We start from the raw sequence: 57671 nt of genomic DNA, 5'->3' as shown, positions 1-57671 counted from the left end.
CACTGACTCCAAAAAGAATCAGTGCTTGTCATCTATATCATTTTTTTCCCATGCAGTTCTTTATACAGTTTCATGTATGACCGATACATGGCCACACGCCATGGCACAATCATGCTAAAGGCAAGCAGGAAGAACATGCCGCTTAGCTGCCCGATATCAATCGTACTGCTTAAGATTGTTTTTAATACCAAACGAACAACTAACAATCCGACTAAAATAAAAATAAATGCCTTTGATCGTTTTAAGTATATATCATTGTCACGAATTTCGAATTTAGAGGTTTTGATCAGTAAGATGGAAAATAACATGCCCACGATTACGGCCTCTAAAATTTCCATTGGGGTAAGTCTAAATTCCGGAACAAGATACATCAATGCTCCACTGGACATAAAAATCGGCGGCATGATAATCTTTTTCACATTGGTAGGTTTCTTTGCAGCCTTCATGCGGACAAACAAAACAAAAAAGCCCATAAACACTGCTCCGATTGAAGAAATAACAACGTAATTCATTGGACTCATTCTTCCCTTATCTAATTATTTACTTAACCCATTATATCTCAAATGATGAATTTTGCTATATAATTTTTCACTGTATTTACGTTCCCAATATTGAAATGCAGAGGCAATCCATACAAAAACTGGATTTCTCTTAAAATACGTTTATTCAGGCTTTTATAATGAGAAGTACACTAGAATCCAGTAAAGCCGCCAAACAGTCCGGAAAAGATGGTAATGATTTTTGTCATCCAATCAAAGAAAAGTACAATCCCCATGACAATCATGAGGTAACCGCCAACCTTCATAATCTTTCCGCTGTGCTTTTTAATTGATTTCATACGACCGACAAAGAACGATAAAATCAAAAATGGAATCGCAAATCCCAGAGAATAAGCAATCATGTATAAGACACCAGAACCCGGATTCGATGCAGCAAGCAGAATGACAGCCGAAAGGATTGGTCCTGTGCAAGGTGTCCAGCCGGCGGCAAAGGCCATTCCGATTAAAACGGAGCCAATATAACCTGAAGGACGATTTTTAAATTCGAAACGACGATCTTTCATCATAAATTGTGGATTTAAGATCCCGACGATGATTAATCCAAAGAATACGATAAAGATCCCGCCAAGCTGACGAATTAAATCCTTATATTCAACAAAAAAGCGGCCGATAAAAAAGGATGTTCCAAATCCAATTACAATAAAAATAATGGAAAACCCTAAAAGAAAACATAATGTATGTAGCAGACTCCGCTTTTGAAGCATAGCATTATCACTTTGAATCTCTCCAACAGACATACCTGTGATGTACGAAAGAAATGCCGGATAAAGCGGCAAACAACAAGGTGAAATAAAGCTTAAAAATCCTGCTCCTAATGCTAAAAAGATATTTACATCAGACATATTAACACTCCCACTATAGTCGATACCTCTACATTCTAACAAAACTATTGCTTAAAAGATAATGGTTAACATGAATATTTTGTGTCTCATGTGATCAGACTTCAAAAAAAATTCATTTTTTCCAATTCCAAGCCTATATTTTTGGATATTCTTTTACAAATGTCTTTGAAATTATTTACATCATAGGTTATACTAGTAAAACAATGCCATTTTAATAGTTTTTTAGTGTAATTTTCCCAAATTTAGGAGTTACTCCGGAAAGGATTACGGCCGTGATCAAACAAGAATTAGTTGCCTTAATTGAAAAAAAGCGAGCTGAATTAATTCAAGTCGCCATAACCAACGGCTTAACATCCTCCGTTGCAATTCGCTATAGTCAGGAACTAGATAACCTTTTAAATGAATATAATAGAATCTATATAAAAAAAGTATCATCATCAGCCTGTTAACATCCCTTAGCTGATGATCAAAAACAAGGTAAAAGCCCGGCAATGTTGCCAGGCTTTTTTCATTTTTTGACTTCTAAGCGTTCGATTGTACCGTTTTGCAAGAGGAACATTTTATGATACAAACCTTCGTGTGCCAGCAGCTCTTGATGCGTTCCTCTCTCCACAATCTCCCCCTGATGAAGGACAAGAATAAGGTCAGCATCCTGAATAGTTGATAGTCGGTGTGCAATCGCTATGGTGGTCCTACCCTTACGCATCTTCGCCAGAGCCATTTGAATGGCTTCCTCTGTTTCTGTATCAATATTAGCCGTTGCTTCATCCAGAACCAATATTTTTGGATTTGCCGCTATCGTACGGGCAAAAGCGATTAACTGCCGCTGACCGCTTGAGAAAGTGGCTCCCCTCTCCACTACTTTATGGTCAAAGCCATCCTCAAGTTTTTCGATAAACGTATGGGCTTGAACAAACCTTGCTGCTTCTTCAACCTGTTCATCCGTCATTTCCTCGGTATGAAGACGAATATTATCTTTTACCGTTCCGAAAAACAAGAACGGGTCCTGAAGCACAAGTCCCATTTTTTCTCTTAGCTCAGGCTTAGTAAAACTGCGAATCGACTCTCCATCGATTAAAATCTCACCACGTTCAAATTCGTAGAAACGCATCATGAGATTAATGATGGAACTCTTACCGCTTCCGGTATGGCCGACAAGGGCGACCGTTTCCCCAGGATTTGCGGTAAAGGAAATATTTTTAAGCACATCCCGTTTCCCATCATAGGAAAAACTTAAATCCTTAAACTCAATCCTTCCTTCATCGATAGCAATCGTTTTCTCTTCCTTTTGGGCCGGTGCCAATTCTTCTTCATCCAGCAATTTAAACACCCTGGAGCCGGAAACGATGGCCTGCTGGTATAGAGAAAGCCGCATCATCATTTGGTTGATCGGTTCAAAGAAGCGATCCAAATAATTAATAAACGCATAGATGACTCCAATTTCAACGCTGTTTTGAAAGGAAGTAATCCCGAAATAGCTTAGGACAATGATCAAGGCAAAAATATAAATCAAATCAATCGCCGGTCTTAGTAGCAGTCCATCGATTTTGATATTTTTCATACCCGAATTGTAGTGCTGCTCATTAATGGCGCCAAACTCATTGCGAAGGCGTTTTTCCTGACGAAATACTTGAATAATCGACATACCGGACAGAGACTCGCTTAACTTCGCATTCAGCTGGCTTAATCTTTCACGCATATCAAGATAGAAACGCGAGCTTAATTTTCGGTAGAGATTCATGACAAATAATAAGATTGGGATAATGATCACGCAGAACAATGCAAGCTTCACATTCAAAATAAACATGGCAATAAAAATACCCGTCAGTAAAAATCCACTTTGGATAAAGGTCGCAATAACGGTTACAAACATTTCCTTTATCGCTTCTGTATCATTCGTTACCCGTGACACGATACTACCCGCAGGTGTTTTATCAAAATACTTCAATCCAAGAGCTTGAACCTTTGAAAAAACATCAATTCGAAGCTGTTGAATAATGTATAAGGCAATTTCCTGAAATTTTACAAATTGGAAAAACATGAGGATTGCTTTTACTACCTGTATTCCCATATAAACCGAACCAAGAATCAATAACGGCTGAAACTCAAGCTTCCCTGGTGTCAAATAATCATCAATAAAGATTTTCACTAAAATCGGCAGGAAGATATCCCCGATAGTCGTTAAGATTAGTAAGACAAAGGCGAAACTGATGATTTTTTTATGCGGTTTTGTATAGGATAGGAGGCGGAATAAGACCTTTCTTTGTTCACGTTCCGACAGTTGTACTTTTTCTTCCATATTAATGTCCCCCATGCTCAACCAGCTCTTCCAACTGCTGGCGTAAATACATTTCCTTATACCACCCGTTTAACTCCATAAGCTCTTCATGTGTGCCTCTTTCCTTGACCTTCCCATCTTCTAGAACGAGAATTAAATTGGCATGTTGGATGGCACTTAATCGGTGTGAAGTAATGATGGTTGTTTTTCCTTCACGATTCTGCCTTAATGTTGAGAGAATCGCTTCCTCTGTTTTGGCATCTACCGCTGACAAGGAATCGTCGAGGACTAATACTTCCGGATTCATTAATAATGCCCGAGCAATTGAAATTCGTTGTTTTTGCCCCCCGGATAATGAGACGCCACGCTCGCCAACAACCGTTTGATAACCCTCGGTAAATTGAAGAATATCATCGTGGATATTGGCCAGTTTCGCAGCTCTCTCGACTTCCTCGAAGGGTGCAGTTGGGTCTGTAAAGGCAATATTTTCAGCAACTGTTGCCGAAAACAAGAAATGATCCTGCGGTACATAACCAATGGCTTCACGTAATTTTTCCAGCTTATAGTCTTTTAGTGTCCTACCGCCAAAATGTATCTTCCCTTCATAGCCCTCAAACTCGCGGATCAGCAGCTTCAACAATGTTGTTTTCCCTGCACCCGTTTTCCCAACAATCCCAAGCGTCTCACCTTCATGGAGGGAAAAAGTAACATCCTTTAAAAGAGGACTTGATTCTCCCGGATAGGAAAATTCGGAGATACTATATTGAATATCCCCACATGGCACGATATCCAAGGCTTTCTCGTCATCGATTATTTCTACTTTTTCCCTAAGGAGAGCAGCAACACGGTCATAAGAAGCACGACCGCGTTCGACTATGTTAAATAACCAGCCAAAGGCTAACATTGGCCAAATTAATAAACCTAAATACGTCGTGAACGAGATTAGTTCTCCTATTGATAATTCGCCATTTAGCACATACTTCGCACCAAATGCAATCGATAGGAAAAAAGAAATGCCTACGATAATGGAAATGGTAGGGTCATAGAGGGAGTCTATTTTCGCGACAACAATGTTTTTTTGAACAACATCCGCCGATTGTTTACGGAAATCTTCAATGTCTTCCTGTTCCTGTCCAAACGTTTTGATAACTTTAATTCCTGTAATGCTTTCTTGCGTTTTATCATTTAGGGATGAGAAGGCCTCCTGTGCCTTGTAAAAGCTTTTATGTAACATCGAACCAAACCAGCTAGTCAGCATCGCCATAAAAGGCATCGGAATCAAACAAATTAAGGTTAACTTCCAACTGATGGTAAACGCCATTGCAATGATGACAAAACCGCCGGTCGACAGGGAGTCTACGAGGGTTAAGACCCCCGCTCCTGCTGTTTGCTGGATGGCGGATAGGTCATTCGTTGCATGTGCCATTAAGTCACCGATACGGCTTTTTTGATAAAACGATGGCGACATCTTGGTAAAATGCTGGTACAAACGGTTTCTTAAAATCTTGCTAAGCTTAACAGATGAACCAAAAATCATAATTCTCCAATAATATCTTAGGCCATACATCGCGAGTCCGACCGCAATCAAGACAATAACCCATTCGATGAGCATTCCTTTTGTGACCGTACCCTCGTTAATATGATCGGCAATAATGCCGATTACTTTTGGCGGAACTAACTGCAGCATTGCGACGACTAATAAAATGAGAACCCCTGATATGTACGCTTTTTTCTCCTGTTTAAAAAACCAGCCTAACTCTAAAAACACTTTCATGAAACCGCCCCCAAAACACAAGAAAATCCAACTGCTTGGAGTTGACTTCTTGTATCATTTCATTATGAAAAATAATTCTTATTGCGCTGAGGTTCTATTTTATCAAATATTTCTAAAATAATAAAGATTTAGAAACTAATTCTTTGAAAGCATGAAAAAAGCACCCATATAAATGAGTGCTTGTCCGGTTTATTTAGATTGCTGCTTGTTCATTGCTTGCATCATTTGGTTGATCTTTTTTTGCGAAGGCTTCATACCCATTTGCATCATCATCATTTTTAACATTTGTTCATTAATTGGCGGATTTTTCTTTAAGTAGCTCATCATATATTTACGAGCAATGAAAAATCCTAGCGCTACACCAGCTGCTAATGCTAGTATACCAACTAGAATGTAATAACCCATTCAACTTCCTCCTTCATGTTGTCTACCATACAGTGTACTAAATAAAACGGGATAAGACAATATCTCGAGGCAATTAGATAAATTTTCTTTCTTTAATCGGTTTTAACCAGCCGTATCGCTCATGATCAAGATCAATTGCTAAAAAGGAAGATTCGCATTTTCGAAGCACTTCAAAAAAAGCCGTTTCCGCTTCATAGGTTCCCTCCGCATCAACTGTAATTAAGTCCTGGAAAACTTCTACCCTTGCCGTACTTAGTTTTCCGCTTAAGAAAATCGTATATGCACCATGGTCTGCTCTAAATCCTTTTATTTTACCAAGCTGTTTTTGAATTAACTGATGGATCTTTAAAACCTCTACCCTTTTCGTTATATAAGAAATTTGCTTTTGCGTAATAAATTTAAGCTCACCGTCAGCTGTTTGATGTTCCTGAAAAAGCTGAAAAAATAATCGCTCTCTTCCGAAGTAATGGGCGGCAAATTCATCTTCTATTAAATATAGCTGATATTTTCTCACCACTGTTCTCTCCTTCGTTGAAACCCCTTTTTACTATTATAAAAAAACATAAACAAAACATTTGTCTTTCGGCGGCAAAAACTTTCACTATTTTTGTCGATTAACAGGTTTCTTACCAAATCTACAATGAATTCGGTAAAATTATTGAGCATCCCTGTAAAAAGACATAATTGTTCACATTATTGTTAAAAATGAAACTTAATTTCTCCCGTAATCACCTCGAAATAGTAAAATTTGCTTCTATTATAACTGTTGCCTGACATATTCGAAATGGTTTTCTAATAATTCTTACTACTCTTTACATAAAAAAAAGAGAACAGCCATAGCAAAATGAGCTGTTCTCTTCTTAATCAATATTTATTTTTGTAAAAGTGCTTTCACACGTGCGACTACATTATTCACTGTAAAGCCGTACTCTTCCATGATTTTTTCACCAGGGGCAGAAGCTCCGAATTTATCGATAGCTAATACATCGCCTTCATCGCCAGTGTATTTGTGCCAGCCGAAGGATGCACCCACTTCAATTCCAAGACGTTTTTTCACATTCTTTGGCAGCACAGAATCTTTGTATTCTTTAGATTGCTGCTCAAAGCGATCCCATGAAGGCATGCTGACAACAGAAACGTGAACACCTTCGCCAGCTAGGGCTTTTTGCGCCTCAACGGCAAGACTTACTTCTGAACCAGTTGCCAACAGCAATGCATCAGGAGTATCTCTTTCCGATGGAGAAACAACATAGGCGCCTTTGGAAACACCTTCGTAAGCATTTGTATCGGTTCCTTTTAAAGTCGGTAAATCTTGACGAGTCAATACTAGTGCCGTTGGTTTGTTTGTTGACTCAACCGCAAGCTTCCAAGCTGCTGCTGTTTCATTACCATCTGCTGGACGAATAATAGACAAACCTGGCATTGCGCGTAATGCAGCTATCTGTTCAATTGGTTCGTGTGTTGGGCCATCTTCTCCAACAGCAATACTGTCATGTGTGAAGACATATGTTACCGGTAATCCCATTAAGGCTGCTAAGCGAATTGCTGGACGTAAGTAATCAGAGAATACAAAGAATGTTCCTCCAAATACCTTAACACCGCCATGAAGGGCAATACCGTTCATCGCAGCACCCATTGCAAATTCACGGACACCGAACCAGAAATTGCGGCCTTCGTAAGAACCAGGCATATAGTCTTTCGTACCTTTAATCATCGTTTTATTTGAACCTGCAAGGTCTGCAGAACCACCGATGAAAATAGGAAGGTTTTTCGCAATAGCATTTAATACTTCACCGGATGAGGCACGGCTTGCAAGGCTTTTTCCTTCTGGATATACTGGTACATCCTTGTCCCATCCTTCTGGAAGTTCATTATTTAATGCCTGCTCAAGCTGTACTGCTAGTTCAGGGTATTCTTTTTTATACTGTGCGAAAAGATCATTCCATTCTTTTTCCTTCTTTTCACCATTTTCGACGATGAGCTTTTGGAAATTGTCATATACTTCCTGTGGCACATGGAAATCTTCTTCGAATGTCCATTTATAAGCTTCTTTTGTCAGTTTTAACTCATCGGCACCAAGTGGTGCACCGTGAACACCTGATGTTCCGGCACGATTAGGTGAACCATAGCCAATAACTGTTCTTACTTCAATCATCGTAGGACGGTCTAAGTCATTTTTAGCTTCTTCAAGTGCTTTTTCGACTTCTTCAAGATTATTACCATCTTCTACGCGAAGATATTGCCAGCCATATGCTTGGAAACGGTCTTTCACACTTTCAGAGAAAGATTTATTTAAGTCTCCATCAAGGGAAATATCATTGGAATCGTAAAGAACAACCAAACGTCCCAATTTCAAATGTCCTGCAAGTGAAGCTGCTTCTGCAGAAACACCTTCCATTAAGTCCCCATCACCACAAATACTGTACGTAAAATGGTTCACAAGTTCAAAATTATCTTTATTATAAACGCTTGCGACATGGCGTTCTGCCATTGCCATTCCAACTGCCATCGCAATTCCTTGACCAAGCGGGCCAGTTGTTGCTTCTACACCTTCAGTGTGGCGATACTCAGGGTGTCCAGGTGTTTTACTTCCCCATTGACGGAATTGTTTCAAGTCATCCATGGTTAAATTGTAACCGGATAAATGAAGCATGCTGTATAACAAAGCAGAACCATGGCCTGCAGATAAGACAAAGCGATCTCGGTTAAACCAATGAGGATTCTTTGGATTATGGTTCATAATGCGTGTCCATAATGCATAAGTCATTGGTGCCGCACCCATTGGCATTCCTGGATGTCCGGAGTTTGCCTTCTCAATTGCATCGATAGCAAGCGTCCGTATTGAAGTAACAGATAAATCATCAATAGTATTAAACATGAATTACATCCTTTCTTGTTTACAATTACTAAACACATCATTAATATTATATTGCATTTAGAATTAATTCAACTACTAAACAAATTACAAATCATAAAAGTCAGATATATTTTGACACTTTATAGAAAGATATATGTAAAAAAGGAATACCAATAAAATGTATTCCAAATTCTTAATGGAGTGTGTTTTTCTTTCTTGCTTTCAGTTTATCAGGTGTTACATCGTTGCCATCTGGATCAATAAATTTTGTATTTGTTAAAGTATCAAGCATATTGGAGCGAAAAACTGCCAAATACTCACTTCTTAATTTCGATTGTTCCTTTGCTTCTAGTTCTGTCAAACCAGATGATTTGGCCTTTCTTGCCAGCTCATTAATTCGATCCATTTTTTCTTTGGTTAGCATTTCGGAACCTCCCTTTCAAAAATCTAAGCCACCTGATTTTACTAAATAAAAAACCTTCTGACAAGGCAAAAGCTCTACTCATTTTGTGATTCCATATATTCTTGGTATCTTCTATGTACGGTTGCCTTTGAAACTTTATACCCAAAGCCTCTAAGTGTTGCGGCTATTTCTGCAAAGGTTAAGTCATTGTTTCTCAACCTGATAATTTGTTCAATTGGGACTTCGATTTTTTCTCTGCCAGAGTCTTTGCCCAGATTTTTTAAATTATTTTGCGGTTCATACCCTTGTTCAACCGCTCGTTTCATGCCGCGTTTTATTTTCACATTATGAAGCTTTCGTTGATATTCTTCCACCATACTGACGATTTTCAACACCATCGAATCCGATTCTGACAGTTCCAATTCACCATTATGGGAAATACTATAAAGTTTAATTCCTTCTTTTAAGATACAATGCAGCAGGGCAATTTTGGCGTTTCCTCTTCCAAGCCGTGTTTCGTCCTGGATCAATAATGCCTGTACTTGTGGATCCTTTATTCGTTCTAATACCTGTAGTATGCCATCTCTTTCAAAATCATAACCACTCGCTTTTTCTTTTATTATGGCATCGATTTCAAATTGGCACTGTTTCGCGAGATGAATCAGTTCCTCTTCCTGACGATTTAATGATGTTTCCTGGGTTTCTTTATTCGTGCTGACACGGCAGTATATGATTGCTTTCATAAAATTTCCTTTCTATTCTTCAGGGGCACTAGCTAGTTCTGTTGTTTGCAAAGATATCTTTTTGCTAACCGGAATGACGATCTCTTCGCCCGGAAAAATTTGATCACTGATGTTTTCATTATGCTTCTTTACCCAACTTACGAACTCATCATTTGATAATGAATGCTTCCCGGCATATTGGTTAGAAAGTTGCCAAAGCGTATCACCTTCTGAAATTGTTACCTTAACATATTGATCCTGGTCATTTGCATGATGTTGAAATGATAATATGAAGGCAAAGGTACAGCTTACAATGATAAGAATAATAGCATAGGAGTATTGCTTACATAATTTTTTCATGTTTTTACACCTCTTATAGGAATATACGTTCTCTTCAAGTTAATTTTATTATAATCCGAACGTTTGTTTGTTGTCAACTATTTTTTCGAACTTATGTTTGTATAAACTACCAGAACATGCTATAATAAAGACAACATTAACCAGGCGAGGTGCATTTTATCATGGTAAAAATATCAAAACGGCAGCAGGATATCCTCGATTTCATTAAAGCAGAGGTTAAAAGTAAAGGATACCCACCTTCCGTGAGAGAAATTGGCGAAGCTGTTGGACTTGCATCCAGCTCTACTGTTCACGGCCATTTAGCTAGATTGGAAAGCAAAGGACTTATCAGACGAGACCCTACCAAACCAAGAGCTATTGAAATTTTAGAAGTGGACGAGGCAGCACATATACCAAGAAACAAAGTTGTAAATGTTCCAGTAGTTGGGAAAGTTACCGCAGGTCTTCCCATTACGGCAATCGAAAATGTGGAAGAGTATTTTCCACTTCCGGAAAGCATGGCTCCCGCTGATGAGCATGTCTTTATGCTGGAAATCATGGGTGAAAGTATGATAGAAGCCGGGATTCTTGACGGGGATTACGTGATTGTGAAGCAGCAGCAAACCGCTAATAACGGTGAGATTGTCGTTGCGATGACCGAGGAAGACGAAGCAACATGTAAAAGATTTTTTAAGGAAAAGGACTACATTCGCCTGCAGCCGGAAAACTCTACCATGGATCCGATTATTTTAAGAAATGTTTCGATTCTAGGAAAAGTCATTGGTGTTTATCGACATATTCATTAAAATCAAAAAAGCTGGGCATATGTCCGGCTCTTTTTTATGCTATTTTATTGGGAAAAATTTATAAAAGTACAACATCCTGGATAAATATATGGAAAATTCAGTATTTTTACTCATGCTCATATTGGAAATATTAAATATAATAATAGTACACCATGATTTACCTTAGGTCCCAAAATAATAGGCTTAAGGAGTGTGAGAAACAGTGTTAACGGACATTATTTTCTCGTTAGTTATTGGTGGGTCGGTAGGGATTATTGGACATGTTCGAAAGTATGGAAAACTCGTCATGCCTCGAAAAACGAAAAGGTTCATTTATCTCGGTTTTCTAGAAGAATTGCTTCTAGGTGCAGTTGCGTCCCTTCTCCTCGTCTTGTATACCGCTCCAAATTCATTGGTGGAAATCATTTTTTTTTCCGCTATAGCAGGAATTGGTGGTGATACCGTTCTTTCTGGATTCAAACTGTTGAAACAAAACAGTGAAGAAAAATAACAAAAAAACACCCAGTACGTGGATGTAATCCAATCTGGGTGTTTTGCTTATGCTTATTTTTAGTACATGCTCATATATTGGTCTCGTTCCCATTGGTGAACAACGGTGCGGAACATATCCCATTCGATCTCTTTTGCCTCAACGAAGTGTTCGAAGATGTGCTCTCCAAGACCGGAAACAATCACTTCATCTTCCTTTAATAGATCCAATGCTTGTGCTAATGTTGCAGGAAGATCGATGATTCCTTCTTCGATTCTTTCTTCCTTGCTCATAACATAGATGTTACGATCCACCGGTGCAGGAGGAGTTAATTTATTTTTAATTCCTTCTAGGCCTGCTTTTAGAAGCACTGCCATTGCCAAATATGGATTTGCTGCAGGGTCTACGCTCCGCACTTCGACACGTGTACTTAATCCGCGTGATGCCGGAATACGGATTAATGGTGAACGGTTTTGTGCAGACCATGCCACATAACATGGTGCCTCATAACCAGGAACTAGACGCTTAAAAGAGTTAACGGTAGGATTAGTTACTGCTGTAAAGCTTGGTGCGTGTTTTAGAATTCCCGCGATGAAATGACGGGCATTGTCACTCATCTGAAGGTCACCAGTTGGCTCATAGAAAGCATTTTCTCCATTTTTAAATAAAGAAAGATTCATGTGCATTCCAGATCCATTGACACCGAATAATGGTTTTGGCATAAATGTTGCATGTAAACCATGTTTACGCGCAATTGTTTTTACTACAAGTTTGAACGTTTGAATTTGATCACAAGCTGTTAATGCGTCAGCATATTTAAAGTCAATTTCATGCTGTCCTGGTGCTACTTCATGGTGTGAAGCTTCGATTTCAAAGCCCATTTCTTCTAACTCAAGTACGATATCACGGCGGCAGTTTTCACCTAAATCTGTTGGTGCTAAATCAAAATAACCGGCTTGGTCATTCAATTCTAGCGTAGGCTCACCTTTTTCATCTAATTTAAATAGGAAGAATTCTGGTTCAGGTCCAAGATTAAAGCTTGTGAAGCCAAGCTCTTCCATTTCTTTTAATACCCTTTTTAAGTTATTACGGGGGTCACCTGCAAACGGGTTTCCATCAGGAGTATGAATATCACAAATTAAACGAGCAACCTTTCCTTTTTCAGCTGTCCAAGGGAAAACCACCCATGTATCTAGATCAGGATAAAGCTGCATATCAGATTCTTCAATCCTTACGAAGCCTTCGATAGAAGAACCATCAAACATCATCTTGTTGTCAAGCGCCTTTTCCAATTGGCTGAAAGGAATCTCCACGTTTTTAATCGTTCCAAGAATATCAGTAAATTGTAATCGGATGAATTTCACGTTTTCCTCTTTTGCCAATCTTTGGATATCTTCTCTTGAATACTTTGCCATTTTAATACCCCCAATTATTTTAAAAAATCAACATCTTTAATGGAAAAATCGAGACATATCACCTTGACGTAATGTGGATCGATTGTTTCTGCCTGAATGCATTAATTCGTTACGCAGCAGCTTTCTAAGCTGATCATCTGAAATATCGCGCTTAGCCTTTTGCGTTTGCTGTTCTAACACGTTTGCATGCTGTTCTTTGACTAAAAGTAATTGCTTGATTCCAGCCATATTGACACCCTGATCAATTAAATCCTTAATTTCTAACAATCTATCAATATCATTTAAACTAAATAGACGCCTGTTCCCCTCGGTTCTTGCCGGAGAAATCAATTGGTGTTCTTCATAGTAGCGGATTTGTCTGGCAGTTAGATCTGTTAGCTGCATGACAGTTCCGATGGGAAACAGTGGCATGGATCGACGAATTTCCTTTCCACTCACCAAATTTCTCCTCCTTCTTGTTAATTCATATTGCTATTATATTTCGTGTTAGAAATGTTGTCAATATCATGTTAGGTTTTCTAACATGGTTTTTTTCGTAAAAAAATAGGACAACTATCCAAGTTGTCCCTGATACATTCTTCACCTAATTCAGTTCTATTAATCCTTTTTCCATTAAATGATCAATCGCAAGACAAACGGCCATTTTTACATGGGCATAGGTTAGGCCGCCCTGTACATAGGCGACATAAGGCGGTCTAATGGGGCCGTCTGCCGTTAATTCAATGCTCGCACCTTGGATAAAGGTCCCTGCTGCCATAATGACGTCGTCTTCATATCCAGGCATATAGCTTGGGTGCGGCGTTACGTAGGAATTAACAGGTGAAGCAAATTGAATTGCCTGGCAAAAAGCAACCATTTTATCCCGGTCATCGAACTGTACCGATTGAATTAGATCCGTCCGCTTGGCATTCCATTTCGGGGATGAATTCATTCCTAATTTCTCCAGCATCGCTGCGGTAAATACAGCACCTTTTAATGCCTGGCCAACGACGTGCGGTGCAAGGAAGAAGCCTTGATACATTTCTTGCAGACTGTAAAGGGATGCACCTGCTTCAGCCCCAATCCCTGGTGAGGTCATACGGTAGGAACATGCCTCCACCCACTGTTTTTTGCCAACGATATAGCCGCCAGTCTTTGCAATCCCGCCGCCAGGGTTTTTAATAAGTGACCCCGCCATTAAGTCTGCGCCAACATGACATGGCTCCAGCTCTTCGACAAACTCCCCGTAACAATTATCAACAAAGACGACAACATCCTGTTTAATTTCTTTGACATACTTGATCATCTCGCCTATTTCGGCAACCGTGAAGGATGGCCTTGTCGCATACCCTTTGGAGCGTTGAATCCCAATCATTTTCGTATTAGGTTTTATTTTTCCCGAAACAGCTTCCCAATTGATTCCACCTTCATCAGTAAGTGCCACGCTATCGTAGGATATACCGAATTCCTTTAACGAGCCAACCCCGTTCCCACGGATTCCTACGATTTCTTCAAGGGTATCGTATGGTTTGCCGGTAATATAAAGAAGCTCATCGCCAGGGCGGAGAATACCAAATAAGGCAATTGAGATAGCATGCGTGCCAGATATGATTTGCGGACGTACAAGTCCTGCTTCCCCACCAAAAACATCAGCATAGACTAATTCCAGTGTATCTCTGCCAATATCATCGTATCCATAACCTGTTGACGGGGTAAAATGGGAGTCACTCACCCGTTTGTTTTGAAAACTTCTTAATACCCGAAATTGATTGGATTCAATTCTTTCATCTATTGCGTTATGTACTGAGACTATTTGTTGCTCAACTTCTTTTACAATCGGCTGAAGCTTTTCCCCATTTTTTAATTGTTGAAACATGTTGTTGCTCCTATCTAAATTTTAAATTTCTGTAATTGCCCTGTTATTTGGTGATCCTGTAGTGTAAACCCTTTGCATCGATAGAATTGACCCTCTTCCACAAAGGTGAGCTCCCTTAGGATGGTTTCATTTTTTAATTGTGAAAGCAGCTTTCCTTCTGTCGATGGGACCTGCACCTCGAATGGATTCATCATTTCGATGATTACCTTTTCCATTTTCTCTTTCAAAGCATGGCGATCCCTTTCATCATAAGCACTAATAAAAGCAGTAGGTGTATCGGCAGTTGGAACGAAATCAGGATGCTGAATATCTTTTTTATTATAAACGGTTAACTGCGGGATATCTTTAATTTTTAAGTCATCAAGCAGCTTTTTTACCGTTTTTTCATGATGGAAATAATCTGGATTCGACATATCGACGACATGAAGAAGCAAATCCGCTTCCTTAACTTCCTCAAGGGTTGAGCGAAATGCTGCGATTAAGGTCGTAGGGAGATCCTGAATAAAGCCAACTGTATCGGTAATCAATGATAAAAAACCACTTGGTAAAATCAATTTACGTGTCATGGGGTCAAGCGTTGCAAATAATTGATTTTCTTCATATGAATCCGCTTCGGACAAACGATTAAAAAGGGTTGATTTACCTGCATTCGTATAACCAACGATCGCAACTTGAAAGACTTTGTTTTTCTTTCTTCTTTCCCGGTATCGATCACGGTGTTGGACGATAACGGATAACTGGGTTTTAATATCGTCAATTCTGCGGCGGATGTGCCGGCGATCCGATTCTAACTTCGTTTCCCCGGGGCCTCTTGTTCCAATCCCTGCACCAAGACGAGATAAGGCAGTTCCTTGACCAGCAAGGCGCGGTAGGAGGTATTGCAGCTGTGCAAGTTCAACTTGGAGTTTCCCTTCTTTGGAGCGCGCCCTTTGTGCAAAAATATCCAATATGAGTTGGGTTCGGTCAATGATCCGGGCATTCACCGCTGAAGCAAGATTTCGCTTTTGGCTTGGAGAAAGTTCATCATTAAATATGACAATATCCGCTTCAAGTTCCTCAACAAGGGCATTTAGTTCTTCCACTTTACCTTTCCCTATATAGGTTGCCGGATGTACCCGATCCCTCTTTTGGACGACTGAAACCAACACTTCTCCCTGTGCGGTTTCCGTTAATGAGCCTAACTCCTCCATAGAATACTGAAAACGCAAATCATCACTTTCGTTGGTATGACAGCCAACAAGAATTGCTTTCTCTTTCGTTTCCTTTTGTTCCACTAGGCATCCTTCCTTCTCTAAAAGCACTACCACCCATCATAACAAAAATCGATTCCATTCTCTAATTTTTCACGTACTCTAAAAGATAATAAAAATTTGTTGTAATTTTCGCGCAAAGTGATAAAATTTTAATGTTTGTTAAATAATCGATATTACTATTATCATAGTGTTTTTTATATAAATGTACATCGGGGAGAAATCGGATAAAATGACGTGGGAAGTTTTAAGTATGATTGGCACTATTGCCTTTGCTGTCAGTGGTGCGATAGTGGCCATGGAAGAGGAATATGATATTTTAGGTGTATATATTTTAGGCATTGTCACTGCTTTTGGCGGCGGGGCGATTCGAAACCTGTTAATTGGTGTACCGGTTTCTGCCTTATGGGAACAGGGCTTATTTTTTCAAATTGCTTTGTTATCAATTACTGCGGTGTTTCTATTTCCTCGCAATCTGCTTAAACATTGGCAAAAATGGGGAAACCTATTCGATGCAATCGGCTTGTCCGCGTTTGCCATTCAGGGCGCAATGTATGCTGCCAATATGAATCATCCGCTTAGTGCTGTTATTGTTGCAGCTGTAATGACCGGAATCGGCGGTGGGATTATTCGTGATTTATTAGCAGGAAGACGACCGATTGTACTCAGAGCTGAAATTTATGCGGTTTGGGCCATTCTTGCCGGTCTTATCATCGGACTTAAGATTGCAACACATTCATGGGAATTGTATACCCTTTTTGTACTTGTTACCGGATTGCGGGTCCTTTCTTACACCTTCGATTGGAAGCTGCCTTCCCGGAGCCTTGGTTCCCATTAATTTCGAAAAAAATCGGCTATAGATAAGAAAATCGGCGGGCTGCACATTCCGCCGATTTTTTTCAGTCTTCATCAAACATAAGATCATTGCTTCTCAATGTCATCAATTCATGCCTGTCATAGCTATTAAGCATTAACAGTCTCATCGCTTGGGCACGCACTGATTTTTCGATGACATTACGGACATATCTGCCGTTTGAAAAACTATTCGGATTTAACACAGCCTTCACCCAAATTAAATGATCTCTTAGTTTTTTTTCGGCCTCATGGCTCAATGTATACTCTCTCTCAATTAACATTCTGCCGGCAATATCCATCAACTGATCAATATTGTAATCTGGGAAATCAATCACTAATGGAAAGCGGGAATGAAGTCCGGGATTTAAGGTTAAAAAATAATCCATTTCTCTAGAATACCCCGCAAGAATTAAGATAAATTCATGCTGTTTATCCTCCATATGCTTCACAAGTGTATCAATTGCCTCCTTGCCAAAATCCTTTTCCCCGCCTCTCCCTAAAGAATAGGCCTCATCGATAAACAGAATCCCGCCTTGAGCCTTCTTAATCAGATCCCTTGTTTTTTGCGCTGTATGGCCAATATACTCGCCGACGAGGTCAGCTCGTTCAGCCTCAATTAAGTGCCCTTTTGTCAGCACGCTCATTTTTTGAAACAGCTTTCCAATTAACCTTGCTACTGTTGTTTTTCCTGTCCCTGGATTCCCTTTAAACATCATATGGAGCGCTTGTTTTCTTGCCTTTAGCCCCATTTCCTCACGTTTCTTGTTTACATAAATCCATGCGTAAATTTCCTTTATCATTCGTTTCATTTCTTCCATGCCAACCAAAGCCCCGAGCTCCTCTTCAATTTCTTTTAAGGCCGCGTGTTCGGGGGGAATGATCTTTGGAACAACTTGAAAGTCAGGTAACTCTTTTGTTACTGTTTTTCCTTTTTGGGAATTGAGTACAACTCTTATTTGACCGTTACTTTTCATTCGAAATGGTTGATCCAAAGCTATCACCTCTCATTCTGCAAACAGTATACGTAAGGTAGCAAGATTTAAGCTACTCAGAAGTGTATTAGGTTAGGCATAATCCCACATTCTATGTGTATTCACGACCCAAGACTTTCATTAAAAGAATTTTTTTCAATAAAAAAAACGAGCCCACGGTTAATGGGCTCATTTTAGATAAAAGGATTTTATTGTGCATCCAACTCAAGTTGAACATTTCTTTGTGGTGCAAAGGTTGAAATGGCATGTTTAAATACCAATTGCTGTTTCCCCTCTGATTCAAAAAGAACTGTAAAATTATCAAAGCCCTTAATTTGGCCTCGTAATTGAAAACCGTTTAGAAGGAACACCGTTACGTGGGTGTTGTCTTTCCGGCACTGGTTTAAAAATTGGTCTTGAATATTAATCGCTGTTTTCATTAGTATATCCTCCTCTTTAATCTCTACTAATATGTATTCGATTTTACTTGTAGCTTTCCTTCAACATAATGTGAAATTTCCGCTATTTTTTTTGAGAAATTATTCACATCTGTCATATCAAACCATTGTACATCCATTTTGTTCCGAAACCAAGTCAATTGCCTTTTGGCATATCTTCTTGAATTTTGTTTTAAAATTTCTACAGCTTCGTCCAGCGTCACCCTGCCATCAATATAGTCATAAATTTCTTTGTAGCCGATCGCTTGAATGGACTGACAATCACGTATGCCTTGTTCATACAAGCCCTTTACCTCGGCTAAAAGGCCTTCGTTCATCATTATATCTACCCGGGAATTAATGCGCTGGTAAAGATTCACCCGTTCCATTGTTAAGCCGATTAGTGCTGTATTGTACAGAAGGTCTGGCTGTTGTGTACTTTGGTAGTCTTTCATCGTCTTCCCAGTCAGATGAAATATTTCCAGTGCACGAATGACCCTTCTAACATTATTCGGATGTATTTGTGCAGCACTTTCCGGATCAACCTCAATTAATTCTTTATACAGTGCTTCATTTCCTATTTCTTTTACCCTTTCCTCTAGCTTAAGACGAAAGGACACATCACCCGGAACATCGGAAAATTGATAATCATAAATGACAGACTGAATATACAACCCTGTCCCGCCGACTATAATGGGCAGCTTTTCCTTTTTGGCAATCTCATTTATTCTATCCCGAACAAGATGTTGAAATTCAGCAACGGAAAAATTTTCTGATGGCTCCTTGATATCGATTAAATGGTGGGGAATCCCTTCCATTTCTTTTTCTGTGATTTTTGCTGTCCCGATATCCATTCCACGATAAATTTGCATCGAATCCCCGCTAATGATTTCACCATTATAACGTTTGGCCATTTCGATACTTAATTTTGTTTTTCCTACTGCGGTCGGGCCAATAATAACCAATAATTTTTGTTTTGAATCCAATATTTTCACACTGCCTTATTCCATTTTCAATGAAGGATTTTCACTTCCACATCTCTATCGTAACATAAATTTGAATAGCAGTTGAACATCAAACAAGTATATACAAAAAAATTGTTTTCTATGCATTTTGACGAATGATTTTATTATATCCATTTTTGTACCAAAGATGAAAAATATTTCATGTATCTTTACAAAACGATAACGGTTCATTTACAAATAGCTTTTCACCCCCACATTCGTGGTAGGCTTATTCGTAGTGTTTCATGACTAATAAATAAGGAATAAGGTGAAGAAATGCTTTCAACATATGATATTGGAATTGACTTAGGAACAGCAAATATATTGGTGTATAGTAAAAACAAAGGAATCGTTCTTAATGAGCCATCCGTGGTGGTCATCGATACAGAAACAAAAAATGTAGTAGCTGTAGGGCTTGAAGCGAAAGAAATGATCGGAAAGACGCCTGAAAAAATTGTCGCGATCCGCCCTTTAAAAGACGGAGTCATTGCTGACTTTGATGTTACAACCGAAATGCTCAAGCACGTGATACGAAAAGCCTCTAAAAAAATGGGGTTTGCCCTTCGTAAACCAAATGTGGTCGTCTGTATCCCATCTGGTTCCACTAGTGTGGATCGAAGAGCCATTCAAGATGCGGTCAGAAATGCCGGTGCTAAAAAAATCTCATTGATTGAGGAACCAGTTGCTGCAGCTATTGGGGCCGGTTTACCTGTTGATGAACCGGTTGCCAATGTGGTTGTCGACATCGGCGGCGGAAATACAGAGGTTGCCATTATTTCCTTTGGCGGCGTTGTAGCCTGCCACTCGATCAAAGTTGGTGGTGATCGCCTGGATGACGATATTATTCAATATGTTCGGAAAGAATACAATGTGTTAATTGGTGAACGAACTGCTGAAAATATCAAAATGGAAATTGGGTATGCGCTAATTGACCATGAGGAATTTACCAAGGAAGTCCGCGGCCGTGACCTTGTCACTGGTTTACCAAAAACAATTACACTATCATCATACGAGACTCGGAATGCGATTAGAGAATCCCTTCTGCATATTTTAGAAGCAGTCCGTGCTACGTTAGAGGATTGTCCCGCGGAACTTAGCGGCGATATTGTTGACCGCGGAGTTATTCTGACTGGCGGTGGTGCATTATTAAATGGTATGGAGGCATGGCTTAGTGAGGAAATCTTTGTTCCTGTTGCACTCGCAACAAACCCACTAGAGTCCGTGGCAGTAGGAACTGGTATGGCTCTTCAATACATGGGTAAGCTGCAAGCAGCTATGAAATAGGATAAAATTCAAACATAAAAAATGCTCTTTTCTAAAAGTTTGTTGCTATTTTAGATTCGCCGATAAAATCGTAGATTCGCCGATAAACTTAAAAAAATCGCCGATATATCATATTAACTTGCTAATATGTGTAATTTCACACCATATTAGTGACTTTTTTTGGAGTAACCGTGGTTAATAACAACATTCTTTACGAAAACAGCCTATAAAAAAGAAGAGGCTGAAGGGCAAACCCCCCTTCAGCCTCTTTGTTTACAATTTTTTGTTACCGTTTTTCCTCTAATTCCTGGTGTTTGGTCACAATAACCTCTTCTTTGTTACCGTTCTACCTCTATTTTCCGGTTCACGGTCACAATAACCTACATTACCCGTTTAAACATCTTCTCCATTTCATAAACCGAATAATGGACAATGATTGGTCTCCCATGCGGACAGGTAAACGGATCAGATGCCTTCCGCAAATCATCCAGCAGTGCTTGGATTTCATCATTTCGCAAATGGCGGTTCGCTTTAATCGATGCTTTACAGCTCATCATGATGGCTGCTTCTTCTCGAAGTTTTTTGATATCGACTTTTTTCATCGATAAAAGCTGTTCAATCATGTCTTCAATGATTTGCTTTTCATCCCCTTTCGGGAACCATTGCGGATGAGATCGGACAATAAAACTATTCAAGCCGAATTCCTCAAGAAACACACCAACCACTTCGAGCTCACTAAGATTCTCCGTTATTTTCACATACTCATCTGTTGAATATTCGAAGGTAATCGGGACGAGCATTTCCTGCAATTCGGACTGAACCTGTCCCACCTTTTCCCGAAAATACTCATATTTCAGCCGTTCCTGTGCCGCGTGCTGGTCGATGATATATAAGCCATTTTCATTCTGGGCAAATATATAGGTCCCGTGCATTTGCCCGATCGGATATAGACGAGGGATTCTGCTTTCAGATTGATCGCCAGTTGACTCTATTATTTGCTTATGTCCTAGTGAATCGTCAATGGATTCGTTGACTTGTTCATCTGATTCAAAAAATGGCTTTGTTGGTACCCAAGCAACTGTTTCATCACGCGTCTCCATTCTATCAGGAGTACCTACAAATGGTGAAACCGGGAATGTCCTAGTTTCCTGAACAGTTTGTGCAGGAACTGACCATTCCCTATGAACTTCTTTATTAGTTGATGTTCCTTCATCAAGCGTTAACGAAGTCTGTTCAGATTTCGCATCTTCTTTTTTCACAGGAGTATAAGCAGTCGGAATTAAGATCTTGGATTTAAAGGTATCTTTGATGATTGTTGTCACAAGCTCATCCAGTTCTGCTTCTTTACTAATCCGAACCTCCATTTTCGATGGGTGCACATTTACATCTACCAGAAGCGGATCCATTTCAATATTTAGAAGCACAATCGGAAACCTGCCAATCGGCAGCAAGGTATGGTAGCCTTCCTGTATCGCCTTGGCTAACGGATAGTTTTTGATAAATCGACCATTAATCATGGTTGAAATATAGTTTCTTGACGCCCTTGTGATCTCGGGCATTGAAGCAAAGCCGCTGATTTTATAATCAAGCGACTGGCCAGTGATTGGAACAAGTTGCTTAGCAATCGCCAGCCCATATATCGCTGCCAGCACCTGACGAACATCGCCGTTCCCTGTCGTTTGCAGCAGCTTCCGCTCATTATGGATTAAACGGAACGCAACCTCAGGATGCGATAGGGAAAGCCGGTTGACAACATCGGTAATATTTCCAAGCTCTGTGTGAATCGTTTTCATATACTTCAAGCGTGCTGGCGTATTGTAAAATAAATCGGTAATCGTTATATCCGTACCCCGTCTTGCAGAAGCTTTCTCAAAAACTTCTACTTTCCCGCCTTCAATGACCACTCGATTTCCGGCACCTTCCCCGGTAGAGGTCTTCATTTCAAGCCGTGAAACCGAAGCGATACTCGGCAGTGCTTCACCGCGAAATCCAAGAGTACGGATGCGAAACAAGTCATTTTCGTTTTTGATTTTTGAAGTGGCATGGCGTTGAAAGGCGATTAACACGTCCTCTTCGTCAATTCCGTTGCCGTTATCGGTAATGCGAATTTTAGCGAGCCCCGCCTCCTCCACTTCAATTTCAATCACTGTACTGCCGGCATCGATTGCATTTTCTACAAGCTCTTTTACAACAGAGGCGGGGCGTTCAACGACTTCTCCCGCCGCTATTTTGTTAGACAGCGCATCATCTAATTGGATTATTTTTCCCATTCGCCTTCACCCCTTACTTTAACTTTTTCTGGAGCTCGTACAACATGTTAATTGCCTGCAGCGGGGTTACATCTAATAAATCTAATTCTTTTATTTTCTCCAACACTCGTTTTTCTTTAGAAGTCGATTCGTGTTTTTTCGGTTCTTTCGGTTCATCAAAGAATGACAGCTGTGCAGGCTGTTCCACAATAACTGGAGCCGTTTCTGCCGGCACCGTCTGTACTTCAGGCTGTTCTAACGCTGTTAAAATTTCATTCGCTCTGCTGATTAATTCTGCAGGCAGCTCCGCAAGCTGGGCCACATGGATCCCATAGCTCTTATCGGCAGGCCCTTCTTTAATTTTATGAAGGAAAACGACCTTGCCATTATGTTCAATTGCGCTGACATGAATATTTTTTAACTTCTGAAGCTCTTCATCCAAAACGGTCAACTCATGGTAATGGGTTGAAAATAACGTTTTCGCCCCAATCCTCTCATGGATATATTCAATAATTGCCTGTGCCAGCGCCATCCCGTCGTAAGTCGACGTTCCACGGCCGATTTCGTCAAACAATATCAAACTGTTTTGCGTTGCATTGGTTATCGCATTTTTAGCTTCGAGCATTTCGACCATGAACGTACTCTGTCCGGAAATTAAATCATCCGCTGCCCCAATTCGGGTAAATACCTGGTCAAATAGTGGCAGTACTGCTTCTGATGCCGGTACATAACAGCCGATTTGTGCCAAAATCGCAGTCAGTGCAATTTGGCGCATGTACGTACTTTTACCAGACATATTTGGTCCTGTTATTAACAATACTTCACGATCACTGTCCATTTGGCAGTCATTTGGAACATATTCCTGGGCGTTTAATACTTTTTCAACTACTGGATGACGGCCATCCTTCACCACAACTCTTCTTTCAGCCGAAAATTGCGGTTTCACATAGCGGCGCTCCTCACTTACTTGAGCAAAACATTGCAGTACATCAAGCTCACTGACCGATTTCGCCAATGCCTGTAATCTTGGGATCTGTTCCTTCACAATCTCGCGAATTTCGGTAAACAAATCGTATTCCAGTTCACCACATTTTTCTTCCGCTTGTAAAATTAACGCCTCTTTTTCCTTTAAGGCAGGGGTAATAAAACGTTCGGCATTTGTTAAGGTTTGCTTGCGTTCATACTGCCCTTCTTGCAAAAGATGCAGGTTTGCCCGTGTGACTTCAATATAGTAGCCAAATACGCGGTTATAACCCACCTTCAATGACTTTATTCCGGTTTTTTCGCGTTCTTCCCGCTCCAACTGGGCAATCCATGTCTTTCCGTTGCGACTGGCATCACGGTATTGATCAAGCTGGGCATTGTAGCCGTCCCGAATCATATTCCCCTCTTTTAAGGATAACGGGGGATTTTCCACAATCGCCTGCTCCAACAAATCGGTGATCTCTTCGCATGGATCCAGCTGCTCCGCGATTTGGCTCACATGTGCATTCTCCATATTTCCGAGGATTTCTTTTAAAAATGGCACCTGCATTAAGGAGCGCTTTAATTGCATTAAATCGCGGGCATTGACATTGCCAAAAGCAACACGTCCTGCTAATCGCTCTAAATCGTACACTTCTTTTAATTTTTCCCGAAGCTCCTGACGCTCAAAATAATGACTTAATAAGACTTCAACAATAGTTTGACGATGCTCAATTTCAGCCTGATTGATTAACGGCCGGTCAATCCAGTGCTTTAACATCCGTCCACCCATGGCTGTCATCGTCTCATCCATAAGCCATAATAATGATCCTTTTTTCCCTTTAGAACGGATCGTCTCGGTTAATTCCAGATTGCGCTTTGAATAATAATCAATTTTCATATATTGATGAATTTGATAGGTCGTAACCGGTTGGAGATGGTCAAGACTTCTTTTCTGCGACCGGTATAAATAGTTAAACAGCCTTGCTGTTGTTTGCTTTAATTTATCTTGATTCAGATCTTCGATCAGATGGGAAAAGTTCATATCTATCGAACTATTATCCTCAAACGAAATCGCTAGGACATCACGTTCGCGCATTTTCTTTTGAAGATCACCGTCAAAGCTGCTTGCGACAACTACTTCTTTAGCACTTAAAACCGACAGTTCATTTAATACATCATCAAAATTACTTGAAAGCAGGGTTACACGACTTTCACCAGTTGAAATGTCGTTATAAGCAAATCCGTAGGTTTGATCGTCAAATAATGTAATCGAGGCAATATAGTTGTTCTCTTTATCGTTTAACCCCTTGCCATCCATCACTGTTCCCGGTGTGATCAATTGGACAACTTCGCGTTTCACCATGCCTTTTGTTTGTTTTGCGTCTTCCATTTGCTCACAAATCGCCACTTTGTATCCTTTTGAAACAAGCTGTTCAATATAGTTCGGCGCGGCATGGTAGGGAACACCGCACATCGGAATCCGATCCTCTGAACCACCATCGCGGCTTGTTAAGGTTATCTCTAATTCTTGTGATGCTTTTACGGCATCCTCAAAAAACATTTCATAAAAATCACCTAAGCGAAAAAATAAAAAGGCATCTTGATAGTCTGCCTTAACGGTTAAATATTGCTGTATCATCGGCGTATAAGCAGCCATAATGACCTCCACTGTTAAATTCATTTCGAATATCTTCGACAAACTATTATATCACATAACAAAGGTCTCGGGCACTCGTCGAATATCTTCCAAATTAAAGGGATTTATTAGTGAAGTAATTGAAAATAAGTAATATAGGGATGAGGATGTCGACAATTGTGGACATCCTCATGTTTTTGCCAATAAACCACGAAATATTCTGATTTAACCAACATTCAAAGCATGTTAAGATTTAACAAAGGATGGTGAATGTATGGGCTGGTTTGGACGCAGTTACAAAAACTATGATTTTGAAATGTTTTCCATCAGTCACTTTGTTATTATATCCATCTGTTTAGTAGTTTCGGCTTTACTATTTTTCTATAGAGAGAAATTAAAAGATGAGAAATGGCGAGCTGCGGAAATTGGGGTTGCGATATCGTTACTAATGGCAGAAACAACTTATCATTTTTGGATGATGCTTAATGGCAGCTGGAATGTTAGTCATGCCATTCCTCTGGAATTGTGCAGCATCAGCCTGATTTTAACCATAATTTTATTACTCACAAGGAAAAAAATTATATATGAGATTTTATTATTTACCGCATTACTGGGAGCATCCCAGGCATTGATTACTCCATTACTAAATTATGACTTCCCACATTTTCGATTTTTTCACTTCTTTTATACCCATTTAATGATTATCTGGGTGCCGCTTTATTTTACTTGGGCAAAGGGCTACCGGCCAACCATTTGGTCTGTCCTAAAATTATTTGTCTTTTTAAATGTATTAATGCCGATTATTATGTTTATCAATAAGCTTGTGGGTGGAAATTATATGTTCCTAATTCACAAACCTGACAGCGCAAGTTTGCTGGATGTTCTTGGGCCCTACCCTTGGTATATTTTATCGATGGAAGGCTTATTAATTGGTCTGAGCTTAATCGTATGGGTCATTTTCCGGGAAAAGGCTGCAATAAAAAAAGAAGTGTCAAGAAACTTACCAATCCAATAATTACATCTTTTTATTGACCTTTCTCGATAAACTAATTATAATAATAAACGTTCCATTCAATTGGATAAGTGTCCCAATAGCTCAGCACGCTCGAATATACTTCAATGAATTTTCTTCAGCGTACTGATCGAAACACTTCTTGATTATTCTTTCTGAGATCAGGACGGGATTATCTTATTGTGTGAGCTTGATTAATTTTTATAGTTTTCTTGTCCCAATAGCTCAGCAGGATAGAGCAACAGTTTCCTAAACTGTAGGTCGGAGGTTCGAATCCTCTTTGGGACGTAATGTATAATCCCTCAAATCGTTGGTACATAAGCGATTGGGGGATTTTTTATTTTTACAGATGCAAAATTAATGCAAAATTATTTTGAGTTCAAAAATCCCTTCGACTTATTACACAAACAAAAAACGCCCATCACTGGACGTCAAAAAATGTTTTAAGGTAATAAGCCACCGTCATGATCCACTTTTTCAATGTACATGTATTATTAGAATAATTTTAAATCTGATTCAAACTAAGAATTTAAAGGTAGATATATAAACATACTAGGTAGTGTATTTTATTTCTAGGAGGTTTATTTATGAAAGCAGTTACCTTTCAAAGTGCAATGAATATGCAAGTTAAAGAGGTACCAGATCCGGCTATTGAAAAAAACGATGATATAATTGTCCGTATTACCTCAACAGCCATATGTGGCTCTGATCTTCATATATATCAAGGAGCAATTAAAGCTGAAAAAGACTATGTTGTCGGTCATGAACCAATGGGAATAGTTGAAGAAGTAGGATCCGAAGTAACAAAAGTGAAAAAAGGAGACCGAGTAGTATTACCTTTCAATATTGCTTGTGGATACTGTTTTTACTGTGAAAATGAAATGGAAAGCCAATGCGATAGCTCTAACCGCAATCCACATGTAGACACAGGCGGATATTTCGGATTTACTGAACGATATGGGAATTATCTTGGAGGTCAAGCTGAATTATTGCGTGTACCATACGCGAATTTTATCCCATTTGTTGTACCAGAATCTTGTGAACTGGAAGATGAAGCATTATTGTTTATGTCTGATGTCCTTCCGACTGCCTATTGGAGCGTGGATAATTCAGGTGTGAAAAATGGTGATACGGTAGTAGTCCTCGGTTGTGGTCCTGTTGGGTTAATGGCACAAAAATTTGCTTGGATGAAAGGAGCTAAACGTGTCATTGCGATTGATCAACTCCCTTACAGACTAAACCATGCAAAAAAAATGAACAATGTTGAAATATTTGATTTGACCAAACAAAAGGATATTGGTTTATATATAAAAGAAATTACTCAAGGTGGAGCAGATGTTATCATTGATGCAGTTGGAATGGATGGAAAAAAAACACCTATTGAAGCAATTGAGCAAAAAATGAAGCTAATTGGTGGAACAATAAGCCCAATTAAAATCGGTATGGATGCCGTGCGAAAATTTGGAACGATGCAGTTAACAGGAGTTTACGGCTCCAAATACAACCAGTTTCCTCTTGGGGATATATGGGAAAGAAATGTAACGATAAAAATGGGACAAGCACCAGTTATCCACTTTATGCCTATGTTGTTCGAAAAGATCACAAAAGGCGAGTTCGACCCAACGGAAATTATTACTCATAAAGTTCCTCTTGACCAGGCAAGTGAAGCATATAATAAGTTTTATAATCATGAAGATGAATGCATTAAATTCATTTTAAAACCATAATACAATATTCATTAGTAGAGTAACCTAGCAATTCAAAGGAACAATGACTACTGAACAATAGAATCATCCTCCCTTTTACCACCAAAGGCTCGTAGTCTGTGCGACTATGAGCCAATAATTTCTGTATATCCTTTCAGTGTTATATCCTCATCATTACAACAATTAACACAATATGGCATAATGTCTTCGGGAAACTGTACAAAGGCAGCAAACTCGGAACCACAAAAGTCACACCAGTAGATGGTTATTTGCTTAGACATACTGCTTTCTCCTCCTGTTGTTTACGATTAATTCTATCCTCAACCTTTTCGGGCAACTTGGTGATAAATCTCGAATAACCATCTTTACATTTTAAATAATTCATTGCGTGGTAAGGTTTCATAATTCAATGCTTGTTCCTTATAGGCTTCCGCCATACCGCTCAATTTCATTTCGATTAATTTACTTAATGTTTGTTCATTCATCATTTATCCGTTCCCCCGTAATAAGAAGCTCCACGAGTAAAGCCATAATTATTTTTGCTGATTTTTGTTTTCCGTTTCAATTCTTGCTAAGCATCATTCTTGTTATTGTTCTTCAGTATTGTTTGAATACTTTTGACCGTCGGTCTTTGATGTGTTGGGATGTCCGAGAAAAGGATAAAGAAATTCCATGTAGACAACTTAATCATTCATGCCAAAAAATGTTGAAATTGCAAATGCAGAAAATGTTAAAATTAATGAAGTAAAACACATAGAAACTAAGGATGATCGAAAGGAAGACCATTTTCCAAGGAGAGACCCCTGGGGATTTTTTTGGGGCTGGCATTCAGGGGAAAAAGTAAATTCAGAAAAAGATTCTGAATAGTACGATTAAAATAAATGCAAGGAATGATCCTAAACTGGGTCATTCCCTTTTATTAAACCCCTGATTTTTATAAGGATTACATTTGACTAAGAAAACTGTTTTAAGATCGGCTCGTTCATAGCATTACACCTAAATGTTGGGAAAGAAAAAGCAGATACATAATATACGAAGAAACGGTAATTCTAATACTGGATAATAACTTACATCTTTTGTATTTGTTGTGGAGGTTTTCTTCAAATGGAATATATTCGAAAATGGTGGCTACGAAAGTTGCTTGGTAACCCCAATCAACATTCTCAAACTGCTAACTTAAATGGGCAAAAAAAAAAGATACTGCACAATCAATTGGAAGCAAATGTTGATTGGATCGTCCGAAAGTTTGGAAACAGTACGGATCTAGTAGTTAGAAAATTCGAAATAGGCGAGAGAGAGACACAGCATGCAGCTATTTTGTATATCGATGGTATATCCGATTCCAAATCTGTGCTCGAATCTTTTTTAAAGCTGTTGAATGAACATACTTATCTACAAATTCTTAATACACCGTTCGATGTCGAAAAATTTATGAATCGGCTTGTCGTTCCTGTTGGATCAGTAAAAAAGGAGAGCGACCTCGACTTGCTTTTAACAGCAATTGTTTCGGGAGACACGGTGATCTTGTTTCAGGGATTAGAGCAAGCGTTTGTTGCAAGTACCAGACAATGGAAGGAGAGAAGCATTGAGGAGCCTATCAGTGAACCGGTCGTCCGGGGACCGAGAGATGGTTTCACTGAAACCTTAAGGACGAACACATCCCTATTGCGTAAAAGAATTAAAAACCCAAATTTATGGATGGAAACATTGCAAATCGGCAGAGCTACCAAAACTGATGTTGCAATCATGTATATACGTGACATTGCTAACCCAAAGATTGTTGATGAGGTCTTGAATCGGTTGAAGGCAATCGATATCGACAGCATCTTAGAAAGCGGTTATATACAAGAAATGATAACCGATAGGACAATCACAGTATTTCCATTAATCTATAACTCGGAAAGGCCTGATGTGATCTCAGCGGAAATATTAGAAGGAAGAGTTGCCATTCTCGTCGATGGGACCCCAACTGCCCTCATTGCGCCTGCTGTGTTTGTACAATTTTTACAGGCTTCAGAGGATTACTATCAAAATTGGGATTTTGCCACGTTTATTCGTATGGTCCGTTATGGCAGCTTAGGGATTACACTGCTGGCTCCTGCGCTTTACATTGCGATTACAAATTACCATCAGGAAATACTTCCTCCTAAGCTTCTGCTCAGCTTGGCTGCTGCCCGAGAAGGAGTTCCGTTTCCAGCATTTATTGAGGCGACAATGATGGAACTGATTTTTGAACTATTAAGGGAAGCAAGTGTTCGAATGCCAAGAACAGTTGGATCTGCCATCTCAATCGTGGGAACACTTGTGATCGGACAATCTGCTGTCCAAGCAGGACTTGTATCCCCTGCAATGGTGATTATCGTTTCATTAACAGCCATTTCTAATTTCGCGATTCCATCTTATAGTATGTCCACTTCATTCCGTATGCTTAGATTTTTTATCATGTGGCTGGCTGCTTCCTTAGGCATTTTTGGCATCCTGCTTGGGTTGTTCATTATCGTCTTCCATTTATGCAGCCTTCAGTCGTTTGGGCTTCCATATATGAGTGCTTTTGCACCATTCCATATAAAAGATCAAAAAGATGTCATCCTTCGAGTGCCCCGCTGGTTAATGGTGACAAGACCCCATTTTAACAAAAATCGAAATTACATTAGAGTCGATTCAAATATGGAAGCTGCAAAAGCTAACAAAAAATCATCCATGAAGAATGAACAGGATCCTAAATAAAGGGGGCTTTCCCATGGGTGAAAAGCTAGGGAAATGGATTTTGATTTTTACCCTGCTTATTCTTCTTACCGGATGCTGGAATCGCAGGGAGTTAAATGAATTATCAATTGCGGTGGCACTAGGACTAGATGAGGCGGAGGATGGACAAATTGTCGTCTCTGTTCAACTAGTCAATCCAACAGAAATTGCGACAACGGATTCTGGAGGATCAGGCAGATCGCCCGTAACCACGTATCGTATTCAAGGGCGTTCCATATTCGAATCAATTCGAGAATTAACATTAGAGGTAAATCGAAAGGTGTATTTCTCGCACCTCCGCATGGTGGTAATCGGTGAACAGTTATCAAAAAAAGGGGTTATTGATTTACTAGATTTTTTATCGAGAGATCACGAATTTAGAACGGATTACTTCATCGTAATTGCCAAGGACGAAAGAGCAGAGAATATTTTGAATGTCTTGACGCCTCAAGAAAAAATCCCTGCTTCCAAATTATATGAGTCTCTCGAAAAGGCTGAAGAATCGTGGGCATCCACAAGTAGAGTGACTCTTGATATGTTAATTGACGACTTGTCTAGTGAAGGAAAAAGTCCGATTTTAACCGGTGTCATGATAAAAGGTTCAAACAATAAAGGAAAAGATCTAGATAACATTAAAGTTTCCCAAGTTCCAACCACCCTGAAATATAATGGTCTAGCAGTTTTTAAAAGAGACAAGTTGGTGGGATGGCTGAATGAAAATGAAAGCAAAGGATATAATTACACCCAAGGAAACGTTAAAAGTACAGTGGAAAAGATCAATTGCCAAAACGGTGATATGGACGTAGAGATAATTAGCTCAAGATCGAAGATTAAAGGGGCATTGACACAGAGTGGTGATCCATCGATTCACATAGATATATACGCCGAAGGTAATATTGGAGATCTGTCTTGCAATATCGATATTTCAGATCCTTCTTCCATACCAAAGATAGAAACAATGACAGAGAGTAAAATTAAGGAGATGATCCTTGATGCGGTACGTGAGTCGCAGACTGAGTATAAAACGGATATTTTCGGTTTCGGTGATGTTCTTCGCAGGGGTCATCCTAAAAAGTGGAAACGATGGAAACAAAACTGGGATTCAAGGTATTCTGACCTGAGTGTTGACGTAAACGTTGATGTTAAAATTCAACGAATCGGAACAATTAACCAATCCGTCCGATCAAGATTAAGGAAGTGAGTCTAATGTGGTTCATCATTACATCCATTGCTGTTGGAATCCTCACTGTATTGCTTGAACTACCTAAGTTGATAAAACAAAGACAAATCAAGGAAGCAATAATGTTCAGCTTTCTCATCGTTTTCTCCATTACCCTTTATGTTTTACAAAAGATGATTATTCCTATCCCGAATCTGTTAAAACTGATTCAAGAATTCTATGAACGGATTGGATTAACATTAAAATAAGAGGGAAGATGCGCAAGTGGAAGGGGCTTAATCTTCGTGAAACTAAATCATACAATCGGTGTACATCAATTTACGGTCCTAGTCATCTTTTTTGGTGTAGGCACATCCATCTTGATCGCACCAGCATCGCTTGCCGCTGATGCGAAACAGGATGCATGGATATCATCCATTATCGGCTTTGCTCTTGGGGTGTTCCAACTTGCGATCTATATAGCATTAGCCAACCGCTTCCCTCAAAAAACACTCATTGAGGTAAACGAGCTTGTTTTCGGTAAATGGGTTGGGAAGATCTTTTCTTTCTTTTATATCTCTTTTTTTTTCGTATTATGTGTAGGATTGCTCGGAGATATTGGCAATTTTTTGACGACAGAGGTGCTACCAGAAACGCCAATCGATTTTATTATGGCTTCTTTACTTGTGGTGGTCATTTTTGCCACTCGTTTAGGACTGGTAGTAATCGCCCGTGGAGCAGAAATTTTTTTCCCATGGGTGATATTTATGTTCGGACTGTTGGTGCTTATGCTGGTCCCTCAAATTGAATTAAGAAAAATCCAACCCGTCCTAGAAAACGGTTTCCTTCCCGTTTTGAAAGCTGCATTCCCTTTTACAAGCCTTCAAGAGTTTGTGGTTATGATGATGCTTTATCCATTCGTGATAAAGTCCCAAAAAACAGCTAAAGCCTTTTACTTTGGATATACATTTTCTGGCGTTGTACTGATTATTATCATGCTTTTATGCATTTTGGTATTAGGTCCGGGGTTAACCGCCGAAAACATTTACCCAAGCTTTTCACTTGCAAAGAAAGTTAATATAGCAAACTTTTTTGAACGTGTCGAGGTCATAATCGGCGGTCTCTGGTTTATTACAATCACCTTTAAATTAATTATAACATTTTATGCAACTTTACTTGGAACAAGTCAACTGCTTCGATTTAAATCCTATGAATTTATGACTGTACCTGTAGCCATTTTTTTAATTGTCACTGTTTTAACTTCATATACAAATATCGTTTTTGTGATGGATTTTTTAGATCGGGTTTGGCCGTCATACGCATATACCTTTCTGATCATTCTTCCTCTTTTGACATTGATCATGGCTTGGATAGGAAAGAAGAAATTACAATGTGACACTTTTGCATAGAGAGGTTTAAGAGACATCTTTTCCTGAAACTGTAGGTCGGAGGTTAAATTCCTCCCCGTGACGCTAAAAAATCCCTGCAATCTGAACATATCCCTGTCAAGTAGACAGTAATAAAAATAACCACCCTTCTTCAGCAGCTTACAGGGTAGTTGATTGAGGGTGCACTGTCAAGGAAAGCACTTGACAGCACCCCCTCAATCAACTGAATGGTCTGTAAGCTGAAGAAGGAGACAATTTAATCCATTTGTCTTCTAAGCAATCTTGGTCACTCTGTATTCCACAGGACTAAGATTGCTTAATCTTTTCTGGTAACGATTATGATTATAAAAATAAATATATCGATTAATTGCCTCAATTACTTCCTCATCTATTTTAAACGAATGAAGGTACATGACTTCTGATTTTAAATGCCCAAAGAAGTTTTCCATACTGGCATTGTCTAAACAGTTTCCTTTTCTGGACATACTAGGAATAATCTTATGCTTTTTAAGAAGTTTATGGTATTGGCGGGATGTGTATTGGAAACCTAGGTCACTGTGGAGAGTGACCCCTTTCGTATCTTGCTTTTTTATGCCTCTTTTACTGTATCAGAAACCAATTTTAAATCATTAGATTTACTGATCTTATAAGCTACAATTTCATTATTGTATAGATCCTTTATAACAGATAGGTATAATCGTTTTTGGTTAAACATTAAGTAAGTAATATCTGTAGTCCATTTTTGATTCAATTCTGTCGCATTAAAATCACGATTCAGAATGTTTGGAACAACAATATTTTCAGAACCTTTCTTGTAATTGCCCTTTTTCTGTCTAATTTTCGCCTTAATTCCAAGTTCCTTCATTAGTCGATAAACTCTTTTGTGATTAACCCTTATGCCATATTTACGGAAGAGCCATATTTTTATACGATAATAGCCATATATTCCATTCACTTCGTTATAACATTCAAGTATCAAGCCTTTGATATATTCATCTTCACGTTGTTTAGAGGTTATAATATCTTTTCTTTTTAACCATTTGTAATATCCGCCTTTAGACACTCCAGCAAGTTCACAGAGCTGCAGTACAGGATACTGGTTAGATAGGTCTTCTATTATTTTAAACAACATTTGCTTGTCCTTTTTCTTCACCTCCTTTGAAAAGCATGTAATTTTTTTAAAAACTCATTCTCCATTTTTAACTTCTGATTTTCCTCTTCTAACGAAAGTGGCTTAGAACTTGGTCTGCCCTTAAAAGGGGACTGCGAACTACCCCGACGATCTTTAAGTCCATCTAAGCCTAATTCGTTATAATTATTTACCCAACGACTAATGTATTTATGGTCATATACTCCAAGTTCCTTTGCGATACCAGTGTAGCTCATATCTTCCTCAATATATTTTTTTACTGCCATAAGTTTGAACTCAACTGAATAGTTTATGAATTTTTGTCCTTTTTTAGCCAAAATAAATCCCTCCTGTGTTAGCCAGTATGGGTTTTTTTCATACTGTCTACACAAAAGGGATAATATCAATCGCAAGGGTTTTTTTAATATCAAAATGTGACAGATACTAGCAGGGTCCCGGCCGCTTTGGCCTTAATTCGGACGACTTAGGAAGGAACATAAGCTACCGGTACTTCTTCAATGTCAATCAACGTGACTGTAAAAGGGTCAGCCCCTGCTACGATGGTCTTTTGTTTTACTAGTTCTTCTACTTCGATCGCGGCAGCTATATCCTTATGGAATACCTCTATAGCTTTTTTCCAGATCTCTGGAGGAATCGAATCAAGGCGAGATATGTCACAGTTTGGATGGTCAATCACTGCTAAACCGGAAGCAAGTAAACAATGGGTAGTCCTTAGTGGTAAAGAATGACATTCATCTTCGAGAACTTCTCGTTACGGAAAAGGACAAATAGTAGGGTATGTTGAAAGAAATGAAGTTACAGTCAGCCCTCAATGGATTGATATATGGAAAGTATATACTCCTAGGGCGAATAATGTTGGTACTGAATTAAATGATGATAACTTGAACACTTTTGTCGGAGCACCGAAAACAATTTGTACAGAATTTATATCTTGTAATTGGGGCTGATTTAGGATTAGATGAAGTTTCGTGTGCGCCGTGCATAAATTGCCGGAATCGTTAAGCTTTGAACAAGGTGCAGCACTTGGTATCCCTGTCACTGCTGCCTATCGTGCACTTTTTCATCGGGCGCATTTAAAACCAGGTGAAACGATATTGATCCATGGTGCTTCCGGTGGTGTAGGTACCTTGGCTATACAACTGGCAAAATATGTTGGCGCACAAGTAATTGGAACTGCCGGCACTGAAGAAAATATGGAATAGGTAAGAAAATACGGTGCCGATGCCGTCCTTAACCACAATCAAGCTGATTATTTGAAGGCAATCCCTCCCATTACGAACGGTGCAGGCGTTGATGTCATCATTGAGATGCTGGCCAATGTAAATCTGGAAGAAGACTTAAAGCTGATCAACAAGTTTGGCCGGGTAGTCGTAGTGGGCAACCGCGGATCATTGGATTTCAATCCCCGCCTGATAATAGCCAAAGAAGTCGATATCTTCGGTATGGCCGTATGGAATGCACCATTAGACGAATATAATGAAAGTTTAGTTGCTGTTGAAGCTGCACTGATTAACGGGGGACTTCAACCTTTCGTAGGAATAATTCTGCCGTTGGAAGAAGCGGCCAAAGCACATACCCAGATTGTAAGCAGCAAAGCCAATGGTAAAATGGTATTGGAAATCGCAAGTAACTATTGGAAAAGATATTAGCAGGTTGGGCTGGAATTCAAACATTCAGTAGAGGCTTGATTTCCTGAAGCCACGCCCATGATTAACCGATTAAAAGAAGCCATGTTAATTGACGTGGCTTCTTTTGCAACTCAATCTGGATGGCGGAGCGGTAGTTTTGATTCATCCTATTCAATACATTCCATTTCCTGTGGGTAAATATTAAAACTACCGCAGATGATCATTTCTAATGACCGCTTGCTGTTATCTAAGAACTTGCTATAAAGTATTAAAGGGAATTAAGTGCTTCGGCAAACCTTTTGATACCTTCATGAATGGATGGTTCATCTTCCCTTGCAAAAGTAAAACGGACAAACCCCTTTTTAGATCCCATTGTTGAACCTGGAACAAAAATGACTCCTCTTTTCATTGACTCTTCCAGCAATTGCATTTCATTATAGTCTTTTTTTACCCTGCACCAAATATGAATTCCTCCTTGAGGAATGGAAAATTCAACTTGATCCTTTAAATAAAACTTAAGGCTGGTGACAATTTGATTCCTTCGACTCTCCAGTTCTTTTACCAATCTTTTGATATGAGAATGGAAATTTTCCGATTCTAAAAAATCATTCGCAATCCATTGATTTAAAATAGCATGACCGAAGTCAATTTGTTGCTTCGCATCGGCTAATCTTTCAATTACCGGTGCCGGTCCAATAATCCAGCCAATTCTTAACCCCGAAGCAACGATTTTCGATAAAGAGCTAATGTATAAGACATTTCCGTGGACATCCATCGATTTTAGTGTAGAGACCTCTTCATCTGTAAAAGATATTAGACTATATGGATCGTCTTCCACCACAGGAATCCCATGTTCAGAAGATATATCTAAAATTGCTTTATACTTTTCTTTTTGCAGCAAAGTACCTGTTGGATTTTGAAATGCCGGATTCAAAAAAATCATTCTAATTCGATGTTTTTTATGTAACAACAGCAAATCATCTGGATTTACACCATCTTTATCTACTTGTAAGAAGTGGGTTTTGATTCCTGCCGATTTAAATATCGGAAGATTATAAGAATAGGATGGATCTTCCAAAGCAACAGCATCTCCTGGTTTTAGCAGGCATTGAACAACCAAATGCAACGCTTGTTGTGCCCCGGATGTAATTAAGATAGATGACGGATTTGTTTCAATTCTTCGACATTGTTTAACATGCTTTGTAATCGTATTCCTTAATACTTCATTACCCAGTGGATGATCATATCCTAAGCTTCCAAAAAACGATCTAGTCGAGGTAATCTCCCGTAAGTACTTTATAGGAAAGAGGTCTTCCGATAGCTCTCCGCTAGCCAAATTAATCATTTTATGTTCAACTGCTTCTTTTCGAATCCTTTGCATTACAGGTAGATTAGGTAAAAACGAGCCTGCCTCTATATACCTGTTCCAACTTGGAATACGTTTCTTGGTAATTCCCCATATATCCTTGCTTATTGTGGTCCCGCTACCCCTATTTCTATGAATCAGTCCATTTGATTCCAACTCGTCATATGCGGCAATGACTGTACTTCTGTTAATGGTAAGTTCTTTAGCTAATGTTCTTTCAGAAGGTAATGGTTTATCAGGAGGAAACGTTCCATCTGCAATTCCATTTTCGATATATTCTGCAAGTTGCTTATATATAGCTTTTTTTGCGGTTCGATCCGGTTTCCAATCCATTTACTACATCCCTTTTTATGTTAATTAGTGGTATTAAATTATTATCGCACTTTTTATATTTTTTATCAGGCGTACCTTTCCCATTTTAAAAAACCTATCGTCATTACGACAATAGGTTTTTGGTAGACAATTAGCTAAAAAACACAATAAAGATTCCAAGAGCAAATAAAATGAGTGGAATAGAAATAGCATAAATCAAAGTCAAATTTGTAGTGTTTCTTTTTGTGGAGCTGCTATAATTTTCGTCTCCTTTTCCAGCTATTAATAATGTTGAAATAACTGCTATGATAATGACTAAGAATACCAAAGTCGTTAAAATCTCCATGTAACACCTCTTATGACGAAAAATTAATTATAAGTTAATCCTTGAACCCAGACCAAACAAGTATTTTCTTTATCGGTCTTATCAGTAATAAATCTACTTAATAGTATAATAGATGGACACCAATTAAAAACCATCCAATTCTTCAAAAATTCAACCATCCACTTTTATCATTAACCTTCCCGCCTATAAAGAATAGTGGTGTACTTTTAAAGGTTCCTCGATTAATTGTCACGCCTTTGTTTTAAGGCCAAAAAAAAAAAGATTGCCTAAAACCTAGCAAAACTAGGTTAATACAAGCAATCTTAATATTGAAAAGCCCTAAGAAGGCCTCACAGGCTTTCTTAGGGCTTTCCATTTTTTCATTTCCGCCAAAAATTCGTATACTCTGCTTTATCCTGAATATTAAATTCAATCATTTTCTCAAGCAATTCGTAATTTACCGGCTCATTCCACGGAATTCGAAACAAGCCTTTGGTAGCGCTATAGCCAGCTTGTACAATGTCATCTGCAAAGTGCGCAATGCCTACTTCTTCGGGTGAAACGCTCAAATGATGCTTCGCTGTGGAAAAGCCGACGATAAATGTGCCGTGGTCAGAAAACATTGGCGTATTCCACTTGATTTGCGGTTCTAAATTTGGGAATTTATTAGCAACCCACGCCAAAATTCCCTCTGTTCGGTCGCGGTGGTCAGGGTTATCGATACCTGCTAAATATTTTGTAAAAACTTCCATGTTGTTCCCTCCAAAAATAAAAATTATGTGGTTTAGAGAAATTCCTAAGACACGTTCTTAAAAAACACCGATTTCCAACTATATATAGTTTTAGTCAAAATGGCTTAAAACGCAAATTAGAAGCTTTTAAAAGGATCTGACTTGTATCGCCACCCACAGCTGGTCTGTCTAAAAGTATATGACTTCATGTCATCTGTAGCATTACTGCACTTATCGGGATTTATTATTTCGTAATCATGTTTTATTTTCCAAAAAAAGACCCCCTTCATTAACCATAACAGTTAATAATGGGGGTCTTTTTTTCTAGTAAATCCCATCTATTTTGCTGCTGTTGCCAATGCAACTTCAGGTGATGTTACCTTATCATAAAAATCGACGAATTTATCACGATCTGCGCTATCACGGTATGCCATAGCCACACGCGGATGTTCATTAAGTACACCTGAAATCATGTATGGAATGATATAGCCCCATTCCCAGTTTTGACGCATTTCAAGCATATGTTTTTCAATAATACCTAGAACTGGCTTGAGCTCATAGCTTGTTTTTTGGATGTAGCTAACGAGAAGTTCTGTGTGACAGTTACCGGCCGCACGACCCATACCGTAAACAGAAGAATCTAGGAAAGTTACTCCGTTTTTCATCGCAGCTAGTGTATTGGCGAACGCTAACTGCATGTTGTTATGCGTATGAATCCCAAGCTGTTTATTTGGAATCATTTCTTTAAACTTTTTCACTTGATGCTCAATATCTGCGGGATCTAAACTTCCAAATGAATCCACGATATAGACCACATCTACAGGACTATTTCGTACCAATTCAAATGCTTCAATAAGCTTCGTTTCAGGTACACTTGATAAAGCCATAATGTTTAGGGAAGTCTCATACCCTAAATCATGAAACATTTGTACAAGTTCCAAGCCTTTGTCCACTTCGCGGATGTAACATGCTACACGAATCATATCTAAGACACTTTGTTCACGTGGCAGAATGTCATTTGGATCCACACGGCCAATATCTACTAAAGCTGATAGCTTCGTAAACTTTTTCTCAGGAATAATTTCTTTCAAGAAGTTATCGTCAAGAAATCTCCATGGATTAGGTTCTGTTGCATTAAGCAGCTTTGGAGAATTTTTGTATCCAATCTCCATGTATTCAACACCTGCTGCACTAAGGCCATTATATAAGTCTTGAACAAATTCGATACTGAAATCCCAATTATTAACCAAACCACCATCACGAATGGTACAGTCTAAGATTTTGCAGTGCTGTCCCAAGATGTAATCCCTCCTGTTTTTCCTTTTTTATTTAAATTATTTTAACTTTAACGCTTTTATTTATTAAAATCTTATTGTGTTTATATCATTTTTCATTAAACAGTGTCAATCTATTTTTCTGAAAATTACTATAAAAGACAAACGAAATATCTTAAGTTTCCTCAATCGGATTACTTGCCCTCTTTCTCGCACGTAAAAATTTTACCACATTCACTACAATCGTTTTTGATACAGCGTAGGTTGGAACAGCTAATACCATTCCGAGCACACCGGCAAGGTTTCCTGCGGCAAGCAAAATAATGATGATGGTTGCTGGATGGGTATCAAGGGTTTTGCCAAGAATTAGCGGTGATAAAAGATTTCCTTCAATTTGCTGGGCGATTAAAATTACTACCACTACAAGAAGTGCTTTTGTCGGAGAATCGAAAAGAGCAATCAGCACTGCAGGAGCCCCTCCTAAAATCGGTCCAACATATGGAATTATGTTAGTGAAGGCCACAATCATAGCCAGTACCAATGCATAGGGCATGTCAATAATTAAATAGCCAATAAATGATAGAGTTCCCACAGCCAAGGCCACAGTTACCTGTCCTTGAATATAGGCCGAAAGCGTTTCGCCAGTTTCTTTTAAAATTGCCAGACCTTCCTGCCTGTACTCTGAAGGTATGAACTTTGCGACAGCCTTCGGAAAATTGTGCCCGTCCTTGAACATGTAAAATAATAAAAAGGGCACGGTGACTAGTATTATCGCAATATTGGCGATGATACCAAATATATTCCCAATAGCACCAGTAATCCTGTTAGGTAGCGTATTTGCAAACTGAATAAGTTTCTTTTGGACCGTATCAATCAAGTCGCTTTGCGCATTCATGAACCGTTTGAAATCCGAGGAATGTGCAAAATTGTTAAAAAACTTCATTGTCTTGTCAGCATATACTGGGATCTCATTAGCAAGAGCCGTTACCTGCTTGGTAATAGCGGGCACCAAATTTCCAATGGCAAGTACTAGGATCCCGGCAAATACAACATAAATGATCAGGATGGCGACTAGTCTTGGCACCTTCCGCCGTGCGAGAAAATTCACAACCGGATTCAGCAGGAAAAATAGGAATCCCGTAATGAGAATCGGGAAGAAAATAGTGGTGAAGAAGACACCAATCGGTACAAACAAAAACGAAATTTTTGTGGAGACAAAAATGATGGTGAAGATTAGTAAAATTTGAATGAGCCAGAATTGCAATTTTGACTTTCTCAAAGTATATACCTCTTATTCTTTGTATTTGATAAAAGTATATCAAACACAGTGTTGACGGTACAATTTTTTTCAATTATAAAAAGACCGCTATTTTTATCATTCGTTAGCGGTCTTTTTCCCTATTCTCCTGTTAAAACATGCAGCAATTCACCTCGGTCAATAAAACTGCCCATGAATTCATGGGTCAACTTCACATCCTTATTAAAAATAAAGGTTTTGTTATCATGTAACACTTCTGTCCCTGTTTTTTCAAAATGTTCGCCAAGTGTATCGGCTAATATTTGTATTTCACTTTTGTCTCCGGTCAGCATTTTTAAATAGGACATATCAAAATTCATTTTCTGTGCATGTGCTTTCATTGCTTCAGGTGTATCGTTTTCCGGGTCAAGCGAAACGGAAACAAGTAATAGGTTTTCTGATTTGCCCCCTTTTGTTTTAATATCTTGCTGCAGATTACTAAAGTTCCCTAATAAAATCGGACAGGCATTGGGATCGATACAGTTACCATAGGTGAAGGTCATCACCACTGTTTTTCCCAAGAGGTCCTGTTTTGACACTTGGTTCCCATTTTCATCTATTAAGTTGAAATCTGGGAGTGTGACATCCTTTGTAACCTTATGGGCATTTTCTGCCGTTTTTACCTCAACCGAAAACTGCTTTTCTTCCTCATATTTTTCACCGTCGTTTTCCACTATGATAGTGGCCACCCAGTCGCCATTCATTGGTAAATCAGTTGTTCCGATATATTTTCCTTCACCAATGTCTTCAGCCGTAACGGGGATGGTTCCATGGTCCATATTTTTCATATTCAAATGAGCACTTACTTTGGCACCTTTAACAGGATGTCCCTTCTTGTCTTCAATTTTAATTTGCATTACGTATGGTTTATCCGGGGTAAACGTTTTGGGTGTTGAAAGTTTCACGTTCAAATTATTTGATGCCCCACAACCGGCGACAACAATAACAAGTATCAGACTTAGGATAATAACAGGTATCTTTTTCATGTAATGACCAACCTTTCAACCATTTTGCAAAGTTAACAACTACTTAACACTATAAACCTAAGTAAATGTTTTATCTGTGAAGTAGTGCACTTTTGGCTGTTCAAAAAAAATAGTTCATGAGATTGTCATGAACCATTTTTTGAATGTATCTATGATTTATTCACATGCCCAGTTATCTTTATCGCGGTCATGCCTTGATTCGTATGCGGGATGTGTCGAAGGTACACCGTCTGGATATACTTTTCTCATTTCCGTGCAATTTTTGAAGGATTCTTTACCGGTTTCGGAAGATTCACCGCTTGATGTTGAACCGCCAGACGTATTTCCCCCCGATGAAGAACTATTATTTTGCGAAGAGTCTAAATCACCCTTCGTTGTTCCTTGTTCACCAAATGCCCATAAACCCTTATTTGCTTCCCTTGCTTCTCTCGCAAATTTTACAAAGTATTTGCTGTATTTCACATCAGGTGGATAGGTGGATGGTTCAGCGTAGCCATTTAACACCAGGTCAGCATTGTACATTTTCGCACGAATTTCATTTTCATCCATATCATTTGTCGGTACGCTTAACCAAACGATTCTAAGCAACCGGCTGTACCTGTCCGTTTCGGAAACATCTTTTTGAATCCACACCTGTTTGCCATTCAGCTTTGAGATTGTATAATTGCTCGCTTCTTTTCCATATTCCTCGTGCTTTGTGGTCGATTCAGGTGTATTTACGCCTACCAATCGGATTTTTCTTCCATCAGAGGCGACGATTGTATCGCCATCCACAACCCGTCCAACCGTAATAAGTTCTAACCCCATACTTTTCGCTAATTCTTCTTGTAAAGATTGTGCGGCTGCTTGTTTTACCTGTTCTTCCTTTTCAGCATTTGCTTTTTCTTCCGCTAATCTATTTTCATCTGCCTTAGCTTTTGCCTCAGCATCCGCCTTTTCTTTTGCCTGTTTTGCAGCTTCTACCTTCGTTTCTTTATTTACGGAAGCTACTTTCGCTTGGCCTACGTCTTTCATTTCTTCGGTTGGTTCGAAGAATACCGTGGCTAATACAATGGAAGAAATTAATCCCACTGCAATGATCCATCCTGATTTTGCAAATCTACTATTTCTATTACGATATTGCCTTTTAAGAAACAATCCTATGATAAAAATAACCATACCGATGAACGAGATCGGTGCTGCAATCCCCATCGCAAACATAAACAGTAGGACAGCAGCGATAAGAAGCCCTTTAATAAATTTCAAAATCCATGTTCACCCCTTTACAAACTCCATTCCATTATACCTATTATCATGTTTATTTTGTTAAAAAACTCTCTTTATGTACACGGATGCTTCCAATTATGATAAATTAATAACAACAAAATCTTAAGAATAATCTGAAAGGGGCTGTTCGTTTGCAGCATTATTCCTTATTTATCCTGATGTGTATTCTTCTCATTATTTTACCTGGCCCGGATACGGCAATGACTACAAAAAATACCTTAACAGTGGGCAGATCTGGTGGCATTAAAACCCTTTTGGGTACACTTTGCGCTCTCTTGATCCATACTTTTGCTGCAGTCATCGGACTTTCCGCCATTATTGTGAAATCTGCCTTATTATTTTCTGTTTTCAAATATGCTGGTGCGATTTATTTAATTTACATCGGCTTTAAAACATTATGGTCCTTGAAGAACAATGAAGCAGCCGCAAGTAAGGAAACAAACACTGAAAATAAGTACGGTCATACAACATGTTTTCGCCAAGGTTTTCTTACTAATCTCCTTAACCCTAAGGTTGCCATCTTCTTTTTAACCTTTTTGCCGCAATTCGTGGATTCAGGGACTAATACCTTTGTACCGTTTCTTATCATGGGCATATCCTATACCTTGTTAACTGCTATCTGGGTCATCTCTTATGTTTATTTAATCAATCAAATCAGCGCATTTATGAAAAAACCAGCAACCCAAAAGGCAGTCCAAGCAATAACCGGCATTGCCCTACTCGGCTTTGGCCTAAAACTAGCCCTAGAAAAATCCCATTCATAGCCGGAATCTCATAGACGGTGTCAGGCACCATTTACTGGTTCCCCACTATATATAAGTTGCAAGAAGTAGTTTTGGTGTCAGGCACCATTAACTGCTTCCCTACTATATGTAAGTTGCAAGAAGTGGTTTTGGTGTCAGGCACCATCCAAAAAGGACCTCATTTTGAGGTCCTTTTTGGATTTAATCTCTCATTAATACTGCACTTTTGTTTGCAATTTAGATAGAAGTGGTCGTTCATTTTCCCAAATAACATGAACTGGAAGACCAAGGAATGGGGTCAGCTGTTCACTCGATATCATTGCTGCAGTATTTCCCTTTGCAAAAACTTGTCCCTCTTTCAGTAATAATGTTTTATCGAAAACCGGTAATATTTCTTCAACATGATGTGTCACATAAATCATCGTTGGTGCACTTGGACTTTTCGCAATTCGATCAATTGATTCTAACAGCTGCTCGCGTGCTATAAAATCTAATCCATTTGTTGGCTCATCGAGAATGAGCAGGGCAGGGTCTGACATCAATGCACGAGCAATTAGAACACGTTGTTTTTCTCCTTGTGACAATGTTTCATAATTTCGGTTAGCATACTCTAAACATCCAAGGTCTTCAAGCAGTGTAATGGCCTTCTTTCTCATTTGATCTGTCGGGGTTTCGTAAAGTCCAATGGACGCAAAGGCACCACTTAAGACGACTTCAAATGAATTATCACTAGGATAAAATTTCTCTTGTAGCGAGGAAGAAACAAACCCAATCTGCTTTCGAAGCTTTTCTCCTAGATACGTTTTCCCGAACTCCATACCCATAACTTCTATTTTCCCTTTTGTCGGGAAGTAGTACGCATTCACCAAATTTAAGATGGCTGTTTTCCCGGAACCGTTTAAGCCAAACAGCACCCAGTTTTCACCTTTTTCAATCTGCCAATGAACATCTTGTAAAATCCACTTTCCTTCTCGTCTTAAAGAGACGTTTTCAAGGTTTACAACCAATTTTATAACCCCTTTCCAGCAATCATACTTACCAAGACTCTAAATCATATTTTAATAGTATCAAAATCTTCAGAAAATAAACAAGGAAAGTAACCCATTTATTTTGGGCCCCTTTCCTTGTTTTTTTAATAATGCCTTCAATCGTTCATTTTTCTACACAAGCACCTTTTTCAGCTTTTCCGTTAATGCGGGGATCACTGTCTTGTAGTCAGCGATTACACCAATATTGGCCCGTTTAAAAATGGGTGCTTCGGGATCTGTATTAATGGCAATAACGGTTTTTGCACTTGTGATACCAGCTAGGTGTTGACTGGCGCCGGAAATTCCAACGGCAATATATAGATCTGGAGCGACTACGGCACCAGTCTGCCCTACCTGTAGGTTTGACGGAACCCATCCGGCGTCACATGCTGCCCGTGAAGCACCAACCGTTCCTCCAAGCAAGTTTGCTAGAGTTTGCAGTTCAGTAAAACCTTCGGGACCTCCAAGACCGCGTCCACCGGAGATGATGATACGAGCATCCTCAAGTCGGATTCCAGACAAAGCCGCCTGAATTTTGACAACCAGCCTGGTCACAATCATGTCTTCAGAAGCAGCGAAGTCTAGCGGAATGATTTCCCCAATGTGATTCTCATCTAATGACGGCAATTCTTGGCTCTTTTGGCGAATGCCAACAACAACTTTAGGACGAGTTGTTTTATATTCCCCATATGCTTTATCACCATAAATTGGCCGAATCCAAGTCTGTTCTTCGCCTTCGGTTCTGAAATCGACTACCTCTGTAATGGCAGATGCGCTTATACGGGTAGCCAGCCGTCCGACTAGATCTTTCCCCATTCTATCAAAGGAAATTATTAGCACATCGGCACTTGACTGTTGAAACACCTTGTGTAGGCAATTTACGTAAAGGTCAACATCGTATTCATCGAGTAACGGATTAGAAACAGTATAAGCAATGCTCGCTCCACAGGCAATTGCTTCCTTGGCACTCTTTTCAGAACTTGAACCAAGTAAGACGGCACGAACCTCAGCATCATTGGCACTCGCTAGGCGGGAGCCAAATGCCAGCGCCTCTCTGCCGCCCGGTGTCAAGGACTCTCCCTGTTGATGTGCAAAAACAAGAATATTTGACATGTTGACTCCCCCTATAAAATCTTCAGTGCCAGGAGCTTATCAGCCAACTCTCCTGCAAGTTCAGCACCCTCAATGCCAGGCAATACTTCGCAATTCACTTCCCTATTTTGAACATAGGCTCTCACAAGTTTTGCTCCAGGTTGACACCGTTCACTATCTAAATTGAGATCATCACTTTCAAACTGTGTAATTGGCTTACTTCTGGCAAGTCTAATATCTTTGACCTTTGGCAGCCTAGGAACATTTGTCTCGGAGCTGATAATGGTAAAAACAGCAGGAGAAGGGACGCTTACCACGGTGTAACCACCCTCGGCCTCACAAGAAGCCTTAACATTTTCTCCGTCCAGTTCAAGATCTGAGACGAGTGTCACACAAGGGATAGAAAGCTCTTCCGCTAAAACCGGACCCACTAAGCCCTCTTCAATATCGCTTGCTTGATATCCAGTCAACACTAGCTCTGCCCCGCCAAGAGTCTTGATTGTTTGGGCAAGGATATGACCCACAGCTTGACCATCAAGATCTTCCCACTCCTCATCCCAGATACGAACAGCGGCATTTGCTGTAAAAGCGAAGGCTCTGCGCAGCACTTCCTCAGAGGTCTCATCACCAAGGCAAAGAGCTGTTACCGTAGCTCCCGGTGTTTTATCCCTCATTTGAATGGCAAGTTCAAGCGCATTTTCAGCAAAGGAATCCAGTACCATATCGGCATCACCATTCTCAGGGCGGTTAGTCTCGGGATCAATCTGAAAATACCGTGGTGTAATCTCCGGATCGAGGACATGTTTTAGGCATACAACGATATGCATCTCTAGTTCACCTCATTCTATTAGTTATACTGGAATCTGAAAATTATTTTTCCACAGCATGAGCAGATAGGCCGCGATCATTTTTGGGGTCTGGATTCGGCTCTAGTCCGTACATTTCCCTTAGTCGTGCAACTGCATCAGCAGGTGGTTTTGCATTGAAATAGCCCCGTCTAGTCATATATACCCCGGACACTCTCCGCAAATCTGCCAGCGACTCACACATTTTAATTCCTGCTCCGAACGAATCAACGATTGGTACATCCCCAATCCTTGAAATGCCATGAGTGGCTAAGAATACATTCATCGGACCTTCACCAGGGACAATAACATCCGCCCCTTCGGAAATAGCCTTTTTAGCAGCCTTCTTAAACGAATCAATGACAGGCTCAGGATCGTTAAATCCTGCTAAAACTGTGTCAAATCCTGCTTCGGTTTGAACGATCGGTCCTAATTTGGCACCAAGTCCATAGCGGGCAGCATTTTGCCGGAGTTCATCTGCCAGTGGTGCTAAGAAATTGACGACACCAATACAATCGCCGAGCATGGAGGCCATATGAAAGGAAGCTTGCCCATAGCCTACTACGGGAATATCCACCAGTGTTCGTGCCTCTAAAAGTCCAACGTCTGGAATAGTCGCAATGAACATCGCATCGTAGCCTGCCGCTTCAGCCGTAAGAGCCGCCCGGACAAACTGTTCGCGATGCAGGTTTTGCAAGTAGGCATGAGTGATAAATATTCCGGGATAATGAGTTGGGTACGTTTCCTCTGTCATCCCGTGTAAAACAACCTCTACGTCAGGACGGGCGATCCGGTTTACGTGATTTATAATCGCATCACGGTATTGCGGGACCTGATCAATCGTAGTAAGACTTTGATGCCAGATTTTCATCTATACAACCCCCATTTTGATATTTTTTAAAAAATACTCGTAATATTTATCAATCCATTCGCCGTATTAATGTGAAAACTACTACAATTTTAAAAAAAAGTAATTTATTTCTCGAAGAAATGGAGTTTATTTGCGAAACTAGGCTGTTTATTTGCGAAAGTACTTCATTTATTTGCGAAAGTACAGGTTTTATTGGCGAAACAACACATTTTATTTGCGAAACTATGATTATACGGTTAATTCAGCTAAAGCAGCTAGAACAGCAAGCCGGCCAAATACGACCGCTTTCCCTAACGAGCTTCCTGTCATATAACCAGCACCATGGAATCCGCCGGTTATTTCACCAGCTGCATACAATCCTAGAATTGGCTCCTTATAAGAATTCACAACCTGCCCTGCAGCATTCACGGCTATGCCCGCATAGGTTGCCAGCATGGCGACTGTTGAATCAAATGCATAAAAAGGTGCTTTTTCAATCGGGGTTGGCTTCCCATAGTTATGTGTCAAGGTCTTCCTGCCAAAATCAGGGTCCTCCCCGGTTTGAATCCCGTGATTGTACCTTGAAATGGTCTCTTCCAACACTTCCAATGGCACATCAATACAATCAGCCAATTCTTCTAATGTGTCAGTCACATATAGAAGCCGGCGGCGCCGAAGCAATTCCAGGTCATAAAGCGGGTCATCAAATACACTCTTGTCCATTACCGTTTGGTCCCAAACCTGATAGGTGATTTGATCAGGCTGCTCGAATGCGGCCTTACCTAATAATTTATAGGAAATAGATTCGTTGACAAACCGCTTCCCGAGCTGGTTAACGATAATTCCTCCCTTGTAAAAAGCCAATCCTTGAGACTTCACCGCACCAGAAGCAGTGGGATGGAAACCGAAAGTTCCATTCAAATATGGAAGATCTTGAACCCATGCACCGTGCTCCCAGGCCATCTTTAATCCATCCCCTTGATTACCTGCACCGCCAATCCGTAATGCGCCATTTAACTGGGGAGCAAATTGCTGTAATAACTCCTCGCTTTTCGCAAAACCGCCGGATGCTAGAATGACCCCTTTGGAGGCTAAAACCCTAAGCTCCTCCCCTTCAAACTCATATAGGACGCGATCAATTCTGCCTTCTGTGTTCTTCAGCATTCTTTTTGCAGGGGCATTGAAACGAACGGTTACATTAGGAAGCATCTTAACAATTCTATATAATGACTGAATGGCTTGATGCGGGTCGATAATGTGCCCTCTTGGAACACTGTGCCCGCTTACCGCTTCAAGCGCCCTAAACTCAATTCCATGATCAACAAGCCATGAGTAGGTCTCATGCTGGTGACGGCCATAGGTACTTACCAACGTAGGGTCATTCACTCCTCCGCCCACTTCCATCATGTCGGCTAAAAGGGATTCAGTGGAATCGATGATGCCTGCCGCGTCCTGCATATCTGTCGCAGCAAAGGCCATATAACCTGAGCTCAAAACCGTGCTGCCGCCAAGCGTATCCTGCTTTTCAAGCAGAAGGACGTATGCCCCCTGCTCACCTGCCTCGACCGCAGCACATATCCCCGCTAAGCCGCCGCCCAATATAACTAAATCATAGGTTTCCATCGGTATATACACCTCTTACTCTAATGTATTTAACACTTCCAAGGCAGCCTGGCATACCTGCATATCATGTGTATAGTGTCCACCGCTGACCCCTACTCCACCTATCAGTTCGTTATTAATTTTAATTGGATAGCCGCCGCCAAATATGATTAATCTAGGTGTGTGGACAATACCATGCAGCAACGGCGGATCATCCTTGATTCTGTCGTACCATTCATGTGTTGCTCTGTTATAGGTCGCTGCAGAAAATGCTTTATTTTGCGCAATCTCTAAACTTAAAACTGGCGCGCCATCCATCGCGGCAAACGCTTTTAAATTTCCAACCCGGTCCACAATGGAAATACTAAACGGCATCCCTAGTTCTTCCCCTTTAACTAATGCGGCCTCTAGCATTTTATTAGCTAATGCTAGACTGATATTTTTTGATTCAATTGCAGGTGTTAACTTTTCCATTTTAAAATCCCCTTTTCAACTTGTTATAGATTTACTGGTCGTCCGTTACCAAATGCTTCAATCGCCGCAGCGGTTACTGCTTTCATTTTTGGCAGACATAAATCAACAATTACATTTGCCAGATCAATTGGCTGTAACCAATTTTCTTTATTCACTTCCGGTGCAAGATCCTCCATCATTTTGGTGTCAACAGGACCTGGACACACCGCATTCACTCTAATTTTGTATGGCTTTAATTCTTCACCCAAGGCTTTTGAGAATCCAATAACAGCATATTTTGAAGCAATATAGGCACTTCTATCCGGTCCGCCTTTTGTTCCCCAGATAGATGAGAGATTGATAATCACTCCATCTCTCTTTTCTTTCATCTGCGGGACAACTGCCTTAGCACATAAATATACCCCGCGAATATTAATGTCTTGAACGAAATCCCATTCTTCCACCGTTGTTTCAAGGAACGGCTTTAGAAGCATCACGCCAGCATTGTTTATTAAGATATCGATGGGACCCAATTTCTCTTGCGTTTCTTGGACTGCTCTATTAATATCATCTTCATTGCGAACATCTCCAATGAGAGAAATGGCTTCCCCGCCAAGTTCGCCATTAATGTAATCTGCTGTTTCATCACTTTCAGATTGATTGTTTGAAAAAACAGCTATTTTCGCGCCTTGCTTCGCTAAAAGAAAACATGTTTCCCTGCCGATTCCTCTGCCGCCTCCTGTTACAAAGGCTACCTTTTCTTTTAATTCCAAAAAGAACACCCTTTCCATGAAAGCCTTTCACCAAGATTAAACCTCAAGCTTCTTTGCATCCGTTACGTATGATACGGCATGTTCACCGGCCCGGCGGCCAAACACAAGACCTCTAAGGACAGATGTTCCGCCCGGGTATTTTCCGTAATATAATCCCGCTGTTTCACCCACCGCATATAATCCTGGAATTGCATCATCATCTTGTGATAAGACCCGGCCAAACGTGTCAGTTGCCAGCCCGCCATTTGTAAAAACATTGGAGCAGACAATTGGGTAAGCGATAAATGGTGCCTTATCAATCGGAATCGCCCAATTGGATTTTGGCGGTGTGATCCCGACAGCTTGTTTTCCATCCTTTTTATCCCAATGAAATTCTCCCGGCTGTACCGCAGCATTATATTCTTTAACAGTGGCAGCCAGCTGATCAGCCGGCACCCCAATCTTTTCAGCCAGTTCTTCAAGTGTTTTTGCCACAATCGCAGGTTTATCCGTTTCCACTGCCCGTTCATAATTTGGAATCTGATACATCTTTTGATCGCCAATCATATATGCCACGTGACCAGGGAGATCGTAGAATATCTTGCGGGCAACCTCTTCATATTGCTCGTCGATAGTGGTCACCCCCTCATCAACAAAACGCTTTCCATTTTGGTCGACCAAGATAAAGTAAGGGTAGGTCATAACGGCTGCCTCTTCCCGCTTACTTCTCGGATCCACCGGTTCAGCGTGGAATGAATCAAATTGTCCAGCTGTTTTTGAACCAATTGCCATAGCCATCCGAATGGCTTCCCCTTTATTGAACAAACCACCCTCAGCTACTGTTCGAATTTTATGGGCATCCTTGCCAACATATTGGGCCATCATTTCCTGATTTCCTTGGAATCCTCCTGCCGCTAATACAACTGCACCGACTTTTAATTGGAGGGAAGTCCCACCCTTAACGCGCACCATAAGTCCATTGACTGCTCCTTCATCATCAAGCAATAATTTCCAGGCAGTGGCTTCGTAAATAATCTCTACACCAAGTCCACCTGCACGGCGGGATAAAGTATCAACAATCGCACGTCCCCCGCCTACCGGGAGCAACCGCGGCCTTGATGCCGTTAAAAACATTGTCGGCAAGTAGTCGAATTCCACCCCTTTTTCCTTTACCCACCTGAGTGTGCTCCCAGCATCATGTGCGAGAGTTTCTATGTACTCCCGATCGGAATAGTTGTCTGAGAAAGCCATCATGTCTTCCACAAAATTGTCGGCAACCTCATCCAGATTTTTCATTCTCATATAGGAGGCTGTCCACCTTGAATTGCCTCCCCGATGGTCATAATCAGCCCGTTCTAGGATTGCAATTTTTAAGTTTTTATTTGCATTTTTAGCAGTTTCTGCGGCAGATAGCGCAGCTGAGGTTCCGGCCACTCCGCAGCCAATTACTACAATGTCATAATCTACTTCTTTTACCACGTCAACGTCCTCCTTTTTAGCCACTCATCTTATCTTTTCATTACCGCTTGATTTTCTGAATACTTTTCTTCCCACTCTTTGATCTGAGTGAGCTTAAAGAGTGATTGTCTTTCTTCCCAGGTACAGATCAAGTTATGGACATTTTCTTGTGACCCTTCTGCTTTTAAAATTTTTAAGGATTCCGTGATTCCTTTGATGGCTGAACGAAGGACGGTGTTCGCGCAAAGCATGATTTTAAATCCAATCTCTTCAGCTTCCTTTAAAGAAATGAGCGGAGTTTTACCGCCTTCCACAAGATTAATGATTTGAGGAATCCCTTTTAATGAACTGGTGATTTGCTTCAATTGTTCAATTGTTGTCGGTGCTTCCACAAAAATGATGTCGGCACCGGCTTCTTTATAGGCATGTGCCCGATCTAATGCATCTTCTAGGCCATTTACAGCTAATGCATCTGTGCGAGCAATGATGGCTAGGTTTGAATCATGTCTTGTATCCACAGCAGCCTTGATTTTCCCAACCATTTCTCCTTTGGATACCACATCTTTGCCGTTGAAATGACCGCATTTCTTAGGTGAAACCTGGTCTTCCATTTGAATGGCTGCCACTCCTGCACGTTCAAACTCACGGACGGTCCGGATCACATTAATGGCGTTGCCAAAACCTGTGTCCCCGTCCACGACAATCGGAATCGTCGTGACATCTGCCATTCGAGTAACGATATCAACCACTTCTTTTAATGAAGTTAGACCAACATCTGCCCACCCTAATTGGGCATTGGAAATTCCAGCCCCAGTGGCGTATATCGATTTAAAGCCGATTTCTTCTATTAATCTAGCTGACATGGCATCATAAGCACCAGGCAAAATAAAGGAACCTAGTTCTTTCAATAACGTTTGAAACTCTTTTGTCTTATTCACTGTTTACAGTCCCCTTTTATAAAAAATAGGATATGTCTTTCTACAATTTCAACCACTCCAGACGAAATTGAATTTCGCGGTGTGAAACCATTCTTCGCTACTGATTGACTCTTTCATTTCTTCCTTGATCCGTTGGTGCCATGTAATTGAAATAGTCGCATCACTATTCGGCAGTATTCCAGAAATACCCAGGGGCGGTATCAGTTCCTTTTCCCCAATGACAATCACTTCCATTTCCTGTGATTGGCATCCTTCTTTTAACGTGACAGCATATCTGCCAAGGGCTGGTAATGTATAGTAAGGACTTGCCTTTAGTGTGGAGCCGTCCCATTCACAGCCGACCTCATAGGGACGGCCTAAAAAGGCAGGCAAATCCTCCACGTTTCCCTTTGACAACCTTTCACGAATGCTGGTTGAACTGATCTTCTCACCGTTGCATTCGACTTTATTGACCTTCGTGACCTCGAGGATTCCCCCTGAATCACTTTTCAACCGATCCATATTCCCTGCACCACGAAAGCCATAGGTATAATCAAAGCCGGCAACCGCATGGATGACACCGAGACCGTTTAAGTATTTAGCAGCAAACTTTTCTGGCGACAGCGACGAGAATTCCCGGTCAAATTCGACAATATAAAAAATATCGACACCAAGTTCAGAAAATAGCTTCTCTTTATCTGAAAGCGGCATGAGATAATCTACCTTTGTTTTTCCATTTGATAAAACTGTTTTGGGATGTGGAAAGAAGCTCATGACAGTTAAGAGTAGATTTTTTTCTTTGGCTTTCCGATGAGCTGTTCGAATAACTTCACGGTGTCCGTTATGAATCCCATCAAAAAATCCAAGACCCATGACGCTAGGTTTTGCCTTTTGCTGCCAGTAGGTCAGATTATCAGGATTCAAATAAATGGTTTCCATACAGCCGCCTCCTTATAGAATTTATAGTTGTTTTTTTAATGCGGCTGTTTCCTCATTACCCATTAATCGATATATCGAAGCCAAATTGTGTCTTTCCAAACGCTTCTACCGAGTCTTCGTAAAGATTAGATCGATGTGTGCATACTGCCAAAATATCGCGTACGAACATTTCAATTGGATCTCCTTTAAACATAGAAAATCCTCCTAGTGTCAACAAAACCTTTACCGCAATGTCCGATACGTTCTTCGTAATCTTTGCCCTTATCGCTGCAAATTCACCACGTTTATCTTCTTTTCCCATTTCATAGTTTTCCAATAAAGAAATATATTTGTCTAATAGTCCTTCTGATTCGTAATATTTAATTGTTAATTCAGCCAATACTCCCTGATGCCGGGAATCCTTAGCGGAATTTCCTCCCATTCGGACCCGGTTTTCCGTTCGGTTCTTAAATTCCTGCAGTAAACGCTCAGCACCACCCAATGCTACCATTGGGAATCCGACACAAAAAGATGAGAAAAATGGAACATCATAAAGAGGATAGTCTGAATCATACCCCTGTGGCGGTCTGCCTGTACGATCTGCAACCGTAAGCCGTATTAGATGGTGCTTTGGAACATAAACATTATCGACAATTACCTGGTTGCTTCCTGTACCTCTAAGTCCTAACGTATCCCAATTTTCCACTATTTCCACATCAGATATCGGTATATTTAGCATGCATAGTTCAGTTTCTTCACTGTCATCCATTTTCATCTTCACTGCAAGAGCCACCCAGTCACTATACAAAATACCGCTTACAAAACTATACTTGCCGGTTATCCGGTAACCGTCCCCATCCTTTTCCACTTTCCCAATTGGAGCAAAAATATCTGCTATTAATCCTCCCTGATTCATTACATCTTCTGCTCCCTCTTCCGTCATATAAGCTACTAAACTATTATGAATGGAATAAAGAAAGGTTAACCATGCAGCAGATATATTATATTTTCCAACCGTGCGGATAATTTGGGAATACTCTCCTAATTTTACTTGTGGCTCGCCGTATTTTTTTGGCAGTAACAACTTGGATAATCGAGCCTCTTTTATCGCTTCAATGACATTTTTTGAAACGGTTTTGTTTTCATCTGCTTCTAGCGCTTCCGATTCTGCAATTTTTCCAACCTTTTCGGCCCCTTTTAATAACAAGGTCAAATCGGATTTGTTTTCATCCAAAACATTGTTTACCATATTTCGCACCCCTTTTTTATTTATCTACACTGCTGAATGTAACATGAAGCATTTTCACCAGCTATTTTTCCAAAAACAGACCCTGCCATTAAGCCGGCACCGCCAGGATAATTAAAGTAGAATAATCCGCCCACCAGCTCACCGGCCGCATATAATCCCGGAATCGATTGATATAAAACGTCCTGCACTTCACCGTTCGAATTTATTTTCAAGCCGCCAAAAGTAAAGGTAATGCCGCATGTAACGGCATAGGCTTCAAATGGTCCATCATCCAAGGTATTGGCCCAGTTGGATTTTTTAACCGCTAATCCTTCTGTACACCGTCCATCCTTTTCATTAGGGTTGAAGGGGATTTCTTTCGTGACAGCCTCATTGTATTCCTTTACCGTCCGTAAAAATCCTTCTTTATCAGCACCTTCAAGTTTCTCTGCCAATTCTTCTAATGTATTGGCTTTTACTTTTGTGACCTGTTTGCCTCGATATTCTTCACGCAATAGGCCAGACACCTTTTGATCAAAAACCTGCCAGGCAAATTGGCCGGGCTGTTCAAGAATCAGCTTGCCATATTTTGCGTACGTATAGTTGCGAAAGTCTGCACCTTCATCAACAAATCGTTTCCCATCAGCGTTTACCATAATTCCAAATGGATAGCTTAGCTTTTGGAAACCTTCAGTGAATTCTGGTAAATAGCGGTCTCCACCGACTGCGTGGCATCCTGACCAATTTCCGTAGCCAAGAGCACCAATATTTAGAGCCATTTGAATTCCTTGCCCAGTGTTATAGCGACTTCCCCTTGCATGTGCGAGGTCCCATTTCGGTCCTAAATACCGCGTCCGCATTTCAGGATTAGCATGAAAGCCTCCAGAAGCTAAAATCACCGCTTTAGCATGGACTTCCGTCGTTTTCCCTTTATGTTTAAAAATAACCCCGCGAACCCCATCGTCGTCATGAATGAGCTCTGTCGCCATGGAATTGAATAATACTTGCACACCTAGCCTTGCTGCTTCCTCATGCAGTGAGTCGACTAAACCTGGACCGCCACCGACCGATTCAGCAATCATGCCGCCCCAAAATTTGAACTTACCGTCGACTTTAAAGGCTTGGCGCCCATAAATCGGCACAAATCTTACCTTATGAGACACAAGCCATTTCATCGTTTCCAAACTCTTACCAGTTAGGAGCGAAGCCAGCTCCGGATCGGTTCGGTAATCCGTCATCCGGCACATATCATGAAAGAATTCCTCTTCCGTGTAGGATCCAAAGTCGGTAATCGCAAAATCTTCCACTGTAAGATCAGGCATGATTTGTTTTAAGTCCTCATTGCCGTCATAGGCAAACCGGATCGAACCATGTGTATAGGTGCTGTTCCCGCCTTTCTCCGCCTCTGGTGCCTTTTCTAGTACGATGACCGAAGCGCCATTTTCCCCTGCTGCTATGGCTGCACACATGGCAGCATTCCCAGCTCCAACGACAACAATGTCTGTTTCATAGGTTTTCGTTTCAGTCACAGATCTCTTCCTTTCTTTAAAAAAACTGACTCAATCAGGTGTTGAGTCAGCACTTTATTTAAGCTTCAATCGTCGGCTTATTCATTTCCTTATCACTAACAGAATCACCCCAATAGGTGTTGGCAATAGAGTGATCCTCTTCGGTCCATTCAACAGGTTCCCAATCTGGTTCAAAAATAAGGTAAGATCCGCTGAACAATTCAACACGGCATCCACTGCCTGGATCCATTACATATAAATAGAAGGCTTGAGAAACTCCATGCTTTCCAGGGCCAATAAAGTTGATCCCGTTTTCTTTTAATATATCGGCAGCCCTTAAAATATCTTGGGAATTATCTAACCAGTAAGAAATGTGGTGAAGCTGGTTCGGCGTTTTGGCTTGTGGTCTTGAAATGACCGCGATATCGTGAACTAAAGGAGTAACACTCATCCAGCCGGCAACAGTAATTTCATTATGGTACTTCACATATTCACGTAGTTTAAATCCTAATTGACTTCCAAGGTAATCAATTATTTCACCAACATCCATTGATGTAGCGATGTTCACATGATCAA

The 57671-nt window shown here is 40.1% G+C and carries 56 protein-coding genes, 1 tRNA gene and 2 pseudogenes (1 of these 59 only partly in view); 15 read left to right on the top strand and 44 right to left on the bottom strand.

Translation table 11 applies throughout. The annotated features are described in order from the left end of the window. Positions 1–32: 32 nt before the first annotated feature. Entirely contained in the window at positions 33–512 is a 480-nt protein-coding gene (locus tag ACIQXV_RS24500; RefSeq protein WP_402963254.1) for a CcdC family protein, read from the bottom strand. Positions 513–691: 179 nt separating this feature from the next. Then, positions 692–1402, bottom strand: a complete 711-nt coding sequence (locus ACIQXV_RS24495) for a cytochrome c biogenesis CcdA family protein (protein WP_402963251.1) — start codon at positions 1400–1402, stop codon at positions 692–694. 272 nt (positions 1403–1674) lie between these two features. Between ACIQXV_RS24495 and ACIQXV_RS24490 the strand changes: the two genes are divergently transcribed. Next, a complete protein-coding gene (locus ACIQXV_RS24490; RefSeq protein ID WP_402963248.1) occupies positions 1675–1851 on the top strand; it encodes a Spo0E family sporulation regulatory protein-aspartic acid phosphatase in 177 nt (58 codons plus the stop codon). Positions 1852–1910: 59 nt separating this feature from the next. Here ACIQXV_RS24490 and ACIQXV_RS24485 read toward each other — a convergent pair whose 3' ends face one another. From ACIQXV_RS24485 to yneA, 8 genes are all read right to left on the bottom strand, one after another. After that, entirely contained in the window at positions 1911–3701 is a 1791-nt protein-coding gene (locus ACIQXV_RS24485) for an ABC transporter ATP-binding protein (RefSeq protein WP_402963245.1), read from the bottom strand. Position 3702: 1 nt separating this feature from the next. Continuing rightward, entirely contained in the window at positions 3703–5454 is a 1752-nt protein-coding gene (locus ACIQXV_RS24480) for an ABC transporter transmembrane domain-containing protein (RefSeq protein ID WP_402963242.1), read from the bottom strand. Positions 5455–5643: 189 nt separating this feature from the next. Beyond that, the gene (locus tag ACIQXV_RS24475) at positions 5644–5859 is read right to left on the bottom strand and encodes a YneF family protein (RefSeq protein WP_007083891.1); all 216 of its coding nucleotides are present in this window, start codon (positions 5857–5859) and stop codon (positions 5644–5646) included. Positions 5860–5932: 73 nt separating this feature from the next. Then, positions 5933–6373, bottom strand: a complete 441-nt coding sequence (gene sirA / locus ACIQXV_RS24470) for a sporulation inhibitor of replication protein SirA (protein WP_402963239.1) — start codon at positions 6371–6373, stop codon at positions 5933–5935. A gap of 357 nt (positions 6374–6730) precedes the next feature. Continuing rightward, positions 6731–8737, bottom strand: coding sequence for a transketolase (tkt, locus tag ACIQXV_RS24465; protein ID WP_402963236.1), 2007 nt, complete (start codon positions 8735–8737; stop codon positions 6731–6733). 172 nt (positions 8738–8909) lie between these two features. Next, complete coding sequence (locus ACIQXV_RS24460; RefSeq protein WP_402963233.1) at positions 8910–9140, bottom strand: DUF896 domain-containing protein; 231 nt, start codon at positions 9138–9140, stop codon at positions 8910–8912. A gap of 74 nt (positions 9141–9214) precedes the next feature. Beyond that, positions 9215–9862 (bottom strand): YneB family resolvase-like protein, encoded by a 648-nt coding sequence (locus ACIQXV_RS24455; protein ID WP_402963230.1) that lies wholly within the window; start codon positions 9860–9862, stop codon positions 9215–9217. 12 nt (positions 9863–9874) lie between these two features. Further along, complete coding sequence (gene yneA, locus ACIQXV_RS24450; RefSeq protein WP_402963227.1) at positions 9875–10201, bottom strand: cell division suppressor protein YneA; 327 nt, start codon at positions 10199–10201, stop codon at positions 9875–9877. A gap of 161 nt (positions 10202–10362) precedes the next feature. Between yneA and lexA the strand changes: the two genes are divergently transcribed. Both lexA and ACIQXV_RS24440 read left to right on the top strand, forming a co-directional pair. Continuing rightward, entirely contained in the window at positions 10363–10986 is a 624-nt protein-coding gene (gene lexA / locus ACIQXV_RS24445; RefSeq protein WP_402963224.1) for a transcriptional repressor LexA, read from the top strand. 202 nt (positions 10987–11188) lie between these two features. Next, a complete protein-coding gene (locus ACIQXV_RS24440; protein ID WP_402963221.1) occupies positions 11189–11476 on the top strand; it encodes a DUF4257 domain-containing protein in 288 nt (95 codons plus the stop codon). A gap of 59 nt (positions 11477–11535) precedes the next feature. Here the strand turns inward: ACIQXV_RS24440 and glnA are convergent, their stop codons facing one another. From glnA to hflX, 4 genes are all read right to left on the bottom strand, one after another. Beyond that, positions 11536–12870, bottom strand: coding sequence for a type I glutamate--ammonia ligase (glnA, locus tag ACIQXV_RS24435; protein WP_402963218.1), 1335 nt, complete (start codon positions 12868–12870; stop codon positions 11536–11538). A gap of 36 nt (positions 12871–12906) precedes the next feature. After that, entirely contained in the window at positions 12907–13281 is a 375-nt protein-coding gene (locus ACIQXV_RS24430; RefSeq protein ID WP_402963308.1) for a MerR family transcriptional regulator, read from the bottom strand. A 172-nt stretch (positions 13282–13453) separates the two neighbouring features. Further along, positions 13454–14725, bottom strand: a complete 1272-nt coding sequence (locus tag ACIQXV_RS24425) for a methionine gamma-lyase family protein (protein ID WP_402963215.1) — start codon at positions 14723–14725, stop codon at positions 13454–13456. 14 nt (positions 14726–14739) lie between these two features. Beyond that, positions 14740–15999 (bottom strand): GTPase HflX, encoded by a 1260-nt coding sequence (hflX, locus tag ACIQXV_RS24420; RefSeq protein WP_402963212.1) that lies wholly within the window; start codon positions 15997–15999, stop codon positions 14740–14742. A 208-nt stretch (positions 16000–16207) separates the two neighbouring features. Here hflX and ACIQXV_RS24415 point away from each other — a divergent pair, with 208 nt between their 5' ends. Further along, entirely contained in the window at positions 16208–16813 is a 606-nt protein-coding gene (locus tag ACIQXV_RS24415) for a trimeric intracellular cation channel family protein (RefSeq protein ID WP_402963209.1), read from the top strand. Positions 16814–16874: 61 nt separating this feature from the next. Here the strand turns inward: ACIQXV_RS24415 and spoVK are convergent, their stop codons facing one another. The 3 genes from spoVK to miaA form a co-directional block, all read right to left on the bottom strand. Continuing rightward, positions 16875–17822: a stage V sporulation protein K gene (gene spoVK, locus ACIQXV_RS24410; protein ID WP_402963206.1), complete on the bottom strand. Its 948-nt coding sequence runs from the start codon at positions 17820–17822 to the stop codon at positions 16875–16877. 188 nt (positions 17823–18010) lie between these two features. Next, entirely contained in the window at positions 18011–18241 is a 231-nt protein-coding gene (gene hfq / locus ACIQXV_RS24405; RefSeq protein ID WP_402963203.1) for an RNA chaperone Hfq, read from the bottom strand. 26 nt (positions 18242–18267) lie between these two features. Beyond that, a complete protein-coding gene (gene miaA, locus ACIQXV_RS24400) occupies positions 18268–19224 on the bottom strand; it encodes a tRNA (adenosine(37)-N6)-dimethylallyltransferase MiaA (RefSeq protein WP_402963200.1) in 957 nt (318 codons plus the stop codon). Positions 19225–19518: 294 nt separating this feature from the next. Between miaA and mreBH the strand changes: the two genes are divergently transcribed. Next, positions 19519–20526, top strand: coding sequence for a rod-share determining protein MreBH (mreBH, locus tag ACIQXV_RS24395; protein ID WP_402963197.1), 1008 nt, complete (start codon positions 19519–19521; stop codon positions 20524–20526). Between the two features lie 359 nt (positions 20527–20885). Here mreBH and mutL read toward each other — a convergent pair whose 3' ends face one another. Beyond that, on the bottom strand, positions 20886–22775 hold the full coding sequence (gene mutL / locus ACIQXV_RS24390; RefSeq protein WP_402963194.1) for a DNA mismatch repair endonuclease MutL: 1890 nt from the start codon (positions 22773–22775) through the stop codon (positions 20886–20888). Between the two features lie 13 nt (positions 22776–22788). Continuing rightward, positions 22789–25377: a DNA mismatch repair protein MutS gene (gene mutS, locus ACIQXV_RS24385; protein ID WP_402963305.1), complete on the bottom strand. Its 2589-nt coding sequence runs from the start codon at positions 25375–25377 to the stop codon at positions 22789–22791. A 253-nt stretch (positions 25378–25630) separates the two neighbouring features. Here mutS and ACIQXV_RS24380 point away from each other — a divergent pair, with 253 nt between their 5' ends. The 3 genes from ACIQXV_RS24380 to ACIQXV_RS24370 all read left to right on the top strand — a co-directional run bounded on the left by ACIQXV_RS24380 (position 25631) and on the right by ACIQXV_RS24370 (position 28095). Beyond that, positions 25631–26371: a YwaF family protein gene (locus ACIQXV_RS24380; protein WP_402963191.1), complete on the top strand. Its 741-nt coding sequence runs from the start codon at positions 25631–25633 to the stop codon at positions 26369–26371. A gap of 211 nt (positions 26372–26582) precedes the next feature. Further along, positions 26583–26656: transfer RNA gene (locus ACIQXV_RS24375), tRNA-Arg, on the top strand. Positions 26657–26955: 299 nt separating this feature from the next. After that, complete coding sequence (locus ACIQXV_RS24370; RefSeq protein WP_402963188.1) at positions 26956–28095, top strand: zinc-dependent alcohol dehydrogenase; 1140 nt, start codon at positions 26956–26958, stop codon at positions 28093–28095. A 383-nt stretch (positions 28096–28478) separates the two neighbouring features. Here the strand turns inward: ACIQXV_RS24370 and ACIQXV_RS24365 are convergent. Then, positions 28479–28559 (bottom strand): annotated as a pseudogene (locus ACIQXV_RS24365) (ATP-binding protein); the annotation flags it as partial. 619 nt (positions 28560–29178) lie between these two features. Here ACIQXV_RS24365 and ACIQXV_RS24360 point away from each other — a divergent pair. From ACIQXV_RS24360 to ACIQXV_RS24345, 4 genes are read left to right on the top strand one after another with little or no spacing between them, the layout of a single operon-like run. Then, positions 29179–30801, top strand: coding sequence for a spore germination protein (locus ACIQXV_RS24360; RefSeq protein WP_402963182.1), 1623 nt, complete (start codon positions 29179–29181; stop codon positions 30799–30801). Between the two features lie 13 nt (positions 30802–30814). Further along, positions 30815–32020: a Ger(x)C family spore germination protein gene (locus ACIQXV_RS24355; RefSeq protein ID WP_402963179.1), complete on the top strand. Its 1206-nt coding sequence runs from the start codon at positions 30815–30817 to the stop codon at positions 32018–32020. 5 nt (positions 32021–32025) lie between these two features. Continuing rightward, entirely contained in the window at positions 32026–32247 is a 222-nt protein-coding gene (locus tag ACIQXV_RS24350) for a hypothetical protein (protein ID WP_402963176.1), read from the top strand. Between the two features lie 36 nt (positions 32248–32283). Beyond that, complete coding sequence (locus ACIQXV_RS24345; RefSeq protein WP_402963173.1) at positions 32284–33387, top strand: GerAB/ArcD/ProY family transporter; 1104 nt, start codon at positions 32284–32286, stop codon at positions 33385–33387. A gap of 251 nt (positions 33388–33638) precedes the next feature. Here ACIQXV_RS24345 and ACIQXV_RS24340 read toward each other — a convergent pair whose 3' ends face one another. The 4 genes from ACIQXV_RS24340 to ACIQXV_RS24325 all read right to left on the bottom strand — a co-directional run bounded on the left by ACIQXV_RS24340 (position 33639) and on the right by ACIQXV_RS24325 (position 35192). Next, entirely contained in the window at positions 33639–33860 is a 222-nt protein-coding gene (locus ACIQXV_RS24340) for an IS3 family transposase (protein ID WP_402963302.1), read from the bottom strand. 95 nt (positions 33861–33955) lie between these two features. After that, positions 33956–34498, bottom strand: a complete 543-nt coding sequence (locus ACIQXV_RS24335) for an IS3 family transposase (RefSeq protein ID WP_483874212.1) — start codon at positions 34496–34498, stop codon at positions 33956–33958. A gap of 17 nt (positions 34499–34515) precedes the next feature. Beyond that, positions 34516–34833, bottom strand: coding sequence for a transposase (locus ACIQXV_RS24330; RefSeq protein ID WP_402963170.1), 318 nt, complete (start codon positions 34831–34833; stop codon positions 34516–34518). A 146-nt stretch (positions 34834–34979) separates the two neighbouring features. Next, entirely contained in the window at positions 34980–35192 is a 213-nt protein-coding gene (locus ACIQXV_RS24325) for a hypothetical protein (protein ID WP_402963167.1), read from the bottom strand. A gap of 292 nt (positions 35193–35484) precedes the next feature. Here ACIQXV_RS24325 and ACIQXV_RS24320 point away from each other — a divergent pair, with 292 nt between their 5' ends. Both ACIQXV_RS24320 and ACIQXV_RS24315 read left to right on the top strand, forming a co-directional pair. Beyond that, on the top strand, positions 35485–35718 hold the full coding sequence (locus tag ACIQXV_RS24320; RefSeq protein WP_402963164.1) for an MDR/zinc-dependent alcohol dehydrogenase-like family protein: 234 nt from the start codon (positions 35485–35487) through the stop codon (positions 35716–35718). Positions 35719–35733: 15 nt separating this feature from the next. Next, positions 35734–36165 (top strand): annotated as a pseudogene (locus tag ACIQXV_RS24315) (zinc-binding dehydrogenase); the annotation flags it as partial. Between the two features lie 247 nt (positions 36166–36412). Here ACIQXV_RS24315 and pdxR read toward each other — a convergent pair. The 7 genes from pdxR to ACIQXV_RS24280 all read right to left on the bottom strand — a co-directional run bounded on the left by pdxR (position 36413) and on the right by ACIQXV_RS24280 (position 43680). Next, positions 36413–37843 carry a MocR-like pyridoxine biosynthesis transcription factor PdxR gene (pdxR, locus tag ACIQXV_RS24310; protein ID WP_402963161.1) on the bottom strand — a complete coding sequence of 477 codons (1431 nt, stop codon included), beginning with the start codon at positions 37841–37843 and terminating at the stop codon, positions 36413–36415. 130 nt (positions 37844–37973) lie between these two features. Next, positions 37974–38168, bottom strand: coding sequence for a hypothetical protein (locus tag ACIQXV_RS24305; RefSeq protein WP_402963158.1), 195 nt, complete (start codon positions 38166–38168; stop codon positions 37974–37976). A 359-nt stretch (positions 38169–38527) separates the two neighbouring features. Then, the gene (locus ACIQXV_RS24300; RefSeq protein WP_402963155.1) at positions 38528–38899 is read right to left on the bottom strand and encodes an iron chaperone; all 372 of its coding nucleotides are present in this window, start codon (positions 38897–38899) and stop codon (positions 38528–38530) included. A gap of 317 nt (positions 38900–39216) precedes the next feature. Continuing rightward, positions 39217–40176 (bottom strand): aldolase catalytic domain-containing protein, encoded by a 960-nt coding sequence (locus tag ACIQXV_RS24295; protein WP_402963153.1) that lies wholly within the window; start codon positions 40174–40176, stop codon positions 39217–39219. 151 nt (positions 40177–40327) lie between these two features. Next, positions 40328–41431 (bottom strand): AI-2E family transporter, encoded by a 1104-nt coding sequence (locus ACIQXV_RS24290; RefSeq protein ID WP_402963150.1) that lies wholly within the window; start codon positions 41429–41431, stop codon positions 40328–40330. 119 nt (positions 41432–41550) lie between these two features. Next, on the bottom strand, positions 41551–42435 hold the full coding sequence (locus ACIQXV_RS24285) for an SCO family protein (protein ID WP_402963147.1): 885 nt from the start codon (positions 42433–42435) through the stop codon (positions 41551–41553). A gap of 156 nt (positions 42436–42591) precedes the next feature. Next, complete coding sequence (locus tag ACIQXV_RS24280) at positions 42592–43680, bottom strand: thermonuclease family protein (protein ID WP_402963144.1); 1089 nt, start codon at positions 43678–43680, stop codon at positions 42592–42594. Positions 43681–43859: 179 nt separating this feature from the next. On the opposite strand from ACIQXV_RS24280, the gene ACIQXV_RS24275 reads away from it, so the two are divergent. Next, entirely contained in the window at positions 43860–44465 is a 606-nt protein-coding gene (locus ACIQXV_RS24275) for a LysE family translocator (RefSeq protein ID WP_402963299.1), read from the top strand. Between the two features lie 191 nt (positions 44466–44656). Here the strand turns inward: ACIQXV_RS24275 and ACIQXV_RS24270 are convergent, their stop codons facing one another. The 13 genes from ACIQXV_RS24270 to ACIQXV_RS24210 form a co-directional block, all read right to left on the bottom strand. Further along, a complete protein-coding gene (locus ACIQXV_RS24270; RefSeq protein WP_402963141.1) occupies positions 44657–45451 on the bottom strand; it encodes an ABC transporter ATP-binding protein in 795 nt (264 codons plus the stop codon). A 153-nt stretch (positions 45452–45604) separates the two neighbouring features. Next, positions 45605–46585 carry an electron transfer flavoprotein subunit alpha/FixB family protein gene (locus tag ACIQXV_RS24265; RefSeq protein ID WP_402963138.1) on the bottom strand — a complete coding sequence of 327 codons (981 nt, stop codon included), beginning with the start codon at positions 46583–46585 and terminating at the stop codon, positions 45605–45607. 11 nt (positions 46586–46596) lie between these two features. Beyond that, positions 46597–47391, bottom strand: a complete 795-nt coding sequence (locus ACIQXV_RS24260) for an electron transfer flavoprotein subunit beta/FixA family protein (protein WP_402963135.1) — start codon at positions 47389–47391, stop codon at positions 46597–46599. Between the two features lie 43 nt (positions 47392–47434). Further along, the gene (locus ACIQXV_RS24255; protein ID WP_402963132.1) at positions 47435–48280 is read right to left on the bottom strand and encodes an aspartate/glutamate racemase family protein; all 846 of its coding nucleotides are present in this window, start codon (positions 48278–48280) and stop codon (positions 47435–47437) included. Positions 48281–48508: 228 nt separating this feature from the next. Next, complete coding sequence (locus ACIQXV_RS24250) at positions 48509–49882, bottom strand: FAD-dependent oxidoreductase (protein ID WP_402963129.1); 1374 nt, start codon at positions 49880–49882, stop codon at positions 48509–48511. Positions 49883–49897: 15 nt separating this feature from the next. Then, positions 49898–50335, bottom strand: a complete 438-nt coding sequence (locus ACIQXV_RS24245) for a GlcG/HbpS family heme-binding protein (RefSeq protein ID WP_402963126.1) — start codon at positions 50333–50335, stop codon at positions 49898–49900. Positions 50336–50358: 23 nt separating this feature from the next. Continuing rightward, entirely contained in the window at positions 50359–51096 is a 738-nt protein-coding gene (locus ACIQXV_RS24240) for an SDR family NAD(P)-dependent oxidoreductase (protein ID WP_402963296.1), read from the bottom strand. 27 nt (positions 51097–51123) lie between these two features. Then, positions 51124–52545 carry an FAD-binding protein gene (locus ACIQXV_RS24235; RefSeq protein WP_402963123.1) on the bottom strand — a complete coding sequence of 474 codons (1422 nt, stop codon included), beginning with the start codon at positions 52543–52545 and terminating at the stop codon, positions 51124–51126. Between the two features lie 29 nt (positions 52546–52574). Further along, positions 52575–53462: an isocitrate lyase/PEP mutase family protein gene (locus ACIQXV_RS24230; RefSeq protein WP_402963121.1), complete on the bottom strand. Its 888-nt coding sequence runs from the start codon at positions 53460–53462 to the stop codon at positions 52575–52577. 48 nt (positions 53463–53510) lie between these two features. Continuing rightward, entirely contained in the window at positions 53511–54380 is an 870-nt protein-coding gene (locus tag ACIQXV_RS24225; protein WP_402963118.1) for a bifunctional riboflavin kinase/FMN adenylyltransferase, read from the bottom strand. A 55-nt stretch (positions 54381–54435) separates the two neighbouring features. Continuing rightward, a complete protein-coding gene (locus ACIQXV_RS24220; RefSeq protein WP_402963115.1) occupies positions 54436–55608 on the bottom strand; it encodes an acyl-CoA dehydrogenase family protein in 1173 nt (390 codons plus the stop codon). A 20-nt stretch (positions 55609–55628) separates the two neighbouring features. Then, on the bottom strand, positions 55629–57116 hold the full coding sequence (tcuA, locus tag ACIQXV_RS24215; protein ID WP_402963113.1) for an FAD-dependent tricarballylate dehydrogenase TcuA: 1488 nt from the start codon (positions 57114–57116) through the stop codon (positions 55629–55631). A 58-nt stretch (positions 57117–57174) separates the two neighbouring features. Further along, on the bottom strand, positions 57175–57671 hold the 3' portion of the coding sequence (locus tag ACIQXV_RS24210) for a VOC family protein (RefSeq protein ID WP_402963110.1). 457 nt of this gene lie beyond the right edge of the window; only the last 497 of its 954 coding nucleotides appear in the window; its start codon lies off the right edge, out of view — the gene reads right to left on this strand; the stop codon is at positions 57175–57177.

The organism is Neobacillus sp. NPDC097160, from assembly GCF_044762155.1.
Classification (GTDB): domain Bacteria; phylum Bacillota; class Bacilli; order Bacillales; family Cytobacillaceae; genus Neobacillus.
Note: the sequence above shows the minus strand (reverse complement) of the source record. Positions and strands in the feature narration are given on the sequence as shown.

Coding starts and splice junctions, on each gene's coding strand:
- mreBH (WP_402963197.1), top strand. CDS start 19,519: ATGCTTTCAACATATGATATTGGAATTGACTTAGGAACAGCAAATATA.
- ACIQXV_RS24245 (WP_402963126.1), bottom strand. CDS start 50,335: ATGGAAAAGTTAACACCTGCAATTGAATCAAAAAATATCAGTCTAGCA.
- ACIQXV_RS24360 (WP_402963182.1), top strand. CDS start 29,179: ATGGAATATATTCGAAAATGGTGGCTACGAAAGTTGCTTGGTAACCCC.
- ACIQXV_RS24460 (WP_402963233.1), bottom strand. CDS start 9,140: ATGCTAACCAAAGAAAAAATGGATCGAATTAATGAGCTGGCAAGAAAG.
- ACIQXV_RS24500 (WP_402963254.1), bottom strand. CDS start 512: ATGAATTACGTTGTTATTTCTTCAATCGGAGCAGTGTTTATGGGCTTT.
- ACIQXV_RS24335 (WP_483874212.1), bottom strand. CDS start 34,498: ATGTTGTTTAAAATAATAGAAGACCTATCTAACCAGTATCCTGTACTG.
- mutS (WP_402963305.1), bottom strand. CDS start 25,377: ATGGCTGCTTATACGCCGATGATACAGCAATATTTAACCGTTAAGGCA.
- ACIQXV_RS24275 (WP_402963299.1), top strand. CDS start 43,860: ATGTGTATTCTTCTCATTATTTTACCTGGCCCGGATACGGCAATGACT.
- ACIQXV_RS24355 (WP_402963179.1), top strand. CDS start 30,815: ATGGGTGAAAAGCTAGGGAAATGGATTTTGATTTTTACCCTGCTTATT.
- ACIQXV_RS24265 (WP_402963138.1), bottom strand. CDS start 46,585: ATGTCAAATATTCTTGTTTTTGCACATCAACAGGGAGAGTCCTTGACA.
- ACIQXV_RS24305 (WP_402963158.1), bottom strand. CDS start 38,168: ATGGAGATTTTAACGACTTTGGTATTCTTAGTCATTATCATAGCAGTT.
- ACIQXV_RS24495 (WP_402963251.1), bottom strand. CDS start 1,402: ATGTCTGATGTAAATATCTTTTTAGCATTAGGAGCAGGATTTTTAAGC.
- glnA (WP_402963218.1), bottom strand. CDS start 12,870: ATGGCAAAGTATTCAAGAGAAGATATCCAAAGATTGGCAAAAGAGGAA.
- ACIQXV_RS24255 (WP_402963132.1), bottom strand. CDS start 48,280: ATGAAAATCTGGCATCAAAGTCTTACTACGATTGATCAGGTCCCGCAA.
- ACIQXV_RS24300 (WP_402963155.1), bottom strand. CDS start 38,899: ATGGAAGTTTTTACAAAATATTTAGCAGGTATCGATAACCCTGACCAC.
- lexA (WP_402963224.1), top strand. CDS start 10,363: ATGGTAAAAATATCAAAACGGCAGCAGGATATCCTCGATTTCATTAAA.
- ACIQXV_RS24425 (WP_402963215.1), bottom strand. CDS start 14,725: ATGTTTCAACAATTAAAAAATGGGGAAAAGCTTCAGCCGATTGTAAAA.
- ACIQXV_RS24250 (WP_402963129.1), bottom strand. CDS start 49,882: ATGGAAACCTATGATTTAGTTATATTGGGCGGCGGCTTAGCGGGGATA.
- ACIQXV_RS24430 (WP_402963308.1), bottom strand. CDS start 13,281: ATGCCACTGTTTCCCATCGGAACTGTCATGCAGCTAACAGATCTAACT.
- pdxR (WP_402963161.1), bottom strand. CDS start 37,843: ATGGATTGGAAACCGGATCGAACCGCAAAAAAAGCTATATATAAGCAA.
- ACIQXV_RS24225 (WP_402963118.1), bottom strand. CDS start 54,380: ATGGAAACCATTTATTTGAATCCTGATAATCTGACCTACTGGCAGCAA.
- ACIQXV_RS24370 (WP_402963188.1), top strand. CDS start 26,956: ATGAAAGCAGTTACCTTTCAAAGTGCAATGAATATGCAAGTTAAAGAG.
- mutL (WP_402963194.1), bottom strand. CDS start 22,775: ATGGGAAAAATAATCCAATTAGATGATGCGCTGTCTAACAAAATAGCG.
- ACIQXV_RS24220 (WP_402963115.1), bottom strand. CDS start 55,608: ATGGTAAACAATGTTTTGGATGAAAACAAATCCGATTTGACCTTGTTA.
- ACIQXV_RS24480 (WP_402963242.1), bottom strand. CDS start 5,454: ATGAAAGTGTTTTTAGAGTTAGGCTGGTTTTTTAAACAGGAGAAAAAA.
- ACIQXV_RS24350 (WP_402963176.1), top strand. CDS start 32,026: ATGTGGTTCATCATTACATCCATTGCTGTTGGAATCCTCACTGTATTG.
- ACIQXV_RS24475 (WP_007083891.1), bottom strand. CDS start 5,859: ATGGGTTATTACATTCTAGTTGGTATACTAGCATTAGCAGCTGGTGTA.
- ACIQXV_RS24260 (WP_402963135.1), bottom strand. CDS start 47,391: ATGCATATCGTTGTATGCCTAAAACATGTCCTCGATCCGGAGATTACA.
- ACIQXV_RS24455 (WP_402963230.1), bottom strand. CDS start 9,862: ATGAAAGCAATCATATACTGCCGTGTCAGCACGAATAAAGAAACCCAG.
- hfq (WP_402963203.1), bottom strand. CDS start 18,241: ATGAAAACAGCGATTAATATTCAAGACCAATTTTTAAACCAGTGCCGG.
- tkt (WP_402963236.1), bottom strand. CDS start 8,737: ATGTTTAATACTATTGATGATTTATCTGTTACTTCAATACGGACGCTT.
- ACIQXV_RS24380 (WP_402963191.1), top strand. CDS start 25,631: ATGGGCTGGTTTGGACGCAGTTACAAAAACTATGATTTTGAAATGTTT.
- ACIQXV_RS24285 (WP_402963147.1), bottom strand. CDS start 42,435: ATGAAAAAGATACCTGTTATTATCCTAAGTCTGATACTTGTTATTGTT.
- yneA (WP_402963227.1), bottom strand. CDS start 10,201: ATGAAAAAATTATGTAAGCAATACTCCTATGCTATTATTCTTATCATT.
- ACIQXV_RS24415 (WP_402963209.1), top strand. CDS start 16,208: ATGACGTGGGAAGTTTTAAGTATGATTGGCACTATTGCCTTTGCTGTC.
- ACIQXV_RS24485 (WP_402963245.1), bottom strand. CDS start 3,701: ATGGAAGAAAAAGTACAACTGTCGGAACGTGAACAAAGAAAGGTCTTA.